General features: G+C 70.6%; 61 protein-coding genes and 1 tRNA gene (1 of these 62 only partly in view). 36 read left to right on the top strand and 26 right to left on the bottom strand.

Translation table 11 applies throughout. From position 1 onward, the window contains the following. Positions 1-403, bottom strand: partial view of a DUF4383 domain-containing protein gene (locus H9622_RS03095; RefSeq protein ID WP_191764123.1) — the 5' portion only. Its footprint begins 17 nt before the window's first position; the window shows 403 of its 420 coding nt (coding positions 1-403); the start codon lies at positions 401-403; the stop codon falls past the left edge of the window. 367 nt (positions 404-770) lie between these two features. Here H9622_RS03095 and H9622_RS03090 point away from each other — a divergent pair, with 367 nt between their 5' ends. Further along, complete coding sequence (locus H9622_RS03090) at positions 771-1154, top strand: DUF5684 domain-containing protein (protein WP_191764121.1); 384 nt, start codon at positions 771-773, stop codon at positions 1152-1154. On the opposite strand, the gene H9622_RS03085 is transcribed toward H9622_RS03090, so the two are convergent. Further along, entirely contained in the window at positions 1155-2024 is an 870-nt protein-coding gene (locus H9622_RS03085) for an SDR family NAD(P)-dependent oxidoreductase (RefSeq protein WP_225221533.1), read from the bottom strand. A gap of 70 nt (positions 2025-2094) precedes the next feature. Here H9622_RS03085 and H9622_RS03080 point away from each other — a divergent pair, with 70 nt between their 5' ends. The 5 genes from H9622_RS03080 (at position 2095) to H9622_RS03060 (ending at position 5083) form a co-directional block, all read left to right on the top strand. Beyond that, the gene (locus H9622_RS03080) at positions 2095-2724 is read left to right on the top strand and encodes an asparagine synthase (RefSeq protein WP_191764119.1); all 630 of its coding nucleotides are present in this window, start codon (positions 2095-2097) and stop codon (positions 2722-2724) included. Between the two features lie 29 nt (positions 2725-2753). Further along, complete coding sequence (locus H9622_RS03075; protein ID WP_225221532.1) at positions 2754-3140, top strand: MmcQ/YjbR family DNA-binding protein; 387 nt, start codon at positions 2754-2756, stop codon at positions 3138-3140. Positions 3141-3252: 112 nt separating this feature from the next. Further along, a tRNA-Arg gene (locus H9622_RS03070) sits at positions 3253-3325 on the top strand. Positions 3326-3427: 102 nt separating this feature from the next. After that, entirely contained in the window at positions 3428-4309 is an 882-nt protein-coding gene (locus tag H9622_RS03065; RefSeq protein ID WP_191764117.1) for an SMP-30/gluconolactonase/LRE family protein, read from the top strand. 123 nt (positions 4310-4432) lie between these two features. Further along, positions 4433-5083 (top strand): hypothetical protein, encoded by a 651-nt coding sequence (locus tag H9622_RS03060; protein WP_191764115.1) that lies wholly within the window; start codon positions 4433-4435, stop codon positions 5081-5083. Here the strand turns inward: H9622_RS03060 and H9622_RS03055 are convergent. From H9622_RS03055 to H9622_RS03025, 7 genes are all read right to left on the bottom strand, one after another. Next, on the bottom strand, positions 5041-5883 hold the full coding sequence (locus H9622_RS03055) for a GNAT family N-acetyltransferase (RefSeq protein ID WP_191764113.1): 843 nt from the start codon (positions 5881-5883) through the stop codon (positions 5041-5043). The genes H9622_RS03060 and H9622_RS03055 overlap by 43 nt on opposite strands. A gap of 32 nt (positions 5884-5915) precedes the next feature. Further along, complete coding sequence (locus H9622_RS03050) at positions 5916-6269, bottom strand: ATP-binding cassette domain-containing protein (RefSeq protein WP_318247011.1); 354 nt, start codon at positions 6267-6269, stop codon at positions 5916-5918. A gap of 297 nt (positions 6270-6566) precedes the next feature. After that, a complete protein-coding gene (locus H9622_RS03045) occupies positions 6567-6896 on the bottom strand; it encodes a TraR/DksA family transcriptional regulator (protein ID WP_191764112.1) in 330 nt (109 codons plus the stop codon). A gap of 60 nt (positions 6897-6956) precedes the next feature. After that, on the bottom strand, positions 6957-7271 hold the full coding sequence (locus H9622_RS03040; RefSeq protein ID WP_191764111.1) for a hypothetical protein: 315 nt from the start codon (positions 7269-7271) through the stop codon (positions 6957-6959). 81 nt (positions 7272-7352) lie between these two features. Beyond that, positions 7353-7517 carry a hypothetical protein gene (locus H9622_RS03035; RefSeq protein ID WP_191764110.1) on the bottom strand — a complete coding sequence of 55 codons (165 nt, stop codon included), beginning with the start codon at positions 7515-7517 and terminating at the stop codon, positions 7353-7355. A gap of 149 nt (positions 7518-7666) precedes the next feature. Beyond that, positions 7667-7948 (bottom strand): GlsB/YeaQ/YmgE family stress response membrane protein, encoded by a 282-nt coding sequence (locus H9622_RS03030; protein ID WP_191764109.1) that lies wholly within the window; start codon positions 7946-7948, stop codon positions 7667-7669. Between the two features lie 156 nt (positions 7949-8104). Further along, entirely contained in the window at positions 8105-8287 is a 183-nt protein-coding gene (locus H9622_RS03025) for a hypothetical protein (RefSeq protein ID WP_191764108.1), read from the bottom strand. A gap of 140 nt (positions 8288-8427) precedes the next feature. Between H9622_RS03025 and H9622_RS03020 the strand changes: the two genes are divergently transcribed. Further along, on the top strand, positions 8428-8793 hold the full coding sequence (locus H9622_RS03020) for a VOC family protein (protein ID WP_191764107.1): 366 nt from the start codon (positions 8428-8430) through the stop codon (positions 8791-8793). Positions 8794-8833: 40 nt separating this feature from the next. Then, positions 8834-9631, top strand: coding sequence for an alpha/beta fold hydrolase (locus H9622_RS03015; protein ID WP_318247010.1), 798 nt, complete (start codon positions 8834-8836; stop codon positions 9629-9631). Positions 9632-9644: 13 nt separating this feature from the next. Here the strand turns inward: H9622_RS03015 and merB are convergent, their stop codons facing one another. Further along, positions 9645-10340 (bottom strand): organomercurial lyase, encoded by a 696-nt coding sequence (gene merB, locus H9622_RS03010; RefSeq protein ID WP_191764106.1) that lies wholly within the window; start codon positions 10338-10340, stop codon positions 9645-9647. A gap of 138 nt (positions 10341-10478) precedes the next feature. On the opposite strand from merB, the gene H9622_RS03005 reads away from it, so the two are divergent. From H9622_RS03005 to H9622_RS02975, 7 genes are all read left to right on the top strand, one after another. Then, positions 10479-12098 carry an L-serine ammonia-lyase, iron-sulfur-dependent, subunit alpha gene (locus tag H9622_RS03005; RefSeq protein WP_191764105.1) on the top strand — a complete coding sequence of 540 codons (1620 nt, stop codon included), beginning with the start codon at positions 10479-10481 and terminating at the stop codon, positions 12096-12098. Between the two features lie 126 nt (positions 12099-12224). Further along, positions 12225-12692, top strand: coding sequence for an Hsp20/alpha crystallin family protein (locus tag H9622_RS03000; RefSeq protein WP_191764103.1), 468 nt, complete (start codon positions 12225-12227; stop codon positions 12690-12692). 121 nt (positions 12693-12813) lie between these two features. Next, positions 12814-13806 (top strand): DUF2804 domain-containing protein, encoded by a 993-nt coding sequence (locus H9622_RS02995; protein WP_191764101.1) that lies wholly within the window; start codon positions 12814-12816, stop codon positions 13804-13806. 69 nt (positions 13807-13875) lie between these two features. Beyond that, entirely contained in the window at positions 13876-14484 is a 609-nt protein-coding gene (locus tag H9622_RS16060; protein ID WP_191764099.1) for a TetR/AcrR family transcriptional regulator, read from the top strand. 20 nt (positions 14485-14504) lie between these two features. After that, positions 14505-14795: a DUF4287 domain-containing protein gene (locus H9622_RS02985; protein ID WP_191764097.1), complete on the top strand. Its 291-nt coding sequence runs from the start codon at positions 14505-14507 to the stop codon at positions 14793-14795. 43 nt (positions 14796-14838) lie between these two features. Continuing rightward, positions 14839-15621 carry an ABC transporter ATP-binding protein gene (locus tag H9622_RS02980; protein ID WP_191764095.1) on the top strand — a complete coding sequence of 261 codons (783 nt, stop codon included), beginning with the start codon at positions 14839-14841 and terminating at the stop codon, positions 15619-15621. Continuing rightward, positions 15618-16352, top strand: a complete 735-nt coding sequence (locus tag H9622_RS02975; protein ID WP_191764093.1) for an ABC transporter permease — start codon at positions 15618-15620, stop codon at positions 16350-16352. Before H9622_RS02980 ends, H9622_RS02975 begins: the two co-directional genes overlap by 4 nt. Positions 16353-16431: 79 nt before the next feature. Here H9622_RS02975 and H9622_RS02970 read toward each other — a convergent pair whose 3' ends face one another. Continuing rightward, entirely contained in the window at positions 16432-16872 is a 441-nt protein-coding gene (locus H9622_RS02970; protein WP_191764091.1) for a MarR family winged helix-turn-helix transcriptional regulator, read from the bottom strand. Positions 16873-16915: 43 nt separating this feature from the next. Between H9622_RS02970 and H9622_RS02965 the strand changes: the two genes are divergently transcribed. The 5 genes from H9622_RS02965 to H9622_RS02945 all read left to right on the top strand — a co-directional run bounded on the left by H9622_RS02965 (position 16916) and on the right by H9622_RS02945 (position 22040). Beyond that, positions 16916-18727 (top strand): DUF2207 domain-containing protein, encoded by a 1812-nt coding sequence (locus H9622_RS02965; protein WP_191764089.1) that lies wholly within the window; start codon positions 16916-16918, stop codon positions 18725-18727. 454 nt (positions 18728-19181) lie between these two features. Further along, positions 19182-19736 carry an alternate-type signal peptide domain-containing protein gene (locus tag H9622_RS02960; protein ID WP_191764087.1) on the top strand — a complete coding sequence of 185 codons (555 nt, stop codon included), beginning with the start codon at positions 19182-19184 and terminating at the stop codon, positions 19734-19736. 100 nt (positions 19737-19836) lie between these two features. Continuing rightward, positions 19837-20388 (top strand): hypothetical protein, encoded by a 552-nt coding sequence (locus H9622_RS02955; protein WP_191764085.1) that lies wholly within the window; start codon positions 19837-19839, stop codon positions 20386-20388. Positions 20389-20424: 36 nt separating this feature from the next. Continuing rightward, positions 20425-21315 carry a hypothetical protein gene (locus H9622_RS02950; protein ID WP_191764083.1) on the top strand — a complete coding sequence of 297 codons (891 nt, stop codon included), beginning with the start codon at positions 20425-20427 and terminating at the stop codon, positions 21313-21315. An 11-nt stretch (positions 21316-21326) separates the two neighbouring features. Continuing rightward, entirely contained in the window at positions 21327-22040 is a 714-nt protein-coding gene (locus H9622_RS02945) for a signal peptidase I (RefSeq protein ID WP_191764080.1), read from the top strand. Between the two features lie 43 nt (positions 22041-22083). Here H9622_RS02945 and H9622_RS02940 read toward each other — a convergent pair whose 3' ends face one another. Next, complete coding sequence (locus H9622_RS02940; RefSeq protein ID WP_191764078.1) at positions 22084-23007, bottom strand: aggregation-promoting factor C-terminal-like domain-containing protein; 924 nt, start codon at positions 23005-23007, stop codon at positions 22084-22086. 250 nt (positions 23008-23257) lie between these two features. Here H9622_RS02940 and H9622_RS02935 point away from each other — a divergent pair, with 250 nt between their 5' ends. Next, complete coding sequence (locus H9622_RS02935; protein ID WP_191764077.1) at positions 23258-23599, top strand: HNH endonuclease; 342 nt, start codon at positions 23258-23260, stop codon at positions 23597-23599. Between the two features lie 46 nt (positions 23600-23645). Beyond that, entirely contained in the window at positions 23646-24113 is a 468-nt protein-coding gene (locus H9622_RS02930) for a GNAT family N-acetyltransferase (protein WP_191764075.1), read from the top strand. 28 nt (positions 24114-24141) lie between these two features. Here the strand turns inward: H9622_RS02930 and H9622_RS02925 are convergent, their stop codons facing one another. Next, complete coding sequence (locus tag H9622_RS02925; protein ID WP_191764073.1) at positions 24142-24954, bottom strand: esterase/lipase family protein; 813 nt, start codon at positions 24952-24954, stop codon at positions 24142-24144. A 74-nt stretch (positions 24955-25028) separates the two neighbouring features. Continuing rightward, positions 25029-25688: a TetR/AcrR family transcriptional regulator gene (locus H9622_RS02920; protein WP_318247009.1), complete on the bottom strand. Its 660-nt coding sequence runs from the start codon at positions 25686-25688 to the stop codon at positions 25029-25031. Positions 25689-25804: 116 nt separating this feature from the next. On the opposite strand from H9622_RS02920, the gene H9622_RS02915 reads away from it, so the two are divergent. Further along, positions 25805-27262, top strand: a complete 1458-nt coding sequence (locus H9622_RS02915; RefSeq protein WP_318247008.1) for an MFS transporter — start codon at positions 25805-25807, stop codon at positions 27260-27262. A gap of 33 nt (positions 27263-27295) precedes the next feature. Here the strand turns inward: H9622_RS02915 and H9622_RS02910 are convergent, their stop codons facing one another. Beyond that, entirely contained in the window at positions 27296-28312 is a 1017-nt protein-coding gene (locus tag H9622_RS02910; RefSeq protein ID WP_191764069.1) for a GlxA family transcriptional regulator, read from the bottom strand. 128 nt (positions 28313-28440) lie between these two features. Between H9622_RS02910 and H9622_RS02905 the strand changes: the two genes are divergently transcribed. Beyond that, positions 28441-29508 carry a methyltransferase domain-containing protein gene (locus H9622_RS02905; protein WP_191764067.1) on the top strand — a complete coding sequence of 356 codons (1068 nt, stop codon included), beginning with the start codon at positions 28441-28443 and terminating at the stop codon, positions 29506-29508. A gap of 77 nt (positions 29509-29585) precedes the next feature. On the opposite strand, the gene H9622_RS02900 is transcribed toward H9622_RS02905, so the two are convergent. Beyond that, complete coding sequence (locus tag H9622_RS02900; RefSeq protein WP_191764065.1) at positions 29586-30299, bottom strand: VOC family protein; 714 nt, start codon at positions 30297-30299, stop codon at positions 29586-29588. Between the two features lie 162 nt (positions 30300-30461). Between H9622_RS02900 and H9622_RS02895 the strand changes: the two genes are divergently transcribed. Then, positions 30462-30695, top strand: coding sequence for a hypothetical protein (locus H9622_RS02895; protein WP_191765661.1), 234 nt, complete (start codon positions 30462-30464; stop codon positions 30693-30695). A gap of 40 nt (positions 30696-30735) precedes the next feature. Beyond that, entirely contained in the window at positions 30736-31569 is an 834-nt protein-coding gene (locus tag H9622_RS02890) for an aldo/keto reductase (protein WP_191764063.1), read from the top strand. A 47-nt stretch (positions 31570-31616) separates the two neighbouring features. Here the strand turns inward: H9622_RS02890 and H9622_RS02885 are convergent, their stop codons facing one another. From H9622_RS02885 to H9622_RS02870, 4 genes are all read right to left on the bottom strand, one after another. Beyond that, positions 31617-33380, bottom strand: coding sequence for a glycoside hydrolase family 35 protein (locus H9622_RS02885; RefSeq protein ID WP_191764061.1), 1764 nt, complete (start codon positions 33378-33380; stop codon positions 31617-31619). A gap of 97 nt (positions 33381-33477) precedes the next feature. Beyond that, on the bottom strand, positions 33478-34824 hold the full coding sequence (locus H9622_RS02880) for an ABC transporter substrate-binding protein (RefSeq protein ID WP_191764060.1): 1347 nt from the start codon (positions 34822-34824) through the stop codon (positions 33478-33480). A gap of 90 nt (positions 34825-34914) precedes the next feature. Next, on the bottom strand, positions 34915-35841 hold the full coding sequence (locus H9622_RS02875) for a carbohydrate ABC transporter permease (RefSeq protein ID WP_191764059.1): 927 nt from the start codon (positions 35839-35841) through the stop codon (positions 34915-34917). 1 nt (position 35842) lies between these two features. Continuing rightward, the gene (locus H9622_RS02870) at positions 35843-36766 is read right to left on the bottom strand and encodes a carbohydrate ABC transporter permease (protein ID WP_191764058.1); all 924 of its coding nucleotides are present in this window, start codon (positions 36764-36766) and stop codon (positions 35843-35845) included. Between the two features lie 117 nt (positions 36767-36883). On the opposite strand from H9622_RS02870, the gene H9622_RS02865 reads away from it, so the two are divergent. Then, on the top strand, positions 36884-37921 hold the full coding sequence (locus tag H9622_RS02865; RefSeq protein ID WP_318247007.1) for a LacI family DNA-binding transcriptional regulator: 1038 nt from the start codon (positions 36884-36886) through the stop codon (positions 37919-37921). Between the two features lie 52 nt (positions 37922-37973). Here the strand turns inward: H9622_RS02865 and H9622_RS02860 are convergent, their stop codons facing one another. Beyond that, positions 37974-38726 carry an SDR family oxidoreductase gene (locus tag H9622_RS02860; RefSeq protein WP_191764056.1) on the bottom strand — a complete coding sequence of 251 codons (753 nt, stop codon included), beginning with the start codon at positions 38724-38726 and terminating at the stop codon, positions 37974-37976. A 124-nt stretch (positions 38727-38850) separates the two neighbouring features. Between H9622_RS02860 and sigJ the strand changes: the two genes are divergently transcribed. Continuing rightward, entirely contained in the window at positions 38851-39732 is an 882-nt protein-coding gene (gene sigJ / locus H9622_RS02855) for an RNA polymerase sigma factor SigJ (protein ID WP_191764055.1), read from the top strand. A 31-nt stretch (positions 39733-39763) separates the two neighbouring features. Then, complete coding sequence (locus H9622_RS02850) at positions 39764-41893, top strand: S9 family peptidase (RefSeq protein WP_191764054.1); 2130 nt, start codon at positions 39764-39766, stop codon at positions 41891-41893. Between the two features lie 14 nt (positions 41894-41907). Here H9622_RS02850 and H9622_RS02845 read toward each other — a convergent pair whose 3' ends face one another. The 3 genes from H9622_RS02845 to H9622_RS02835 all read right to left on the bottom strand — a co-directional run bounded on the left by H9622_RS02845 (position 41908) and on the right by H9622_RS02835 (position 42838). After that, the gene (locus H9622_RS02845; RefSeq protein ID WP_191764052.1) at positions 41908-42093 is read right to left on the bottom strand and encodes a DUF1918 domain-containing protein; all 186 of its coding nucleotides are present in this window, start codon (positions 42091-42093) and stop codon (positions 41908-41910) included. Between the two features lie 61 nt (positions 42094-42154). Continuing rightward, complete coding sequence (locus tag H9622_RS02840) at positions 42155-42379, bottom strand: hypothetical protein (RefSeq protein WP_191764050.1); 225 nt, start codon at positions 42377-42379, stop codon at positions 42155-42157. Between the two features lie 45 nt (positions 42380-42424). Then, positions 42425-42838, bottom strand: a complete 414-nt coding sequence (locus H9622_RS02835; RefSeq protein ID WP_191764049.1) for a VOC family protein — start codon at positions 42836-42838, stop codon at positions 42425-42427. 391 nt (positions 42839-43229) lie between these two features. Here H9622_RS02835 and H9622_RS02830 point away from each other — a divergent pair, with 391 nt between their 5' ends. From H9622_RS02830 to H9622_RS02810, 5 genes are all read left to right on the top strand, one after another. After that, the gene (locus H9622_RS02830) at positions 43230-44399 is read left to right on the top strand and encodes an RtcB family protein (RefSeq protein WP_191764047.1); all 1170 of its coding nucleotides are present in this window, start codon (positions 43230-43232) and stop codon (positions 44397-44399) included. 144 nt (positions 44400-44543) lie between these two features. After that, complete coding sequence (locus tag H9622_RS02825; protein WP_318247006.1) at positions 44544-46034, top strand: (Fe-S)-binding protein; 1491 nt, start codon at positions 44544-44546, stop codon at positions 46032-46034. Continuing rightward, positions 46034-47539, top strand: a complete 1506-nt coding sequence (locus H9622_RS02820) for an FAD-binding oxidoreductase (protein WP_191764045.1) — start codon at positions 46034-46036, stop codon at positions 47537-47539. The genes H9622_RS02825 and H9622_RS02820 overlap by 1 nt, the downstream gene beginning before the upstream one ends. 3 nt (positions 47540-47542) lie before the next feature. Next, on the top strand, positions 47543-47857 hold the full coding sequence (locus H9622_RS02815; RefSeq protein ID WP_191764043.1) for a hypothetical protein: 315 nt from the start codon (positions 47543-47545) through the stop codon (positions 47855-47857). A gap of 34 nt (positions 47858-47891) precedes the next feature. Further along, positions 47892-48941 carry an LLM class flavin-dependent oxidoreductase gene (locus H9622_RS02810; protein WP_191764041.1) on the top strand — a complete coding sequence of 350 codons (1050 nt, stop codon included), beginning with the start codon at positions 47892-47894 and terminating at the stop codon, positions 48939-48941. A gap of 27 nt (positions 48942-48968) precedes the next feature. Here the strand turns inward: H9622_RS02810 and H9622_RS02805 are convergent, their stop codons facing one another. Further along, positions 48969-49949, bottom strand: coding sequence for a DNA-3-methyladenine glycosylase family protein (locus H9622_RS02805; protein WP_225221531.1), 981 nt, complete (start codon positions 49947-49949; stop codon positions 48969-48971). 384 nt (positions 49950-50333) lie between these two features. Continuing rightward, the gene (locus H9622_RS02800) at positions 50334-51101 is read right to left on the bottom strand and encodes a winged helix-turn-helix domain-containing protein (RefSeq protein ID WP_191764039.1); all 768 of its coding nucleotides are present in this window, start codon (positions 51099-51101) and stop codon (positions 50334-50336) included. A 589-nt stretch (positions 51102-51690) separates the two neighbouring features. Between H9622_RS02800 and H9622_RS02795 the strand changes: the two genes are divergently transcribed. Both H9622_RS02795 and H9622_RS02790 read left to right on the top strand, forming a co-directional pair. Further along, the gene (locus H9622_RS02795) at positions 51691-52731 is read left to right on the top strand and encodes a LacI family DNA-binding transcriptional regulator (RefSeq protein WP_191764037.1); all 1041 of its coding nucleotides are present in this window, start codon (positions 51691-51693) and stop codon (positions 52729-52731) included. Between the two features lie 110 nt (positions 52732-52841). Continuing rightward, complete coding sequence (locus tag H9622_RS02790; protein WP_191764035.1) at positions 52842-54149, top strand: ABC transporter substrate-binding protein; 1308 nt, start codon at positions 52842-52844, stop codon at positions 54147-54149. The last annotated feature ends 45 nt before the right edge of the window (positions 54150-54194 follow it).

The following is a 54194-nucleotide window of genomic DNA, read 5'->3' as shown; positions in this document are numbered from 1 at the left end:
AGGCTCCGGCGCGCACGCCGCGCTCCGCGCCGAGACCGACTCCGAGGAGCACCAGCGCACTCGCCAGATGCAGGAAGTGGTCGGCGGTGTTGAGCGCGAGGATGTTCAGCGCCGTGTCGACCAGGAAGAATCCGACGACGCCCAGCAGCAGGTAGACCGCTCCGACGGCGATGTTCACGGCCTTCGCCGCGCGGGCGTTGCTGAGGCCGGCGATGAGGAGTGCCGCACCGATCAGGAGGTGAGCGGTGTTGTGGAGCGGGTTGACCTCGAAGACTCCGAGGAGCAGGTTGCCCTCTGTCGCGATGAAGCCCACGCCGCCCGTGACGGCGAAGCCGAGGGCTCCCACGACGAGATAGACAGCGCCGAAGATCGTGGCGACGAGGCGGTTCGGTGACGAGCGCATGGCGTTCTCCTGTTCGTTGGCGGCGAGTGCCGCGATGCCCGATTGTTCGGATCACACCCCGGATCGGTTTGGACGCGCACTCATTCGCCAGCGCGGAGCACCAGCTCGCCCACGCATCGAGGGAGCGCGCCCACGCATGGCTGCGATCGGCTGAACCGGCGCGCCTCAGACGAGATGAGGGAGGTGCCGGCCCCCCGGTCGGCACCTCCCCGCGTCGCAGTTCCCGAAAGCGGCGCGACCCCCCGACGAGTACCGCGCCCTGCTTCCCTCAACGCTAGGCGGCCGGTCTGAATGAGCCTGGGGGCTTGCGCGCAGCGCGCGCGATTGATACGCATCGGCGCGGCCCCGCCGCCCTATGCTGAGGCGCATGACCCTCGCCAACGCAGTGACCGACACCGCCGACCTCACCAGCCTCTGGGGCGGCACCGGCATCTTCGGACTGATCTGGTACATCCTCGTCGCCGTCGCGCTCTGGAAGGTGTTCAGCAAGGCCGGGTACCCCGGCATCCTGGCCATCATCCCGATCGTGAACATCGTCATCCTCGTGAAGATCGCCGGCTACTCGGCGTGGCTGACCCTGCTGTACCTGATCCCGATCGTGAACATCGTATGGTCCATCGTCGTCGCCGTGCGCGTGGGCAAGGGCTTCGGCAAGGGCGGTGCCTGGTCGTTCTTCCTGCTGTGGCTGTTCGCCTTCGTCGGCTACTTCATCCTGGGCTTCGGGCGGGCGCAGTACACGAAGCCGGCCTGATCAGCGCACCGGGGTCGTGGTGTCGATCGCCTCGCGCAGCGGGCGACGCATCGGAGCCCAGTAGCCGGTGGGCGTGAGGCGGGTCAGCACATCGACGAGGCGCGCCTCGCGCCCGATCATGACCCGCGCCCGCCGCCGCACCGTGGCCTCCACGATGCGCGCCGCGGCAACTTCGGGCTCGGTGTGGTACATCGCGGCCTGCGCGGCGGCGGCGCGCTCCGCTACGGCCGGGTCGATGGCGGCCGCGAAGCGCCCGCGTCCGATGATGCCGGTCTTGACCCCCGCCGGGTAGATCGCGCCCACGCTCACGTTGGTCCGCTCGAGCTCGTGGCGCAGTGCCTCGGTGAACCCGCGCACGGCGAACTTGCTCATCGCATACGGGATGCGGCCTGCAGGGGCGGCGAGCCCGTAGATGCTCACGAGGTGCGTGATGTGCGCGGCCGGCTCGCGGCGAAGCGCCGGCAGGAGCGCCTTGGTGATGTTGACGGTTCCCCAGAGGTTCACGTCCATGAGCCAGCGCATCTCGTCCATGGTGAGCTGATCGATGTCGCCGAGCATGGACGACCCGGCGCACGTGATCACCGCCTGTACATGCGGGTGGGATGCCTCGACCGCCGCCGCGAGCGAGCGCACCGCCTCATCATCTGTCAGGTCGACCACGTGCATGGTGTGGCCCGTTCCGGTGAGGCGCGCGCGCGTCGCCTCGAGGCCTTCGGCGTTGCGATCGACGAGGGCGACCTTCGCCCCGCGCCGCGCGAGCTCGAGAGCGACCTCGGCGCCCATGCCGCTCGCCGCGCCGGTGATCACCGTCGTCCTGCCGCGCACCTCGAGCCGCTGCATCCGCGCCATGTCCATCCCTCTCGTCTTCATCGACCGTGCTCATCGATTCTCGCGGACTCGCGGAGCGCCGGTGAACGCTAGCCTCGATGGAGGAGGAGCGATGGGCAAGACTGCGGAGGCGATCGCCGAAGGCGTGTCCATCGCGTGCGCCGCGGCGCGGCTGGCGGTGCGCAACCACATCCTCGTCGAGACGATCGCCCACGACGAGGCATTCGATCTCGCGCGCGTCGCGCCCTTCGCGCACGACACCCTCGTCGCGCTCGCCGTGGAGCAGGAAGACGCCGCCGAGCTGGCCAAGCGACTGCGCAAGAAGGCCTGGGGGAAGTTCACCGACCCCGACGGGACGCACGACTACCGCGATCGCGACACCCGCAACCTGCGCAAGCGCTACAAGCAGTACATCGGAGTGGCGAAGGAGCTCCGGCGCATCGCCGAAGACCCGCACGCGGTGCGCACCCTGGTGGAGCAGGCGAGGGATGCCGCGTGGGGCGACGTCGAGGCGAATCTGGAGCGGCGGCTCAACGTCGAGGGCATGCGGCCCGATCTCGACCCCGACTACGAGAAGCTGCGGGCTGCGCGCATGCAGTCGCTGCGCCTCGTGGATCTCCCGCGGCTCGCCGCCCATCGGCGTCGCGCCGCGGAGGCTGAGGAGGAGGCCGACGGCGAGCCTGTCGATGCGACGCCGTCGCCGCGAGTGGCCGGCATCGACGTGAGCGAACTCGACGCCTGACGTCGGGGAACCGGTCTACGCTCGGCGCCATGGAGGTCGACGGAGCAGGTCATCCGATGTGGTTTCCGCCGGACCATCCGCTGAACATGCGGATGCGGGCGCTGTGCATGGCCTACCCGGAGGCTGCGGAGGTGATCTCGCACGGGCGCTGCACCTTCCGTGCCGGAAAGCGTCAGTTCGCCCTCGTCGGCGTCAGGGACGAAGGCGCCGTCGTGTTCCTCCCCGATCCGTCGGAGCGGCCGGCGCTTATGGAACGGGACGACGTGTTCGTGCCGCCGTACGAGGGCGCGTATGGGTGGCTGGCGCTGCGGGTCACAGCCGACGCGGGGGACTGGACGCTCCTGGCGGAGCTGATCGACACGTCGTACCGTCGGGTCGCGCTGCAGCGCCAGCTGCGTGCGCTCGACGCGCGCTGACGACGGCGGGGAGGGCGGACACGCCCGGGATCTCCGCGCGGCGGTGCTCGATTCGCTCCCTGGCGCGCCGTCGGGTATTCTGGACGCTGGCCCGCGCGGGAGTGCGGGCCGGGCGCCCGTAGCTCAATGGATAGAGCATCTGACTACGGATCAGAAGGTTAGGGGTTCGAGTCCCTTCGGGCGCGCACTGTGTTGAGACAGTGACTTGCGAAAAGCCCCGGTTCACCGGGGCTTTTCCTTTTGCTGGCTGAAGCGGCGGTCTACCGTTGCTACGTGGAGGTGAGCCGATGAGCGCTGTCCTTGTCGCGGAGGTGGCTGTCCCGAGTGGCAACGTCCTCGGCGAGAGCATCGTGTGGGACGATCGCACAGGCGAGCTGGTGTGGGTCGACATCGAACGCGGCTGGCTGGAGCGCTCAGGCGGCGCATCCGGCAGGCGGACGACCCGGCTGCGCGAGCGCATCGGTGCTGTCGGCTTGCGCGCTTCGGAGGGGTTCGTCGCCGCCTTCGCTTCCCGGCTCGCGCTCCTTGACGGGGCGGGGCAGGAGATCCGCAACCTCGCCCCGGTAGAGGACGACCTCGGCTCGACGAGGCTCAACGACGGGCGGGTGGACCGGCAGGGTCGTTTCGTCTGCGGCGGCATGGACGAGGGTCCCGACGCCCGGCCCATCTCCGCTGTCCATCGCCTCGACGCAGACGGCACCGTTCACAAGGTCATCGACGGCGTGTCGTGCGCCAACAGCATCGCGTTCAGCCCGGACGGGTCGTCGATGTATTTCGCGGACACGCCAACCGGTCGGATACTCGTCTACGAGTACGACACGGATGCCGGCATCCCGCACAGTCCACGTCTGTTCGCAGACGGCAGTGAGCACCCAGGGCTGTCCGACGGATCCGCGGTGGATGCAGAAGGCTGTCTGTGGAACGCACGGTGGGGCGGCGGCTCGGTGGTCCGCTACACGCCGGACGGCAAGGTCGACAGGGTGGTGCGTGTGAGCGCGGCCAATCCCACCTGCGTCGCATTCGGCGGTGACGACCTGTCCACGCTGTACATCACGACCGCGCGCATCGGGCGTACGGCGGCGCAGCTCGCCGAGGAGCCGCACGCGGGCGCGGTGTTCGCTGCCGAGCCGGGCGTCGGCGGCCTCGTCGAGGCGCGGTACGCGGGCTGACCCATCCGTCGGGCTCTCGACACGGTCGAGCGCGGCCAGGACGTCGTCTGCCGTCGTCCTCCGCCCCGGATCGCGATCGTGTCGATCTGCGACCGCGACGAGGGTGAGTGGTGCAATCGAGGCATGACACACCGTCGTCGCATCGACGTCGATCGGTCGCGACCGTGGCGTGCGATCCTGGCCGGACTGGGCGGGCTCTGGGCGCTGGTGACCCTGCCGTTCCCCGCGACCGAGTTCGGCGTGCCGCTGTGGGGATGGGTCTTCCATTTCCGGCCGTACTTCTGGGCGCGCGAGGCGGTGCACGACCCGTACATCGTCTTCGGCGCGCTCTCGGCGCTGTCCTTCCTGGCGATCGGGCTCGCCCTCCTCCCTGACCTCCGGCGCGCGGGGTGGGGCGGTGCGGTCATGGCGTGGCTGATCGTCGCCGGGGCCCCGATCACGGCATTGAGTTACCTCAACACGCCGCGGGAGGCACCGCTGCACTTTTTCTGGGGTGCCGAGGCGTTCGTCCTCACCGCGGTGGGCATCGCCGGCATCGTCGCGGCGATCACCGCTCGCTCGCGCTGGCGACTTCGGGTGCGGATCCTGCTGGGCGCGACCATGCCCCTGCTGGTGCTGGGCACGCTCGCGGCGGGCTACTGGCCGCACGGCCCCCTCGTGGTGCTCGGCGCGGAGGCGATCGCTGTCATCCTCGCCGCGCCGAAGGCTGCCTTCGAGGCATCCGGACGCTCTCAGCCGAGTTCGAGAGTCGTGATGCCGAATACCTGGTCGTGATCGAAACCGGGGGCTTCACCCGTGTACATCCGGGTGGTGTCGAAGCTGGGCGTCCACTCGCACTTGCGCGCCCACTCGACGGCGACCGGGTTGATGCCGGGCACGTCGACCGCGACAGCCAACGCACGCGCGCTCGACGCCAGCCGTGAGACGAGCGCCTCCGCGGTCTCGCGCGACTCCGCGAAGAGCGGACCGATACGCGCCGTGCTCTGCGCCGGGCGGAGCACTCCGAACCCGACGATCGTCCCGTCGCGCAGCGCGACGGCGGTCGACCGCCTGGGCAGGGTGATCCAGGACGCGAGGAAGCCGGCACGCGGTGCCCCGAAGTGTCGCCGATCGTAGGCGTCGAGCAGGTCGAACGGGACAGACCGGGCGTCGACCAGCTCGACTCCGGGAGGAGGGTCTGCATCCGGCGGAGCGCCCTCGAAACGCTGCGTCGTCCAGGCCGGGCGGAATCCCGACTTGGCATAGTTCGCCTGCTGCGCGGGCACCCCGTCCAATCCGACGACGCGACCGTCGGTGATGGCCATCCCTGCCTGCCACGTCTGCAGGCCATAGCCCAGACCACGCACCTCGGGGTGACTGATGTACATGCCGAGGAACGCGGCGTCCTGGCCGTACCGGACGATCGAGATGCAGCTCACGGGCCGGCCGTCCAGCCGTCCGATCAGGAATCCGGACGGATCCGCGACGAAGAACGCGTCGCTGTCGGCGTCACCGGGGTTCCATCCCTCGTCGGCCGCCCACTGCGCCATGAGCCGCACGTCGGCCGCGCTGGCCACGGAGACCGAGAACCCCATGCCCGCGATCGTAGCGCGGGCGGGGACTCAGGTCAGGCGACGAGGGCGGGGGTGCCCAGCCGGTCGTCGACCATCTCGAGAACGCTGTCGCAGTGCTCGAGCACATCGCGGTCGTGGGTGACCATGACCACGGCGACTCCGGAATCGTGCGCACGGTCGGCCAGGAGCTGGACGACCTCGTGGCTGCGACGACGGTCGAGCGCAGCGGTGGGCTCGTCGACCAGGAGCAGGCTCGGCTCGTTCACGAGGGCGCGCACGATGCCGACTCGCTGACGCTCGCCGCCCGACAGCTCGCTGGGGCGATGGCCGGCGCGGTGCGACATGCCGACCGACGCGAGCGGCGCCCCGGCGTCGATCCCGCTCGGGCGCCGGATGGTCGAGTCCACGCCCACGCCCCCGGCCGAGGTCGTCGCCGAGTCCGAGGGCTGACTGGACCCCGCTGCGGATCGCCGTGCCGGCGCGCTTCATCGGGCGCCGGCACGGACGCGGACGGGGCTCAGCCCAGAGCGTGCCACTTCGCGGCGACGCGGTCGGAAGGGGAGGAGGGATGCCGCACCGCGCGCTCCCTCGAGCGTCCGCCGCGCAGGCCCTCGAACGCTGCGAAGGGGAGTCCTGCCAGCAGCGCCCTCAGCTGAAGCGCGCGGAGCGCACCGGTACCCGCTGGGTGCGGCGACGAAGCGGCTTCAGCTTTCGACATGGCTCTGGCAATCGATGCAGGTCTCGGCGTGGGGCAGGACCTCCAGACGTCCGGCGGCGATCGCTCCGCCGCAGCGGATGCACGAGCCGAAGGTGCCCGCGGTGAGCCGGCCGAGCGCAGCTCGGATCTGGTCGATCTCTCTCCGCGTGGCCGCGGCGGTCATGTACGCGACCGGGTCGACGTTGGGGATGGCGCGAGGGGCGAGCTCCTCGACGAGGGCTTCGCGGCGCTCAAGCTCGGTGTCGAGCGCGCGGCGGATCTCGTCGGGATCCAGCGGGGGATCCGCGAGGGTGGGGGCTGCGTTGTCGGCGAGCATGGTGGTCCTGCTTTCTTCGGTGGAGTATCGGTAGGCCGGTGAGGCCGGGTGGGGCCGCGTTCACCCCAGGTGGAGCGGTGCGTCGGCCCTGGAGGCGTGCGCCGCCTCCTCGACGAGCCGCGCCTCGGCGAGCCGCTGCGCCACGTCGCGCAGCTGCTCGGTCGCGTCGCCTTGCGTCAGTTCGCGCCGCTCGACCTGCGAGATGATGCGGCCGACGGAGAGGCGGGCCTCGGCGACGATGCGGAGCGGAAGCCGGGGCGCGGCGTGCAGTGCCCGCTCGGCGTCCAGCCGGGCGTTCAGCGCGACCGGCGACCACGTCACCGGCAGTGGAGCCGAGTGTCCGGGGCGTGAGGGGAGCGACGATGCGATGGGCATGAGTGCCTCCTTCGAGTACGAAAAAACGCGCCGCAGATGCGACGCGCTGGATAGCCGGATGGACCGGGATCGAACCGGGAGTCACGGCGGCGCAGCGCGGGCGAAGGAGCGGTAGAGCACATCAGCTCCGCCGGTCATCCGGGGCGGCAGCACCTCGTGCCGCGCTCCCGCGAGCTCCATCGCCGTCAGCGCCGCGACGACGGCGGTGCCGCGCTGCGGAGCGAAGGGGGCGATGGGGGCCGACATGCCCCTCACCATAGCCCGAAAGCAGAAAAAGGCAAGTCGGGGCCTCTTTCCGGATGTGGTCGCCCCCGCGCGAGCGCCGAGGAAGCCGCTGCCCGCGCACGGCAACGGGGCCGGCCCCGGGCGGAGCCGACCCCGATGAGTGACGTGCGTCAGCGGGTGCTGGTGCTGCGGCGACGTGCGAAGAAGACGTACAGCCCGAGCACGATGATCGCGCCGATGATGGAGCCGATGATGCCCGCCGGCTGCAGGAAGCCGCCGTTGGGGTCGGCGCCGAACAGCACGAACCCGAGGAACCCTCCGACGAACGATCCGACGATGCCGAGCACGATGGTCAGCAGAATGCCCATGCTCTGCTTTCCGGGGATGATCGCGCGGGCGATCAGTCCGGCGATCAGGCCGATGATGATGAGTCCGAGAATTGTCCAGAGCATGATTCCTCCTCCGTTGTGAGCGCCGCCGGGGTACGCGGTGCTCGTCATGCGTCCGTCACGCTAACAAGGTGCTGACCGTTCGCGCCGACCTATACCCAGCGAGGCCGAGAGGCTGTACTATCCGCGCCCTCTGCGTTCGGCCGGCGTGATCTCCGCTCAATCGCGGGAGCGATGCACGCCGCTGTCGGCGCGCTGGATCGTGATCGGCACGGCCACCGCGGCAGTGATGCAGAGGATCCCGGCGATGAACACCAGGCCCGGCAGGATGGGCGACGCGAACGAGATGCCCACCAGATACATGCCGCCGAGGAGCAGGATGATGTAGAGAGCGAAGAGCATGATCGACCTCCGGTTTGCTCGATGAGGCCTACTCTTGCGCACGCCACCGGCGACCGGAAGAGGCGTCGTGTCCGGCGCCACTCGATCGAGGACGACGAGGGCGCTGGTGCGCGGCATCCGCTCGCGTGAGAATGTGCGCCATGAGACTCGTGCAGATCGCTCAGCATGCCGACGATCTCGACCGCGCAGCGGACTTCTACTCCGTGCTTCTCCAGGCGGAGCCGAAAGCGCGGTTCGATCCGCCCGGACTGCTGTTCTTCGACCTCGACGGGGTGCGCCTGCTGCTCGACCGCAATGCGCCGTCGTCGCTGATCTACCTGCACGTGCAGAACGTCCACGAGGTGATCGAGCGCCTCGGCGGCCTCGCCGAGGTGGTCTCGCATCCGCACGTCATCTTCCACCACGAAGACGACACGCTCGGGCCGGCGGGCCACGACGAATGGCAGGCATTCCTGCGCGACCCCGACGGCAACACCGTCGGGCTGATCGCGTTCCAGCGTCCCTAGAGGTGGCGACGCAGCATCCATCCCGCGCAAGAATGGGCGAGTGGATGCCGCCTTCCCCGCCCTCACCGAGATGCCCGCCCCGCAGTTCGTCATGTCGGCGGAGGGTCACCGCCTCGCCACGTACTCGTGGGGGGAGGATGATGGCCTGACCGTGCTCTGCGTGCACGGGTTCGCGTCGAGCTGCCGCGACAACTGGGTCAACACCGGCTGGGTCCGCGACCTCACCCGCGCGGGTTTCCGCGTGCTCGGGGTGGATCAGCGCGGTCACGGCCTCAGTGACAAGCCGCACGAGCCCGAGGCGTACGGCATGGACGCACTCGCCGCCGACCTGGTGGCCGTGCTCGACACCTACCTCCTCGACTCGGTGCTCTATGCGGGCTACTCGCTCGGTGCCCGCGTCGGGTGGCAGCTCGCGGTGAACGCGCCCGAGCACGTCGAACGGGCCGTGCTGGGCGGCATCCCCGACGGACGCCCGCTCGCGCGTCTGCAGATCGAGCAGGCCCGCGCCTACGCCGACCACGGCACACCGGTGGAGGACCAGGTCACGCGCAACTACGTCACGCTCGCCGAGCGAGTGCCCGGCAACGATCTCCGCGCCCTCGTCGCGCTCGCCGAAGGGATGCGCCTCGGCGACGCCGATCCCGATCCTGACCGGCCGCCGCAGCAGACCATCCTCTTCGCGACCGGCTCGGAGGACGCGATCCTCGAACGATCGCGCGCGCTCGCCGCCGCGACGCCGCACGGAGACTTCGTGGAGCTGCCCGACCGGCACCACTTCAACGCGCCCGGCTCGCGGGTGTTCCGGCAGGCCGCGGTGGAGTTCTTCGAGCAGCGCTGAGGCGCGCACCGTCTCAGTCGGGCAGCCCCCAGAAGGCACCGGTGAGTCCGACTCCGGCGAAGTACGCCGTGGCTTCGGACGGCTCCCGGCGCACATACGGCGAGTCGAGCCGACCGTCGTACCAGTGCGCCGCGAGCCGCCACAGCGTCGCGAGGTCGAACACCGATCCACGGGAGTGGCCGGTGGCGGAGAGCCAGTCCTCGACGCACCGCTCGTCGCAGAAGATGCGCTGGTGGCCGCACGTGTGGACGACGTCGTCCCAGACACGCGCCGCCGGGACGAGGAAGTGCGCGACCTGCTCGCCCGCGGGTGGTCCGTGCGAGGTCACGACCCACGCGTGGGCACGGCCGCACGCGGGGCAGGTCGTGGCGACGAGGACCTCGGGCTCCTCCGGCACGAGGTTCGGGATCGCGAAGGAGTCCCACGCGCAGCCGCCCCACCACAGAGCACGTCGGCCCTTGACCGAGAAGTGGAGGTCGATCGAGGCGAACGGGTGCGCCATGACGATGCGGCCGTCGTCGTCCATGACGAGATGCCTCGCAGCGGCGAGGGCGGTCAGCGCCTCTTCGACGGCCGGGCGGGACAGTCGGGTGGCCTCGGCCATTGCGTCCCGCGTCGGTGGATGCCCCGTCGCCGCGAAGGTGCGATACACCGCGACCCGCACGCGCTCGACGTCGTCGGTGTCGGGTGCCACGTCCTCGTCGACCATGGCGTCAGCGTACGCCTGCGGATGAGCGATTGTCCTGGGCGCAGACTGCCGCCGATCATCGCGGTCGGGCGCGCATGGTGCTCATCTCGATGTGATCACGGCGGGCATTCTGTCGACGCGACCGCGTAGCCTGGAGGAGTGAGCGCCTACGTCTCGGCGTTCGAGCTGTTCTCCATCGGTGTAGGACCCTCGAGCTCCCACACGGTCGGTCCCATGCGGGCCGCCCTCGACTTCGTCGTCCGTCTGCGCGAGGAGGGCCTCCTCGACTCCGTCGCCCGCGTCACCTGCACGCTCTACGGCTCGCTCGGCGCCACCGGCATCGGCCATGGCACGCCCGACGCCGTCGTCGCCGGGCTCATGGGCCTCGAGCCCGAGACCGTCGACCCTGACGCCGTCCGCTCGGCGTGGGCCGCGTGGCGCGAGGGTGCGGAGCTGCCGCTCGCCGGCACGCACGCAGTCCCGTTCGCGAAGGACGACGTCGTCTTCGAGCCGCGCACCCGGCTGCCCGGGCACCCGAACGCCATGACCCTCGAAGCCTGGTCGACGACAGGCGGCGGACGCCCGAGACGGATCGGAGCGGATGCCTCGACCGCCGCCGTCCGCGAGACCGGCGCCGCGTACGCGCTCGGCGCAGGTGCCGCCGCGACCGCCGTCGAGCACGCCGCCGACGACCCCGGACTCGTGCTGCGCGAGACCTACTACTCGGTCGGCGGCGGATTCATCCGGCGCGAAGGCGAGCCGCCGCGCGTGCGGGCGGCGAGCTTCCCACTGGACTACGGCTCGGCCGAGGAACTGCTCGCGCTGTGCGATGAGCACGGGCTGACGATCGCCGAGCTCGCCCGCATCAATGAGGAGGCGCTGCGCGACGACGAGCACATCGCCACTGGGCTCGATGCCATCTGGGACGCCATGGCGGCCTGCGTCGACGCGGGACTCCACGCCGAGGGCGTGCTGCCCGGCATGCTGCAGGTCAAGCGCCGGGCGGGAGCGATCCGCGTGCAACTGGACGAGGCCGAGTCGGACGGGCGCCGCGAGCTTCCGGGCGAGTGGCTGGGCGCGTTCGCGCTGGCCGTGAACGAGGAGAACGCCGCGGGAGGCCGCGTCGTCACCGCCCCGACGAACGGGGCCGCCGGCATCCTTCCCGCCGTGGCGATGTACTGGTGGCGGTTCCTCGCCGACTCCGGCCTCGGCGCCGGCAACGCGGTCACTCCGTACGGCGAGCTCGTAGGCAGTGCGCTGCTCGGCTACGACGGGCACGCCGCGGCGCGAGACGAGACGTCCGGATGGGACGACGCCGCCGTCGCCGAAGCGAACCGTCGCCGCGGCATCCGTCGATTCCTCCTCACGGCCAGTGCGCTGGGCTCGCTCTTCAAGGCCAACGCGTCGATCTCGGGCGCCGAGGGCGGCTGCCAGGCCGAGGTGGGTTCGGCGTGCGCGATGGCCGCCGGCGGCCTGACCGCGGTGATGGGCGGCACGAACCGGCAGATCGAGAACGCCGCCGAGATCGCCATGGAGCATCACCTCGGCCTCACGTGCGACCCGGTCGGAGGTCTCGTGCAGATCCCCTGCATCGAGCGCAACGCCATCGCCGCATCGACGGCGGTCACGGCGGCGCGCCTCGCGCTGCGCGGCGACGGCTCGCACTACGTCTCGCTCGATGCGGTCGTCGAGACGATGCGGCAGACCGGGATCGACATGTCGCACAAGTACAAGGAGACCAGCGAGGGCGGCCTCGCGGTGAACGTCATCGAGTGCTGATCGCCCGCTTCCGGTGCGCCGTGAGGGTATTGGCACTCTCTATGTGAGAGTGCTAATCTGACGTTAGTTGAGTCGTGTCGACTCAACTCTCAGATCAACCCACACATCGCACAGAAGGAGTAGACAATGGCCACTTACGACCCGTTCCGCGACTTCGACCGCCTCGCGTCGAGCCTCATGGAGGGGCGTCGCGGACCCCGCCGCATGCCGATGGACCTCTACCGCGACGGCGACCACTACGTTCTGACCGCCGACATGCCGGGCATCGACCCCGGCTCGGTCGACATCGACGTCGATGGTCAGCTGCTGACGATCCGCGCCGAGCGGTCGCTCACCACCGGTGAGGGTGTGAAGTGGATCACCCGCGAGCGCGAGGCCGTGAGCTTCCTTCGGCAGCTCAACCTCGGTCAGGGCATCGACACCGACAGCATCACCGCCGACTACAGCAACGGCGTGCTGAGCGTCACGATCCCGGTCAGCGAGAAGGCCAAGCCCCGCAAGATCGAGGTCCGCTCCAGCGCCGGAGCCGGCGCCGGGGCGCAGACCATCACCGCTCAGGAGAGCCGCGAGGAGCCGCAGCCGATCGAGCAGTGACCCCGGTGACCCCGGCGACCCGGGTGACCCCGGTGACCCGGTGACCCGGTGGCCTGAACCCGAACACCGCCCCGCAGCCCTCCGGCCGCGGGGCGGTGTCGTGCGTGCCTAGGATCGAGCCGTGTCCGAACGCGAACTGACCACCCCGGTGCCGTTGACGCTGCCGAACGGCGCGCTGAATCCCGATGCGATCGGATGGGCCAGGAAGCCGCTCGTCGACACCCGCGGGATCGGACGCGGATGGGGCCGCAACAAGCGCTGGGAGTACTGGAACGTCATCACGCCGACGCACATCATGGCGCTGACGGTGTCGTCGATCGACTACGCCGCTGTCAGCGAGGTGTGGGTGTTCGACCGGGCGTCGCAGCGCGCGATCGGCACGAACGTCTCGGCCGTGCTCGGCCGGGCGACGCTGGCGTCGAGCCTCGAACAGGGGCCGTCCCGAGCGCGGGCGAAGGACCTCGCAATCGACATCGACGAGGTCGACGGCGGCACCCGGCTGCGTGCTGCGACCCACCGCGCGTCGTTCGACGTCGTCGCCGAGCTGCCGGAGGGCCACGAGCGCCTGGCCGTCGTCGTGCCGTGGAGCACGCTTCGGTTCCAGTACACCGTGAAGGATGTCGCGCGGCCGGCGTCGGGACGCGTCGCGTTCGACGGCGAGGTGTTCGACGTGCCGGCCGGCGAGTCCTGGGCCGTGCTCGACCACGGCCGCGGCCGCTGGCCCTACGACATCCGCTGGAACTGGGGAGCGGGCTCCGGCATCTCCGGCGACCGGATCATCGGCATCCAGGTCGGCGGCAAGTGGACCGAGGGAACGGGATCGACCGAGAACTCGATGCTCATCGACGGCCGGCTGCACAAGATCCACGACGAACTCACCTGGGACTACGACCTCTGGCGCTGGCGCCAGCCCTGGCGCGTGTCGGGCGGCGGGCTCGAGGCATCCTTCGTCCCCTTCTACAACAAGCGCACTCGCACCGATCTCGGCGTCGTCGCATCGAGCACCGATCAGTGCTTCGGAACGTGGAGCGGCTCGTTCCGCACCGCCGAGGGCGAAGAGATCGCGTTCGACGGCATCGTCGGCTGGGCGGAAGAGGTGCACAACCGCTGGTGAGCGGGTGCCGCCGCTCGGCGCTCTCCGTCGCGGTGGCCCACGTCGGAGGGGCGGTCGTAGGCTGAGCGCGTGGTGGAGTACGTCGTTCCCGCGCCGAAGCGGCGCCGCGGTCGACCCCGGGCCGGCGAGTCGGATGCGCGGGATCGCATCCTCGCGGCGGCGATCGAGGAGTTCGGCGGCGCCGGCTACGACGGCGCGACGATCCGCGGGATCGCCGCGCGCGCGGGCGTCGATTCGGCGCTGATCCACCACCACTTCGGCACCAAGGCCGACCTGTTCGGCGCCGTCATCGACGCGCCGATGCGGCCCGACCTCGCGCTGCCCGAGATCCTCGCGGGCCCGCGCGACGAGGTGGGCGAGCGCATCGTGCGCTACGTGCTCGAGACATGGGAGGTGCCCGAGGCGCGGCGACGCGGCGTGGCGCTGCTGCGGACGGCGATCGGCAACAAGCTCACGACACCCCTCGTCGCGGGGTTCCTCTCGCGAGAGCTGATCGGGCGCATCGCCCGGACGCTCGACGTGCCCGACGCAGAGCTCCGCGCGACCCTCGCGGCGTCGCAGATCGCGGGCATGCTGATCGCGCGCTATGTGCTGCGCCTGCCGGCGCTGGCCGAGGCATCCCCCGACGACATCGTCGAGCGCGTCGGCCCGACCGTGCAGCACTACCTGTACGACTGACGACGACACGGAAGGAAGACATGACGTTCCAGGCATATCTCGACAACGTCGAGGAGAAGACGGGGCTCACGCCGCGCCAGTTCATCGAGCTCGCGTCCGAGAAGGGCTTCGGTCCCGGCACCAAGGCGGGGGAGATCGTGACGTGGCTGGGTGAGGACTACGGGCTCGGGCGCGGTCACGCCATGGCCCTCGTGCACGTCATCACCAAGGGGCCGCAGATCAGCGCGAAGCACGTGGGTACCGGCACCGCGCATTCCGATCCGTCCGACATGCTCTGGCTCGACGGCAAGGCGACCAATCCGAGCTCCTAGCCCTTGACGGCCGGGCGGGGCCGGGCGAATAATTCATCGTGTGATGAATAACGTGCCGGGCCACGCCGTCGAGGTGCGCGGTTTGCGGGTGCGCCGCGGCTCGACCGAGGTGTTCCGCGGCCTCGACTTCGACATCCCGCGCGGGCAGATCACCGGGCTGATGGGCCCGTCGGGCTCCGGCAAGACCACGCTCATGCGGGCGATCGTGGGCGTGCAGAAGGTGGCGGGCGGCACGGTCGCGGTGCTCGGATCACCCGCGGGAACGGCGGCGCAGCGCCGTCGGGTCGCGTACGACACGCAAGCCGCGTCGGTGTACGGCGACCTGACGATCGAGCAGAACCTCCGCTACTTCGCGCGCGTGATCGGAGCGCCGCGGTCCGACGTGCGACGCGTGATCGAGAAGGTCGGGCTGGAGGGCCAGGCGAAGCAGACCGTCGATTCGCTGAGCGGTGGGCAGGAGAGTCGCGTATCGCTCGCGGTCGCGATGCTCGGGGCGCCGGAACTCATCGTGCTCGACGAACCGACCGTCGGCCTCGACCCCGTGCTGCGGGCCGAGCTCTGGGACATGTTCCGCGGCATCTCCGAGACCGGCGCCACGATCCTCGTCAGCAGTCACGTGATGGACGAAGCGCTGCGCTGCGATCGGCTCATCCTCCTGCGGGCGGGGCGCATCATCGCCGACACCACCCCGCAGGGGCTGATCGCCGACACAGGAGAGACGGATCCGGATGCCGCATTCCTCGCGCTCATCGAGCGGGATGCCACGGGCGCGGCTGAGCACCCGCCGTCGACCCGGCGAGAGGCGCGAGAGGAGCCGGGCGGATGAAGGGCGTGCGCACGCTCGCGACGGCCGCACGGATCCTCCGTCAGCTGAGTCACGACCCTCGCTCGATCGCGCTCATGCTCGTGGCGCCGAGCCTGCTCGTGGGGCTGTTCGCGTGGCTCTTCAGTGACCAGGAGGGCGTCTTCGACATCTACGGGCCGCCGATCCTGGCGCTCTTCCCCTTCATCATCATGTTCCTGATCACGTCGATCACCACGTTGCGGGAGCGCCGGTCGGGAACCCTCGAGCGGCTGATGACCACCCCGCTCGGCAAGGCGGACTTCATCGTCGGGTATGCGCTCGCCTTCGGGCTCATGGCGATGCTGCAGGCTGTCGTGACGGTGTCGTTCGCCGTGTGGGTGTGCGGTCTCGACACGGATGGCCCGGTCTGGCAGCTCGGGCTCGTCGCCGTGACCGACGCCGTGCTGGGGATGGCCCTCGGGCTGCTGGCGAGCGCGTTCGCCCGCACCGAGTTCCAGGCGGTGCAGTTCATGCCGCTGATCGTCTTCCCGCAGATCCTCCTGGGCGGGCTGTTCATGCCTCGCGAGGACATGCCCGAGGCGCTGTACGCGATCTCGAACGTGCTGCCGCTGAGCTACGCGATCGACGCGATCAACGCGGTGACCGCGGGTGACGAGGGGTGGGACGTGTACGGCCCGCTGCTCGTGGTGGGGGCGTTCCTGGTCGGTTCGCTGATCCTCGCCTCGTTGACCCTCCGCCGGCGCACCCCGTAGGGGGATCTCGATACACGCGCTTCGCGCGCACTCGATCAGCGGGGTGGGCGCTGCACGCGCACTCGATCGGCGGGGTGGGTCAGGTCCCGGGGAGGCGGGTGCGGAGCTTGGCGGTGAGGTCGCGCAGCTGCGCCAGTTCTTCGTCGCTGAGCAGCGACATCCGCTCGGCGATCGCCCTGCCGTGCGCGCTCGCGAGCTTGCGGAAGGTCGCGGCTCCGGCGTCCGTCGCGCGCACCAGGGCGCCGCGGCCGTCGTCGGGGTCGGCGCACTTCTCGATGAGGCCGCGCGTCGCCATGCGCTCGACGAGCCTCGACACGCTCGGCTGGCTGATGAGCATGTTCGCAGTGACGTCGCGCAGGCGCGCGGTCATGTTCTCCCCGCGCGTCACGGTGAGCAGGACGTCGTACTCGGCCTGGCTCAGGGTGTCGTCGTGGAAGTCCTGATTGATGTCGCCGAACACCTCGTGCTGTGCCCGGAACAGGCTCTCCCAGGCGTCGATGGCGAGGCGGCGGTCCGTCATGACGACAAGAGTACGACCAAAGCCGACCCCTAGGCTGGGGCGCATGGGGACTGTCTCATCCGTGTCCCGGGTGGCGCGTCCGGTCGGACGCGCGCTCGCGGTCTGGCTGCTCGCGCTCCTGCTCGGCGCCGGCGCGATCGTCGCCGGGATCGGGGGGTCGCCCGCGCGCGCCGACGTCAACGACTTCTCGTTCGAGAGCCTCGACGTGGAGTATCGACTCGACCGGGCTGAGGACGGCACGAGCATGCTCACCGTCGTCGAGCGGTTCGTCGCCGTCTTCCCCGACGTCGACCAGAACCGCGGGATGCAGCGGCGGATCCCCGATTCGTACCTCGGCGCTCCGCTGCATCCGGAGCTCGTGTCGATCACCGACGGCGATGGGGCGCGGCGCGAGAGCGAGGTGGAGTCGGCCGACGATTACTACGTCATGACGTCGCGCGCCGGCGACTACGTCCACGGCCGTCAGACGTACGTCTTCACCTACACGCTGCAGAACGTCACGCGGTTCTTCGACGACACGGGCGCGGACGAGTTCTACTGGAACGTCAACGGCACCGAGTGGCAGCAGCCGTTCGGCCGAGTGAGCGCTCGGGTCACGATGCCGGCAACGCTCGCCGATCGGCTCACGGGCGCGCAGGCCTGTTACGTCGGCTACGAGGGCTCCACCCAGACCTGCCCCATCGCGGTGGTCGACGGCGCGGTCGAGGCATCCGCTTCTCCTGTTGCTCCCTATCAGACGATGACTGTCGCGATCGGGTTCGAGGCCGGCACGTTCACCGCGTTCGACCCCTCGCCGCTCGCGTCGCCGTGGGGGTGGCTGCAGGGGATCGCAGCACTCGGCGTCGGTGCCGCGGCGGTGTTCGCCGGCGTGACGCGGGCGCGTCACCTGCGCGACGAGCCCGGCCGGCCGGTGATCATCGCCGAGTACACGCCGCCCCGCGCCGTCGACGCACTCGAGAGCGCGGTGCTGCTGGGCCTCGTGACCAAGGCGATTCCCGCCGAAGTGCTCGAGCAGGCGGTGGTGGGCAGCATCCGCATCGTCGAAGGCGAGCGACGGATGTTCGGCGGCGTGAAGCTGCGCGCCGAACTGGTCGACCCGTCGCGGGCGGACGGCGACGGACGGATGCTGCTCGACGGCCTCTTCCCGTCGGGGATGGTCGGTGAGCAGTTCGAGTTCGGTCGCTCCGACACGCGCTTCTCGTCCGCGGCGCAGAGCATCCTGAAAGCGGCGAACCAGGAGCTCGTGAACCGCGGCTTGCGGCGCCCGGTGCCGGCCCGGGTGCGGGTGTGGCCCCTTCTGGCGGCGATCGCCGCGACCGTGGTCGTCTTCCTGACCGGCTTCGCCGCGCTGGAGGCGATGGTGACCCCATGGGTGCCCATCGTGCTGATCATCGCTTCGGTGCTCGTGACGGTCATCGTCGGAGGCATGGTCGCGCGCAAGCCGTTGACGGCCGCCGGCGCGGAGACGCGCGATCACCTCGCCGGTCTCAAGCTGTTCATCGAGTGGGCCGAAGCCGACCGGATCCGCATGCTCCAGTCGCCGCGGGGTGCGGAGCGCGTGCAGGTCGACACGACCGATCCTCGGGAGATGCTGCGCCTGTACGAGAGTCTGCTGCCGTATGCCGTCGTCTTCGGGCAGGAGAAGGAATGGGCGCGCGAGCTCGCCGTGCTCTACGGCGAGGGCAACTCGCCAGGGTGGTACTCCGGTTCGAGCGGCTTCAACGCAGCCGCGTTCTCGACGGGCATCTCGACGCTCTCGTCGAGTACGGCCTCGTCGTCGTCGACGTCGGGGGGTTCGAGCGGCGGGGGCTCGGCCGGCGGCGGAGGAGGCGGCGGAGGCGGCGGGGGCGTCTGACCCGAGCCGCGAGCGATCTCGCCGAGAACCCGGAGCGGGCGAGAGTAAGGGCCGGTCGGAGAGGCTACCGACCGGCCCTTGTCCCTTGCACCAAGAGTGTCCTGCAATCACATGCCGGCAGCTGCCACAGCAAAACAGCTGACCGTTGAGAGCACTCTATAACGAGAAGGTAACGGCGACAAGGGTTCGGCGTTATCTTTTCGTGATTGATCTCGGGGTCGCCGAATCCGCCCCAGAACGCGCCGGAACCCCGCGCGATCCCGCTCCTGGGCAATCACCGCCCTCCGTCTTGCGCTTCGCCCGAACCCTCGGGGTTCTCTTGCGGAAACGTTGCGGTTCCCGTGCGTGAACGACGCGGTCGCTTTTCCAGACTGTTCCCATCAGGCCGCGCAACACCGCAGAGCCCCAGACCAGACGGGCCTCAGACCCGCACACATCCCTTGGGGGGAACATCATGAAGAAGTCCACGAAGGGCACCATCGCCATCGCCGCCGGAATCGCACTGCTGCTCGGCGGCGGCGGGTCGCTCGCCTACTGGCAGGGCTCGGCGCAGATCAGCTCGGCAACGATCCAGACCGGCGAGCTGAACGTCGCGCTCACCTCGGGCGCCACCTGGCAGGTCAAGCGCGGCAGCACGACGACCGACATCACCAGCACGCTGGCCTCGTTCAAGATGGTCCCCGGCGACACCGTCATCTACACGGTGCCCTTCCAGACCAAGGCGAACGGCACGAACCTCACTGCCGCCGGCGCCATCAGCTGGGGCGGCTACGCGGCCGTCCCCGCGCACCTCACCTCGAGCGTCGCGGGCACCTACAACAGCACCGCGATCGCCGGCGGCGCCTTCACGGTCGCGAGCGGCACGGCCGACGGCAAGCTCGTCTTCACGCTCAGCTGGCCCTTCGGCACCAGTGCGTCGAATGACACCGCTGCCGCCACGATGAACCAGAGCTGGAACCTCGGCGCCACCACCGTGACGGTCACGCAGACCGCCAACGGCGCGTCCTGAGCCGGCCACCCAGACAGGGAGGGGCCGGGTGCGAACCCGAATCGCGCCCGGCTTCTCCCGCCACCTCCCCACTCACACCTCACACAGATCGGGTTGACGGATGCCGCGCAGCAAGGTCAAGGCCCCGCTCGGGGTCGCCGGAATCCTCGCCGGCGTCGTCGCGGTCGCGGTCGTGCTCGCACCCGGCACGCTGAGCTCCTTCGTCTCGAGCACCGAGGCGCCCGCCGTCTCGGTGTCGACGGGCCAGGCGGCCCTCGCGATCACCGGCACCGGCGGCTCGAACTCGGGCGTCTACCCCGGCGGGCCCGCGCAGCTCATCGCAGCGCGCTCCATCGCCAACACCGGCGACGTGCCGCTCAGCCTCGCTTCCGCCTTCACCGCCACCGGCGGCCTCGCCACCAGCGTCGTCCTGACGGTCAGCGTCCAGACAGGCGTCTGCGCGGCCACTCCGCCCGCGGCGTGGCCCGCCGACAGCGGGCGCTGGCAGGCCACCACGGCGGCCAGCACCGTGGCCGTGCCGACCACGCTGGCGGTCGGCGCCACCCGCACCCTGTGCGTCTGGCAGAGCCTCGACCCGAACGCGCCGAACGGCACGCAAGGCCAGTCCGCTGCGGTGAGCGTCACGCTCACCGGCACGCAGATCGCCCCCTGACCCCACCCCACGCCCACCCTCACCCAGAAGGCCCCAATGACGAAGCGAGCGAAGATCCTCACGGCGCTGATCGCGGTGATCGGCCTGATCGTCGTCGCGCCGCTCTCGGCCGCCGCGTACTGGTCTGCGACAGCGCCCGTCGCGCTCACGGCTCAGGCGCGCACCTTCGCCGTCTCGCCCTTCTCGGTCGCGCCGGCCTCCGCGTCGTCGTCGACGAGCTTCGTCGGCTGGGAGACCACCCAGTACTACGCCGCCCCCCTCGTCAACAGTGGGTCGACGCCGTGGGCGTCCGCGAGCGTGGCTGTGGCCGCGGCATCCGGATTCGGTCCTGCGGCCGTCGCGACCCTTCAGGTCGTCTTCACCGCCTCGTCCACCGCGTGCCAGAACGACGCGACCTACACCGGCGTCAGCGCACGCAGCGCACTCGCCGCGTCGACGTGGCCGTCGCCGAGCGCCGCCGCGCCGGGCGCCACCGTCCATGCGTGCATCAAGCTCGTCGTCACCGACACCGACAGCCACAGCGACACCGGTCAGGCGCCGGCGCCGACGCTGACGCTCACCACGACGGCGACCGCGGCGCAGCACAATTGGACCGCTCAGGAACAGGCCCAGCTCACCATCGCGAGCACCGGATGGGCCGCGTGCTCCACGAATGGCAGCAACGTCGTCCTCACGCTTCCGAGCGGCCTGCCGTCCGGCTCGTACACCGTCACCCGCGACGACACGGGCGCGGCCTTCCCCGCGAGCATCTCGCCGAACGGCAAGACCCTCACCCTCTCGAACCCCGCGACCCGCGGCGTCGAGACGGCGGAGACCTATGTCTCCGTCCGCAACGCGCAGGGAACCGTGGTCGCCGTCGCGAACCTCTCGTTCCGCTCGTCGTACTTCCTCGTGATCTTCTTCAACAAGAGCTTGGCATGCGCATGAACACTCTCTCGATGACCACCCTCGACGCCGTCAGCGGTCCTTCGGATGAGCTGACCGATTCGGTGACGGATGCCGCGGCCGCGGCATCCCGCTCCGGCAATCGTCCCTCCGCCGAGGAGCGCGTCTCGGTGCCGCGGATGCTGCTGACCGCGCTGTCCTGGGCCGTGCTCGCCCTTGTCGCGCTGCTCGCGGTCGTCGTCGTGATCGTGCCGCTCGTGAGCGGCTCCAAGCCCTACACCGTGCTCACCGGGTCGATGGTGCCGCAGTACTCGCCGGGGACGCTCGTCGTGGTGAAGCCCGCCGACATCAGCGAGATCGCCCTCGGCGACGTCATCACCTACCAGCTCGAGTCCGGCAAGCCCGAGGTCGTCACGCACCGCGTCGTGGGGATCGGCGCGGCGGCCGACGGCGAGCCGTTGCTCATCACCCGCGGCGATGCGAACGACGCCGACGACGCCGACCCGGTCCGGGGCGTGCAGATCGTCGGCAAGCTCTGGTACTCGGTGCCGTACATCGGCTGGATCAACAGCGTCGTCACCGGTGAGGCGCGGGCGTGGGCGCTGCCCATCGTGGTCGCGGGGCTGTTCGTCTACGGGATCGTGACGATCGTCGTGGGCATGCGCGACCGGCGGCGCGCCCAGTCCGCCCTCGCCCGCGGCACACGGCGCGAGCAGCCGGGTGGCGCCGCCGGCGACGCGCACCCGGCCGGCGCCCGCAACGCCTGACGCGCGCATCCCGGTGCCCTGCGGGCTCAGCCCCGCGTGCGGCTCAGTACCAGTCGGTGGCCTGCGAGTGGCCCCACGCACTGCACGGCGTGCCGTACGCAGCGGCGATATATTGCAGGCCCCACGCGATCTGGGTGGTGGCGTTGGTCTGCCAGTCCGCGCCCGCGCTGGCCATCTTGTTCCCCGGCAGCGACTGGGGGATTCCGGTGGCCCCGCTCGAGGCGTTGTAGGCCTGGTAGTTCCAGCCCGACTCCTTGGTCCAGAGCGACTCGAGGCACGAGAACTGGTCGGCGCCCCAGCCGTACTGCGACGACGCCATGGAGCGTGCGGCCGCCTTGGCGCCCTCGGGGGTGTTCGCGGCCGCCGCGATGCGGGCGGCCTCGGCGGCGGCCTCTGCCGCCTTGCGCTCCGCCTCGGCGGCAGCGGCGGCTGCTGCTGCGGCAGCCTCCTCGGCGGCCTTCTTCTCGAGCGCCGCGTCGAGGCGGTCGCGCAGGTCGCCCACGCGGGCCTCGACGTCGTCGGTGGCGTCGACGAGCTTCTCGGTCACCGCCGGCAGCAGGAGCACCGGCATGAGGTCGATGTCGTCGAGCTCGTCCATGGCGCCGAGCAGGGGAGAGGTGTCGACCGATGTATCCGCCACGCCGAGGTCGAGGTGTGCGGCGGCGATGTCCGCCCCGAGCGCGCCGGCGTCGGCGAGGGCGGCGCGCGCCGCGCCCACGGCGTCGCGGGCGTCCTCGCCGACCTCCTGCAGGGTCGTCGCGCCGGGGGTTGCGGCGAGCACGGCCGGCGTGGCGGCGGTCACCGGTGCGAGCGCGGCGGCGGCCGTCTGGGCGGCGAAGGCGGGAGTGGTGGCGGCGAGGGCGCTCGCGCCGGCGATGCCGACGACGAGTCCTGCCGAGACGAGGAGCGAGGTGCGACGGCGGGAACGGGGTGCGCGCGCGGGCGCGACGGAGTGCTTCTGAGGCATGGGGGAAACGCTGAATCCTTCGGTGTTGCGCGCCGGCAGCGCGGCGCTGGGCATCCTCGGGTCGGACGCAAAGCATCGAGTCTGCCTCGTCGTTCTGGACGAATCCGCAGTGGAGCCTGGACGGACCATGAGAGCGTCCGATCGGGAAAGGGCCGATCACGAGGCTGCCGAAGGGAGATCGGAGGGAGGGATGCCGCGGCCCGCGGCATCCCTCCTCATCGCTGTCCGGCAGCCTCGGTACGCTCGTCGCGTGGCCGTCAGTCAGTCCCGTAGAGCACGCGCGTCGCGCCGTCGCGCACGCCGCGTCGCGGCTGCCGACAACGACCTGACGGTCGACGAATGGGAGGCCATCGTCGAGGCGTGGGGTGCCTGCGCGTACTGCGGTCTGACCATCGGACCTTTCCAGCGCGACTGCGTGCTGCCCATCTCGCGGGGCGGGCGCTACACGTTCGAGAACGTGGTGCCCGCGTGCCGATCCTGCAACGCGAGCAAGAGCAACGACGAGGTCACCGGCTGGCTGCGCCGCAAGCGCCTGGACGAGCGGGCGTTCCTGCTGCGGCACGTCGAGATCCTGCGCGCCTGGCGGTCGTGACGCACCCGGCCGACTCGCTCGCCCCCCGATCGACAGGAGACTTCGCATGACCGTGACCGTCCGTCCCTACGACGAGCGCGACTGGGCCGACATCTGCCGCATCCACGACGCGGCCCGCCTCGACGAGCTCGGTGGTGCCGGACTGCTCGATGCGTACCTCGACCTCGAGGCGACCTACGAGAACGAGGGGCTGTTCGACGACGAGGTGTGGGTCGCCGAGGTCGACGGCCGGGTCGCCGGCTTCATCGCCGGCTCGTCGGGCGAGATCACGTGGGCTTACGTCGACCCGGCGCTCTATCGCCGGGGGATCGGTCGCGCGCTCGTGCAGCACGTGCTCGACCGCGCGACCGGTCCGGTCGAGCTCGAGGTGCTCGACGGCAACAGCGCGCGGGCGTTCTACGAGGCGCTGGGCTTCGTGCTCGAGACCACGACGACGGGCAAGCTCGCCGGCAACGAGGCGTTCCAGGCGACGGGCCACACGCTCGTGTGGCGGCCGGCCGCGGCATCCGGCTGATCCGTCGACCGCGACGACCGTGGCGCACTCACCCGGCGGCGAGCAGACGGATGCCCTCGAGCACGGCCGCGTGCGTCTTCGGCGAGCCGAGCACGCGGAAATGGCCGGCCGTGGGCACCGCGACGTTGGTGGCGCCCTCGAGCCCGCTGCCCTCGGGGATGTGCGCGTCGTAGGGTCCGAACACCGACACGATGCGCCCGTTGATGGACGTCTCGCGTCCGAGCATGACGATGGTCTCGTCGCCCGGGAGGAATGCCCGGATGCTCGGATCGACGAACAGGCGGGCCCGGCGCGCGCCGCCGAAGGGCGTGGCGACCGCGACCAGCCCCAGCACCCCCATCGGCGGGCCGCCCGTCTCGGGCGTCGCGCTCGCCGCGGCCTCGGCGGGATCGCCGCCCGTGGTCGCCTCGACGGCGGCGGCTCCTGCGGCGCCGGAGGTGACGAGCAGGTGCTTGGCGATCAGTCCGCCCTTGCTGTGCGCGACGAACACACGTCCGCTGGGCGGTGCGGGCTGCTCCGCGAGCAGCCGCCCGAGGCGCTCGGACGTGTCGGGGATGCTGCGGCGGTTCATGCCCAGTCCGTGCACCACGACGATCCGGTGCCCCGCGGCCGAGAGGGCGTCGCCGAGCGGCCGCAGGAACGTCCAGTGCTCGTACACCCCGGGCAGCAGCACGACCTCCGGCAGGCCCGTCGAACCGTGCGACCAGGCGGCGGGCGCGGGCCGTGGCCGGCCGAAGGTCCACGGCAGCGACACGACCGTCAGCTGTCGCCGGGCGGCGTAGAAGTAGTCGGCGGCCCACCACAGCGCTCGCCGCACGGCGCCGGGGCGGTCACCTGTCATTCGCACTCCTCGTCCACTCCGAGTGTCGTCCCCCGGGAGGGCGGGAGGCAAGGGCGAGCGGATGCGGCGGCCGCTCACGACGCGGCGGGTCCGGTGCCCGCAGGCTCGGTCGTGCCTCGCACCCCGACGATCGCCGCTTCGACGACCGACGCCGCGAGGGCATCGATGACGGGTGCGGACTGCCATTGGACCGGGCCGTGGACGGCGATGTCGGCGAAGCCGTGCACGGCCGACCAGCACGCCCACTCGGCGTAGGGGCGGCGCTCAGGGGAGAGCGCGCCGGTGTCGACCATCGTGTCGAGCGTGTCGAGGAGCAGCTGGAACGGGGCGACGACTTCGTGGTCGAGGGTCACGATGCCCTCGCCGGGCTGCGGGTCCTGCGTCGCGAAGGCCAGCTCGAACCAGCCGCGCTCGGCGCGGGCGAAGTCGATGTACGCCAGTCCCACCCGCCGGAGGCGCTCGATGGATGCCTCCGCGGCGGACAGCCCTGAGGGCGTCGCCTCGACGCGCTCGAGGATCGCGCGGGCGAGAGCGGTCTGCGCCTCGGCGGCGACGGCCCGCACGAGGTCGTCGCGGTCGACGAAGTGCCGGTACGCGGCGTTCGGCGAGACGCCGACTCCGCGCGTGGCCTCGCGCAGCGAGATCGCCGCCGGGCCGCCGGTGCGCGCGAGCTGAAGGCCCTGCTCGACGAGTGCACGTCGGAGGTCCCCGTGATGATAGGCCCGCGTCGGCACGACCATTGCATCGCCCCCACGTTGATGTGTACGGTGTGAACATCGATGTATACGGTGTCCACATCGAGCCTACCGCTCCACCGGCGCCGCCCCCACGACACGCCAGAAGGAACCCGATGAGCCAGCCCTCCACCGCGACGCAGGAGAACGACGACGCCGCCCAGGTGCGCCCCGGACCGCGCACGATGCGGGCCTTCTACCAGGTGCTCGCGAACACGGCGGTCGCCAACGTCACCTCGAGCTATCTGTGGTGGGCGCTGACCTTCTGGGCGTACCTCGAGACGCGGTCGGTGCTGGCCACCGCGATCATCGGCGGCTCGTACATGCTGCTTGTCGCGGTGCTCGGCGTCGTATTCGGCGTGCTCGTCGACCACATGAAGAAGAAGGCGGTCATGGTGCTCTCGAGCGTCGTGACGCTGTCGACCTACCTGATCGCCGGCGCGCTCTACCTGGCCTTCCCCGAAGACGTGCTCATCGACTGGGGCGGACCATGGTTCTGGGTGTTCGCCGGCGTCATCCTGATCGGCGGCGTGGTCGAGAACCTCCGCAACATCGCCCTGTCGACCACGGTGACACTCCTGGTTCCGGCCGACCGGCGGGATCGGGCGAATGGTCTCGTCGGCGCGGTGCAGGGCATCGCGTTCATGGTGACGAGCGTGTTCTCGGGTCTGTCGGTCGGCCTTCTCGGCATGGGCCCGACCGTCGTCATCGCCATCGCGGCGACGGCGATCGCGCTCACCCACCTCCTGTTCGTCCCGATCCCCGAGCGCGATGTCGCGCACGTCGATGGCGCAGCACCCCGCGGAGCCGGCTTCCGGGGCGTGATCCCCGCCGTCCTGGTCGTTCCCGGCCTTCTCGCCCTGATCTTGTTCTCGACCTTCAACAACCTGGTCGGCGGTGTCTTCATGGCCCTCATGGACCCGTACGGACTCGAGCTCTTCTCGGTCGAGATCTGGGGCGTGATCCTCGGCGTCACCAGCATCGGATTCATCATCGGAGGCGGGCTGGTCGCCAAGTTCGGCCTCGGCAAGAACCCGGTGCGCACCATGCTGCTCGTCAACGTCGGGATCGCGGTCCTCGGCATGACCTTCGCGATCCGCGAGGTGTGGTGGCTGTACGCCCTCGGCATCCTCGTCTTCATGTGCCTGATGCCGATCGCCGAGGCGTCTGAGCAGACGATCGTGCAGCGCGTCGTGCCGTTCGAGAAGCAGGGCCGCGTGTTCGGATTCGCCGCCAGCGTCGAGTCCGCCGCTGCGCCGATCTCCGCGTTCCTCGTCGGGCCCCTCGCGCAGTTCTGGCTCATCCCGTTCATGGACTCGCAGGCCGGGCAGGACTCCCTGGGCTGGCTGCTCGGACCCGGCGAGGCCAGAGGAATCGCGCTGGCCTTCGTCGGCGCCAGCGCCGTGCTGCTGGTGGTCGTGCTCCTGGCGTTCGTGTCGAAGCCCTACCGCCAGCTGTCCGAGGCGTACGCGACGGCGCCGCCGTCTCTGCAGACCGACGACGAGAGCGGGGCGGATGCCGCGACCGTCGACGTCGCGGCGACGCCCGGCCTCAAGGGCATGTCGGGGTCGTGACGGCCGGCGCTCCGGCCTTCTCGCGCTCCCTGATCACGCCGGCGTCGTGATGAGGGGCACGCGGTAGCGCTTGCGGTACGCCGCGGGCGTGAGCCCCGTGACTCGTTTGAAGAGCCTTCGGAAGAAGGCGGCGTCCTCGTAGCCGACGTGCCAGCCCACGGCCTCGACCGACTCCTCCGTGCGTTCGAGGCGGCGCTTGGCCTCCTCGATGCGGATGCGCTGGGCGTAGGCCAGCGGACTGACTCCGGTCGCCTCGGTGAAGCGTCGCTTGAACGTGCGCTCGGCCAGGCCTGACCGCACCACCATCTGCTCGACGGGGGTGGCGACCGAATAGTGGGTGGTCAGCCAGTCCTGCGCGTCGGCGACGACGGCGTCGCCGTGACCGGACTTGCCGGTGAACACCATGTACGGGGCGAGCCCGTCCTGGTGCCATTGAAGGGCGAACACGCGTGCGGCCTCCTGGGCGACGGATGCCCCGGCGAAGCGCCCGGTCAGATACAGCACCAGGTCGTGCCACGTCGTCGAGGCGCCCGAGGTGATGAGCTCGTCGCGGTCGCCGGTCACCATGAGAGCGCGTTCGGGATGGATGCGCACCTTGGGGTGCGCGGACTGCAGGTGCGGGGCGTAGTCGTAGTGCACCGTCACATCACGGCCGTCGAAGAGCCCGGTCTCAGCGAGCAGGAAGATGCCCGAGCACGCCGAGCACAGCAGAGCGCCCTGCGCGTGCATGCGGCGGGCCCAGCCGACGAGTTCGGGGTACCGGTCCCGCTTCCAGCCGCCAGGGCCGAGGACGATCGACGGCACGATGACAATGTCCGTGTGGTCGATATCGGCGACGCGCTCGGCGACGGGAACCGGCACACCGCTCACCCCCATGAGCGGTCCGGCTTCGGCGCCCACGATCGTCGCGCGGAACGGCGGCGGCGCGTCGGTGCCGCCGATCCCCATGAGCGCGAAGGAGTTCAGGACGTCCAGCACGCCGAACATCGTGGCGACCCCGGTGTCGGGCAGGGCGATGACCGACACACTCAGCGTGCGCTCCGCGGCCATCGATCCTCCTCGACTCCACATGGTGGCACGAATGGACCGAACCAGGGTGCGGATGCCCCTGAACACGAGGACGCGGCATCCCGAGCATGGAAGGACACCGATCGAAACGGATCTGGAAGGACCGAACTATGACAACGACAACCGTGGATGAAACCGCCCTGCAGGCATTCGTGATGAAAGCCGTCGACGACCTCGCAGCCGGCTACCTGGGCGTGATGGTGAGCCTCGGATCACGGCTCGGGCTGTACCGCGCGCTCGCGGAGAGCGGGCCCCTGACCTCGGCCGAACTCGCTGCCCGTACCGACTGTGCGGAGCGTTACGTGCGCGACTGGCTCGCCTCGCAGGCCGCTGGCGGCTACCTGATATACCACGCCGAGAACGCGACCTTCGAGCTGACCGCCGAGCAGGCGCTCGTGCTGGCCGACGAGTCGAGTGCGGTCTACCTGCCGCCCGCATGGAACGTACCCGCGGCGATGTGGTCGGACGAGGCGAAAGCGCTCCACTCCTTTCGCACCGGGGAAGGAGTGGCGTGGGGGGATCACGACCCCCGACTGGCGCACGGCACCGCCGCGTTCTACCGCAACGGTTACCGTGCGAGCCTGACGTCGCAGTGGCTGCCCGCGCTCGAGGGCGTGGTCGACGCGCTCGATCGGGGCATTGCGGTCGCCGATGTAGGCGCCGGTCACGGGCACACCACCGTGCTCATGGCCGAGGCGTTCCCGAACTCGCGATTCCACGGATACGACAGCCATGCCGCGTCCGTGTCGGAGGCGCGCCGCAACGCCCGCGACGCAGGCGTGCAGGATCGTGCCGTCTTCTCCGAGGTCCGCGCCGATGAGTACGAGCAGCGGGGGTTCGGCCTGATCTGCTTCTTCGACTCGCTGCACGACATGGGGAACCCCGTCGGCGTCCTCCGGCACGCGGCGGAGGCGCTCACCCCCGAGGGCACGCTGCTCCTGGTCGAGCCGAACGCGGCCGACCGCCTCGAGGACAACCTCTCTGTGGTCGCGCAGACGTACTACGCGGCGTCGAGCATGATCTGCACCGCCCACTCCCTGTACGACGGTGGAGAGCTCGTCCTCGGCGCGCAGGCCGGGCGGCTCCGTCTCGCCGAGGTGCTCCATGACGCAGGGTTCTCGCGGGTGCGAGTCGTCGCGGAGACGCCGTTCAACCTCATCATCGAGGGTCGCCGCTGACGTCGAGTGTCCGGCCGCGGCCTCTCCGTCGAGGGAGTCCGCGGCACGGCTGCGTCCGGGGGGCGCGGCCCGGCCGCTCAGCCCTCTTCGCCGTCCTCGAAGTCGGCCCACGCCGCCACGTCGATGCCGTGGTTGTCGGGCGAGGCGATCGTCCACCAGTGCGGTGCGTTCGACCGCACGATCCGTCCGCCTGCGGCGACGGCATCGGCCACCCGGGCCTCGGCGACGTCACGCGGGACGGACACGTCGATGTGCGTGCGTCCGCGCCCGGGCTTGGCCGGATCGAGCGGGTGGAACCACAGGTGGGGGCCACGGCGCAGCGGGTCGGTCGCATCCTCGTCGCCGTTGTCCTCATAGCCGAGCGCCGCCGCCCAGAAGGGACGTGTGTCGACGCCCTCTCCCTCCGCGACCGCGATGCCGACCGTCTGGAGGTGCGAGGGGTCGGGTTCGAGGCCGAGCCCGCGGGCTGCTCGCGAGATCGACGCCGCGAGCACCGCATCGATCGGGCTCAGCGCGCCGTCCGCACGCGAGAACGTGCGGACGGTGACCCCGTGCGGCCGGACGTCGACGTCGGGCTCGTGCCCGACCTCGTCCACCACCTCGGCGATCGCGGCGACCAGCGCGGACGCCTGCGCGAACGACGACGTGGAGTAGTGGACGTGCGCACCCCAGAACAGCACCCGCCAGTCCTCGACCCCGGGGGAGTCGTGGAACTCCTTCGCCGTGACTCTCGACCGCGGCGGGGCCGAGGCATCCGCTCCGTCGCGCTGCTCGCTCTGTGCGTCGGTCATCGTCGTCCTCCGTCTCGTGCGCGGCGTGCGCCCGCCGCGACGATAGCCGTGGGCGCCGACACCGGCAACTGCTAGCCCGTCGGCGTCACTCCCGCAAGCCCCTGCAGGGCGCGGCGCCCGCGAGGTTACGTTCGCCCCACACCTCGAAGATCGGAGCGCACCATGTCGTACCCGAACCAGCCGCCCGTCGCCCCCGGCGACGGCGACGACCTCACCCGGGAGGAGGCCGACGAGCGCGGTGGCGACATCGCCGCCGGTGATCCCGACGTCCTCACCGGCGACGACGACCGTCCGCTCGACCCCGACGTCGACGACGACGCCATCTCGAGCGCCGCGGCCGACGAGCGCGCTGCGACCGAGGGCACGCTCGACGGCGAGATCGACGCTCGTCCGTGACCTCCGCCCGGCAGTGCACGGATCGCGGCAGGATGGATCCATGATCGCCATCCCCACCGTGACGCTGAACGACGGCACCGCCTTCCCCGAACTCGGGCTCGGCACCTACAACCTCCGCGGCGAGGAGGGGATCGAGGCGATGGTCGAGGCCGTCGGCTCCGGGTACCGGCTGCTGGACACGGCGGTCAACTACGAGAACGAGCACGAGGTGGGCGAGGCGGTGCGCCGCAGCCCGGTCGACCGCGACGAGCTCATCGTCACGTCGAAGATCCCCGGTCGTCATCACGGGTTCGAGCAGGCGATCGACAGCATCCAGGGCTCGCTGGGACTGCTCGGGCTGGACCGCATCGACCTGCAGCTCATCCACTGGCCGAACCCGAGCGTCGGCAGGTACGTCGACACCTGGCGGGGCATGGTCGAGGCGCGCGAGCGCGGCCTGGTGCGCTCGATCGGAGTGTCGAACTTCACCGAGGCGATGCTGACCGAGCTCATCGACGCCACCGGCGTCACGCCCGCCGTGAATCAGGTTGAGCTGCACCCCTACTTCCCGCAGGCGGCGCTGCGCGCGTTCCACGCCGAGCACGGCATCCGCACCGAGAGCTGGAGCCCCCTGGCCCGCCGCAGCGAGCTTCTCACCGAGCAGCTGCTTCAAGAGCTCGCCGTCGTCCACGACGTCACGCCGACGCAGATCGTGCTGCGGTGGCATGTGCAGCTCGGCAGCACCCCGATCCCGAAGTCGAGCGACCCGGACCGTCAGCGCGAGAACGCCGACGTGTTCGGCTTCACGCTCTCCGACGATCACGTCGCCGCGATCTCGGCGCTCGAGCGCGGTCGGCTGTGGGACGGCGATCCCGAGACCCACGAGGAGATGTAGCGCCGGCGCACACACGTCGGGCGAGCGGATGCCGCACCCGCGCCCGCTCAGAAGTCGGTGTGCCCCAGATCGGGCCACGGCACGAACTCGACGTCCGCCGAGCCGGACTGCAGCTCGAGCACGATGATCTCGTTGGTGCCCGCGCGCAGTGCGCCCGCGGGTACGTAGAGCGTGTGCTGCGGTCCGCGCGACCAGTAGCGGCCGATGTGGAAGCCGTTGATCCAGACGGAGCCCTTGCCCCACGCGCGGGTCGCAAGGTACAGATCGGCGGGCTCGTCGAGCTCGAACGCCCCCACCGCGAACGTCGGCCCCGGAATCGCCGGCAGTGCCGGATCGGCCGGGGAGGCGGCATCCCGCACCGGCGTCAGATCGGTCAGATCGAGCGCCGCCGCCCGCCACGGCCCCAGGGGGTGGCCGTTGAGGGAAGCGGGGGCGATGAGGCCCTTCGGCTCGCCGATGCGCGGACCGTAGTTGACGCGGCCCTGGTCTTCGAGCACCACCTCGAGGGTGCCGCGCGCGTCGGCCGGAAGGCCCAGCGTGCGGTCGTGGTGGTCGCGGGCGAGAACGCCGACCGGGCGCCCGTCGAGAGACACCAGCGCGCGGTCGCGCACCTCGCCGAACTCCAGTACGGCCGGGCCGGTCGCGTCGACCTCGGTGCGGTACATCGCGAAGCCCTCGTAGCGGCCGAGGGCCTCCATCGTCGGGACGTCGTCGTGCGTCGACCAGTCGCCGAGCGCATCGGCCACCGCCGATAGCGACACGGTGCGGGTGAGCCGAGTGCGTAGAGCGGGGGCCGCGGATGCCTCGGCCGGCGTCTCCTCGACGGCATCGGGGTTGTATCGGCGCAGCACCTCGCGGAAGGCCCAGTACTTCGCGGTCGGGTTTCCGGCCTCGTCGAGCGGGGCGTCGTAGTCGTAGCTCGTCACGATCGGCTGGTAGACGCCCTTGTCGTTGGCGCCGTTCGTGAAGCCGAAGTTGGTGCCGCCGTGGAACATGTAGATGTTCACCGATGCGCCCGCGGCGAGGAGGTCGTCGAGATCCTTCGCCGAGTCGGCGACGGACGTCGTGTGGTGGTGCGCGCCCCAGTGATCGAACCAGCCGTCCCAGAACTCCGAGCACATGAGCGGTCCGGTCGGCTGGTGCTCGCGCAGCGTGGCGAGTCGTTCGATCGACCGCGAGCCGAACGACGCGGTCTTGTGCAGGCCGGGGATGCTGCCGCCGTCGAGCATGGCCGGCTCGGGCTGGTCGACGGTCGTGAGCGGAACGGTGATGCCGATCGCGCGGTTCAGATCGACGAGCTTCTCGAGGTACACGGGGTCGGAGCCGTACGCGCCGTACTCGTTCTCGATCTGCACCAGGATGATGGGTCCGCCGCGGTCGATCTGCCGGGGAACCAGCACCGGCGCGAGCCGGCGCAGGTAGTCCTCGACGGCGGCGAGGTACTGCGGCTCGTCGCGGCGCACGCCCACCGACTCCGCTGCGAAGAGCCAGGCGGGCAGTCCGCCGTTCGTCCACTCCGCGCAGATGTACGGGCCCGGCCGGACGATCGCGTGCATGCCCTCGGCGGCGACCTCGTCGAGGAAGCGGCCGAGATCGAGACCGCCCGTGAGGTCGAACTCGCCGGGGCGCGGTGCGTGGGCGTTCCAGGCGACGTACGTCTCGATGGTGTTGAGACCCATCTGGCGGGCCTTGCGGATGCGATCCCGCCACTGATCGGGGTGCACGCGGAAGTAGTGCAGCGCCCCGGCCAGGATGCGCAGCGGCTTCCCGTCGAGCAGGAAGTCGTCGTCGCCGATGCGGAACTCGCTCATCGAACCGTTCTCTCGTGTCGTTCATTCGGGCGCGGCGAGCGCCGCAGGGCAGGGGAGCGGAGGCGGCGGCCCGAGGAGCCGCCGCCTCCGCGAGGCGTCACTCGACGGTGAAGCCCTGCTGGTTGCCGTAGTCGACCAGCTGGTCCTGCCAGGCCTGGAGACCCTCGTTGAGGTCGCCGGAGTTCAGGTAGGACTGCCCGACGGTGTCGCCGAAGATGCTGTTCGCGTACACCTGGTAGGGCAGGTACTGCCATCCGCTCGGCACGTTCTTCGCGGCATCCACGAGCACCTCGTTGATCTTCTGACCGCCGAAGTACTCCGACTCGGCGTTCAGGAACTCGTCCGACTCGAGCTCGGCGGTCGTCGCAGGGAAGCCGCCCGACGCGAGGAAGACCTCGATCGAGGCAGGGTCGGAGTTGAGCCACTTGAGGAAGGCCGCGGCGAGCGCCGGGTTCTTGCTCTGCTTGAGCACGACCTGGCCGCCGCCGCCGTTCTCGGCGGTCACCGGGGTGCCGTCGTAGGTCGGCATCGGAGCCACGCGCCAGTCACCGGCGGCGTCCGCGACCGACGACTCGAGCACGCCGGGCATCCAGGCGCCGGTGAGCAGGGTCGCGATCGTGCCGTCGCCGAGGGCGCGGTACCACTCGTCGCTCCAGCCGGGCGTGTCGGAGAGCAGGCCGCCCTCGACCAGGCGGTTCCAGCTGTCGGCCCACCTCTTCGAGCCCTCGTCCTGCAGGTTGATCGACACGTCGGTGCCGTCGGCCGAGAACGGGCGCCCGCCGGCCTGCCAGATCATGCTCGTCGTGAAGCCGGCGTCGCCGGTGTCGGACGTGATGAACTTCGTCGGGTCGGCGGTGTGCAGCTTCTCGGCAGCCGCGACGTACTCGTCGTAGGTCGTCGGCACCTCGATGTCGAACTCGTCGAAGACCGCCGCGTTGTAGAACATCGCCATCGGGCCCGAGTCCTGCGGGAGGCCGTAGACGGCGTCGCCCACCGTGACCGCGCCCCACGGGCCCGGGGTGTACTGGTCCTCGAGGTCGCTGAAGCCGTAGGGCGCGAGGTCGACGAGCGAGTCCGACAGCGCGAACTGCGGGATGGCGTAGTACTCGACCTGGGCGACGTCGGGCGCACCCGAGCCGGCGGTGATGGCGTTCTGGAGCTTGGTGTACTCCTCGGTGTTGGTCCCGGCGTTGACGAGCTTCACGTCCACGTTCGGGTAAGCGTCTTCGAACGCCGCGACCTGCGCCTCGGCCGAGGGCGTCCACGACCAGTAGGTGATCTCGCCGCCCTCCTCGAGCGCCGCCTCGAGCTCGTCGGCACTGCCGCCGGCGGCCGGGGCGTCGCCGCCGCCGGCGCAGCCGGCGAGGGTGAGGCCGAGGGCGAAGACGGATGCTGTGGCCACCGCGACCGTGCGGAGGCGACGAGACCGTGTGATTGTCGACATCGGTGTTCCTTTCATTGGTTCAGAGCGTTGTGGAGCGGGTGGGCTGGGGGCCCGTGGGAGCGGATGCGGGTTCGAGCGGTGAGCTCCCGGTCACTGCTTGACGCTTCCCGCGCTGAGGCCGGACTGCCAGAAGCGCTGGAGGACGAGGAAGGCGACGACGATCGGCACGATCGTGAGCAGCGAGCCGGTGATCACCAGGTTGTAGATGGGCTGGGCGGCGACGCCGCTGGCCTGCGCGCTCCACTGGCTGAGGCCGACGGTGAGCGGGTACCAGGTGGGCTCGCTGAGCATGATGAGCGGCAGGAAGTAGTTGTTCCAGGTGGCGACGACGGCGAAGAGCAGCACGGTCACGATCCCCGGGGCGAGCAGACGCAGCGAGATGGTGAAGAACGTGCGGAACTCGCCCGATCCGTCCATGCGCGCCGCTTCCAGCAGCTCGGTCGGCACCGCGTCGACCGCGTAGGTCCAGATCAGGTACAGGCCGAACGGGCTGATGAGCGACGGCAGGATGACCGCCCACGGCGTATTCGTGAGACCGAGCTGGCTGAACATCAGGAACGTCGGCACCGCGAGCGCCGTGCCCGGGATGGCGATCGCACCGAGCACGACCGCGAAGACCGCGCGCCGCCCGGGGAAGTTGTACTTCGCCATGCCGTAGCCGGCGACGGTGGCGAGCAGCGTCGCTCCGCCGGCGCCGACGATCACGTAGAGCAGCGTGTTGCCGAACCATTGGACGAAGATGCCGTCGCGGTAGGTGAGCGTGTCGACGATGTTCTGCCACAGGTTGAAGTCGGAGCCGAACCAGAGCCCGAAGGTCGAGAACAGGTCGCCCTGATCCTTCGTGGCGTTGACGACCAGCCAGACCAGCGGCACGACCGAGTAGATGACGAACACGGCCATGACGATCGTGAGGACGATCGACTTTCGCTGGCGCGACGGCGTGCGGCGCACGTAGTTCGGGCGTCGACCCGACGCGCGGCGCTGCGGGGGAGCGGTGAGGGTGGCGGTCGCGGTCATGTCAGCGCACCTCCTGACGGGAGCCGCGCAACTGCACGATGTAGGCGATGGTCGCCGTGATCACGCCCATGACGATCGCGACGGTGGCCGAGTAGTTGAACTGCTGGCCGGCGAACGACAAGTTGTAGGCGTACATGTTGGGGGTGAAGTAGCTCGAGATCACGTTGGGTGCCAGGTTCTTCAGCAGGTTGGGCTCGTTGAACAGCTGGAAGCTGCCGATGATCGAGAAGATCGTCGCGATCACGATTGACCCGCGCAGAGCGGGGATCTTGATGCCCGAGATGATGCGGATCTGCCCGGCGCCGTCGATCTCAGCGGCCTCGTAGAGCTCGGTCGGCACGACCTTGAGCGCCGCGTAGAAGATGAGCATGTTGTAGCCCATGAACTCCCACGTGACGATGTTCCCGATCGACGCGAGCACCCAGTCGGCACTGAACGGGCGGAGGACCTCGGCGCCGAGCAGGTCGTTGATCGAGCCGGTGAGGCCGAACTGGTTGCCGTAGATGAAGCCCCAGATGAGGGCGGCCACCACGCCGGGGACCGCATAGGGGAGGAAGATCGCGATGCGGAAGAACCCGGTGCCGTGCAGCCGCGCGCTGTCGAGTGCGAGCGCCGCGATGAGCGACAGCGCGAGCATGATCGGCACCTGGATGAGCAGGAACAGCGTCACCCGGAAGAGCGACTCCCAGAACTTCGGGTCCTGGAAGAGCTGAGCGTAGTTCGCGAGGCCGACGAACGCGGTTCCGCCGACCAACTGCTGGCGGAAGAGGGTGAGGATCAGCGCGTAGACGACCGGTGCGACGAGCACCGCGAGGAACACGATCATGAACGGGCCGACGAAGGCCCAGCCGCGCCAGTCGCGGCGCGCACGGGACGACCGCCGGGGGAGGGGGCGTGCGGTGGGTGGTGCTGACGCCGTCGTCATCTCGAAGTCCGTTCGTCGACTTGCAGGCATGTTTACGCGAACATGATGCGGGCGAGCCTAGCATGTTTGCGTAACCATGCAAGACTGTGGTGCACACGGGAAACGGATCGGGGAGAGATGACGGGGAACGGGCACATCGAGGCCGCTCGGCGGCGACCGGCGTCGATGGCGGACGTCGCACGCCACGCGGGAGTGTCGTCTCAGACGGTGTCACGCGTGGCCAACGGGCTCACCAACGTCGACGACGCCACGCGCGAGCGCGTGCTGTCGTCCATGCGCGCCGTGGGCTACCGGCCGAACGGCGCCGCCCGCGCCCTCAAGTACGGTCGCTTCCACACGATCGGCGTGATCATGTTCACGCTCGAGACGCTGGGCAACGTGCGCACCCTCGACGCCATCGCCACCGAGGCCGCTGCCGCGGACTACACCGTGACGCTCATGCCCGTGCCCGATCCCACGATGGGCGCCGTGTCAGGCGCGTACCGCCGGCTCAGCGAACAGGCCGTCGACGGCATCATCATCATCTTCGAGGCGAGCCTGCTCGACCGCGTCGAGATCACGCTGCCGCCGGGACTGCCCGTCGTCGTCATCGATTCCAACGCGGGTTCGGGCTTCGCCGTCGTCGACACCGATCAGGCACTGGGTGCGCGCCAGGCGACCGAGCACCTGCTCGGTCTCGGCCACCGGCAGGTGTGGCACATCGCGGGGCCGACCTCGTCATTCTCGGCGGGCCACCGCGCCGAGTCCTGGCGCGCGACGCTCGAGCAGGCGGGCATCACCCCGCCGCCGCTCGTCCACGGCGACTGGACGACCGAGTCGGGCCACCGCGTCGCACTCGAACTGGCCGGCCGTGACGACGTCACCGCGATCTTCGCCGCGAACGACCAGATGGCCCTCGGCGCGATGAAGGCGCTGCACGAGCTCGGGCGCGACATCCCGAATCAGGTCAGCGTGGTCGGGTTCGACGACATGGACGAGTCGCGTGCCTTCTGGCCCCCGCTCACGACCGTGCGCCAGAACTTCCGCGAGGTGGGCCGCATCGCGATGGAGCGGCTGCTGGCGCAGATCGACGATCCGGATGCTCCGTCCGAGACGACGCTGATCCCGACCGAACTCGTCGTGCGCGAGAGCAGCGGCCCTCCGCCGGCGCGCTGACCGGGCCGCACACGGCCCCGACCCCGGCGGCGGAGCCCCGCCCCGCGCCGTCTCACGCCTTCCCGGGTTGGCGCGCCAGCCACGACGCGAAGGTCTCGGTGCCGAGCGCGGCGCCGGGTCGGGGCAGCGCGTCACCGGCGCGCATGCCCTTCATCTGCGGGCCGGGGAGGCTGATCGACGGCACCCAGCCACGGTTGCCGAGGTGTCGCGCGTAGGCGCGGACCATTTCGTCGAGCCGCTCCTCGCGCGGACCGGCGAAGTCGTCCGTGCGCCCCTGCGCCGCAGCCGCGGCCAGCGCCGCGAGCCGCGCGCCCACTTCGGCGGAGGCCACCGGCTGCACCCGCGCGCGGGGGGCGATGTGGAGCGGGCCGAGCTTCGCCCGGTCGTAGAGCTGGCCGGCGAACTCATGGAACTGGGTCGCCCGCAGGATCGTCCACGGCACAGCGGATGACTCGACGACGCGCTCCTGCGCGACCTTGCCGGCGTAGTAGTCGTACGGGATCCGGTCGACCCCGACGATCGAGAGCAGCACGAAGTGACCGACGCCCGCGCGCCCCGCTGCCGCGATCAGGTTCCCTGTCGCCGTCGTGAAGAACTCCGTGGCGACGTCGGCCGACAGCGTCGTGACGTTCGCGGTGTCGATCACGGCGTGGACGCCATCGAGCGCGGCATCCAGTCCCTTCCCGCTCATCAGGTCGACTCCGGCACTGCGTGCGAGCACGACGGGCTCGTGCCCGGCCGCCCGCACGGCGTCGACGGTCGGGCCCCCCACGGTGCCGGTTCCCCCGGCGACGGCGATTCGCATCAAGTCTTCTCCCTCCGGCGCTGGTGTGCGCTCCTGTCACTCCGACGACGCGGGGCCCCAGAATGTGAGGTGCGGGCTCACATCCGGGTTCGCAGCGTCGTCGATGATGCGGGAGGAGACCGACATGGAAGACGTCGATGCGCTCGAGAGCGAGCGTCGGGGCCTCCTCGGCCTCGCGTACCGCATGCTCGGCACGGTCGCCGACGCCGAGGACGCCGTGCAGGAGACGTACGTGCGCTGGTATCGGATGACCGACGAGGAACGCGCCGCGATCCGCAATCCCGGCGCTTGGCTCACGCGCGTCGCGAGCCGGGTCTGCCTCGACATGCTGGGCTCCGCGCGGGCGCGTCGCGAGTCGTACGTCGGCGAGTGGCTGCCCGAGCCTGTCCCGGGGGAGTCGGCGATCGCCGCATCCGCTCCGCTCGACCCGCTCGACCGCGTGACCCTGGACGACTCGGTGTCCACGGCGCTGCTCGTGGTGCTCGAGTCGCTCACGCCGGCCGAGCGCGTGGCCTTCGTGCTGCACGACGTCTTCGGCGTGCCGTTCGCCGAGATCGCCGAGGCGGTGGGGCGGACACCGGATGCCGCGCGTCAGCTCGCCTCGCAGGCGCGGCGCCGCGTCCGTGAGCGCCGCGCCGGCGCGGCCACGCGCGAGGAGCACGACGCCGTCGCGCGGGCGTTCGCCGCTGCCACCGCGACCGGAGACCTCGCCGCCCTCGTCGCCATCCTCGACCCCGACGTGGTGCTCCGCGCCGACGGCGGCGGCCTCGTCTCGGCGGCACGGCGCCCGGTGCTCGGCGCCGACCGCGTCGCCCGCTTCCTGCTCGGCCTGCCGCGCCTGCTGCCCGAGGCGCAGGTCGGACCGACGGTAACGGCCGACGGTCTCGCGTTCCTCGTGACCGTCGACGGGCGCGCCGACTCCGTGATGACGCTCGAGGTCTCGGGAGGCCGCGTCACGGGCGTCTACATCGTGCGGAATCCCCACAAGCTGACCCTCTGGCGCTGACGCCCGCACGCCCGCGGGTTAGCGTGGACGGATGGCGACCCCCTTCGACTCCCTCGACGACTTCATCGCACTTCCCCGGACCGAGGCGGTGGCGCTCTCTCCGGACGGCCGCACCGCCGTGCTGACGGTGGCGGCGCTGAAGAAGGACGGCACCGGCTACGACCGCTCGCTGTGGAGCGTCCCCGCCGACGGCTCCGGCACGCCCCGCCGGCTGACGCGCTCGGCGAAGGGCGAGGCCGGAGCGGCGTTCACAGCGAGCGGCGACCTGCTCTTCGTGTCGGCGCGCCCCGACGCCGAGGGCGACGCCGACGACGAGTCGGGCCAGCTGTGGCTGCTGCCCGCCGCGGGCGGCGAGGCGCGCCCGGTCACGAGGCTCTCGGGCGGTGTCGACGCCGTCGCGGCGACCGCCGAGGCGTCCGACCGCATCGTGGTCTCGGCATCCCTGCTCCCCGGCGCCGAGACGCTCGAGGCCGAGGCCGGTCTGCGGGCGCGCCGCAAGGAGAAGAAGGTCTCGGCGATCCTGCACGAGACCTACCCGGTGCGCTTCTGGGACCACGACCTCGGGCCGGCCGAGCCGCACCTGCTCGCCCTCGACACCGACGCGCTCGCCGACACGATCGCCGCGGCCGTCGCCGACACCGCCGCCGAGAAGGAGGAGAAGGCGGATGCCGCGGCCGACGCCGCGGACGCCCCGGATGCCGCCGCGTCCGACGAGAAGCCGTACCCCGCGACACTGCCCCGGCCGCGCGACCTCACCCCGCGCCCGGGCCGGTCGGCCGACATCGCCGGCGCATCGCTCACGCCCGACGGCACGACGCTCATCGCGGCGATGCAGCGGCAGGAGCAGCGCGGCGGCCGGTACGTCATCGTGTCGATCGACACCGAGACCGGCGTCCAGACGGTGCTGTTCGACGAGGCGCGAGTCGACTTCGACAGCCCGGTCGTCAGTCACGACGGATCGACCTTCGCCTACATGCGCTCCGCCAAGTCCACCCCGGAAGGCCCGACCGACGCCGAGGTGTGGGTGGCCGGCATCGACGGCTCCGATCCGCGCCGCCTCGTCGCGGACTGGGATCGCTGGGCGACGAGCCTCGCGTGGGATGCCGGTGACGCGGCGCTCATCGCCACCGCCGACGATGACGGCCGCGGCCCGGTGTTCCGCATCCCGCTCGACGGCGGCGCACCAGAGGCGCTCACCGCAGACGACTTCACCTACTCGCACGTGTCGGTCGACCGCAGGTCCGGCGACCTGGTCGCCCTGCGATCGTCGTGGGTGACACCGCCGCACCCGGTGCGGATCGCGCGCGATGGTTCGGTCACTCCGCTCGCCACCCCCGCCGCGGCCGCCGAAGGCCCCGGGTCGATCGTCGAGGTCGAGACCGCCGCCGCGGACGGCGTCCGCGTGCGCGGCTGGCTGCTGCTTCCCGACGGCGCCTCGGCCGACGCCCCCGCGCCCCTGCTGCTGTGGATCCACGGCGGTCCGCTCAGCAGCTGGAACGCCTGGAGCTGGCGCTGGGCGCCGCTGCTCGCGGTCGCGCGCGGCTACGCCGTGCTGCTGCCCGACCCCGCGCTGTCGACCGGGTACGGCTTGGACTTCATCGCCCGCGGCTGGAACGCGTGGGGCGCGGCGCCGTACACCGACCTGCTCGCCATCACCGACGCGGTCGAGGCGCGCGACGACATCGACGCCGAACGCACCGCCGCGATGGGCGGTTCGTTCGGCGGCTACATGGCGAACTGGGTCGCCGGGCACACCGACCGCTTCCGCGCGATCGTGACCCACGCGAGCCTGTGGGCGCTCGATCAGTTCGCCGGCACGACCGACATGTCGGTGTACTGGCAGGAGATCTTCACGCCCGAGGCCATGGCCGAGAACTCACCCCATCGATTCGTGCGCGACATCCGGACACCGCTGCTCGTCGTGCACGGTGACAAGGACTATCGCGTGCCGATCGGCGAGGGCCTGCGGCTGTGGTCGGAGCTCGCCGAGCACCACGCCGACGACGACGGCCGCATGCCGCACCGGTTCCTGTACTTCCCCGACGAGAACCACTGGATTCTCAAGCCGCAGCACGCCGTCGTCTGGTACGAGACGGTGTTCGCGTTCCTGGCCGAGCACGTGCTCGGGAAGGAGCCGACGCGTCCGGAGCTGCTCGGCTGACGACCGCCGCCCGCTCAGGACTCGTGGCGGATCTCGCAGTCGCTGCCCGGTGACAGGATCGCCTCGTGCCCGTCGTCGAACCGGACGACGAGCAACGGGGTGTCGCCGCCACCGCGCACCTCGATGACCTCGCCGGCGCGTTCCGCCGCACCGACGATGCGGCCGTGGATGATCACGCGGTCCCCCACGCTGGCTTGCATTCGGACCACCTCCTGGCGCTCACGATACGACGCGCGCGCCGGGAGCGGTAGGCGTGGGCCGCTACAGCTGGGCGCCGTCGTCGTCGCGGTTCTCCAGACCGACGTTGCGGCCGCGCCACGACTCGTACGCGATCAGCCAGCCGATCGAGACCGCCAGCGCGAGGAACAGGCCGACGAGCAGCTGCCCCCAGATCAGCCCGAAGATGATGCCGACCGTGAAGATCAGCGCGGTGCCGAACGCCCATCCGGAGTGACCGCGGGTCCAGCGCTTGCGAGGTGGGGTCATGGAGACAGCCTAGGCGCGCCGCGACGGTCGCGACCGTGCCCCGGCTCACTGCGGCGCGTTGAGCGCGAGCATCCAGTCGATGCCGAACCGGTCGGTGAGCATGCCGAAGCGCCCACCCCACGGCGGCGTCTCGAAGGGCATCACGACGGTTCCGCCCTCGGACAGTGCGTCCCAGTAGGCCTGCAGCGCGGTCTCGTCGTCGCCGCTGACCGACACCGAGATGCCCGCGGGCTCGCGGTACTCGACGCCGCGGGGGGTGTCGGCCCCCATCAGCACGAAGCCGTCGGGCGTCGACAGCTGCGCATGCATCACCAGGTCGTTTTCGGACGGGTCCTGCACCATGCCTTCGTACTGGCCGAAGGTCGAGATGTCGAGGTCGCCGCCGAAGACGCTCCGGTAGAAGGTCATCGCCTCGCGGGCCTGGTTCTTGAACGACAAGTACGGGTTGAGGCTCGGCATGGCGACTCCAGAAGGACGATGGGGGTGGGATGCCGCGCCCGGCCGCGTGGCATGACCCAGTGTCGTCCGGGCCACCGACATCCGCGAGCCGCGCTTGACCTCGCGTCGACGGCTCCACTATGTTGGCGAGTCCGTGCCGACCGGCACGGAACCACAGGCGAGCCGAGAGGACGACGGATGAACGCGCAGCGCGCACTCCGTGTCGAGCCGGTCCTGGGCAAGCAGCCCGGCGACCGCTACGAGTCGTCCCCTCCGGCGCAGGCCGTGTAGCAGCATCCGCTCTCCACGCCCCGCACCGCACAGGTCCGGGGCGTTCCTCTTTCCAGGGGTGCGCAGCGGGCCGTGAGTCCGCCGCCTCGGTCCCTCAGGACCCTCCAGAAGGAAAGGAACCATGGAGAGGCTCTCCACCCGGCTGCTCTCGTGGGCGAGCATGCTCGACGACAAGACCGTCGAGCAGGCCCGCACCTCGTCGAGCATGCCGTTCATCCACCCGCATCTGGCGCTCATGCCGGATGCGCACCTCGGCAAGGGCGCCACCGTCGGATCGGTCATCCCGACCCTCGGCGCGATCATGCCCGCCGCCGTCGGAGTCGACATCGGCTGCGGCATGATCGCCGTCCGCACCCAGTTCAGGCGAGACCAGCTCGTCGCGCACGACCTCAGCGTGCTGCGTGAGCAGATCGAGCGCGCCGTCCCGCTGTCGGCGGGTCACGCCAACCGCAAGGTCGTCGCGACGGCCGAGCCCCGCGTCGCCGAGCTCGAGGCACTGGCCGAGAAGGCCGGGTTCGACCCTTCGGCATACGCCGGGCATTGGCGCCTGCAGCTCGGGTCGCTCGGCTCGGGCAACCACTTCATCGAGGTGTCGGTCGACGAGCTCGACCGCGTGTGGATGTTCCTGCACTCGGGTTCGCGAGGCGTCGGCAACAAGATCGCCACGCACCACATCGCTGTCGCGCAGCGGCTCGCGAAGAAGTGGTGGATCGAGCTGCCCGACCCCGACCTCGCATACCTGGTGGAGGGCACGCCGGAGTTCACGCGCTACATCCGCGAGCTCCGCTGGGCGCAGCACTTCGCGCTCCTCAACCGCGAGGAGATGATGGACCGCGTCGCGCGGCAGCTCTCCGAGGTGATGGGCGAGACGGTCGTCGAGCACGAGCGGATCAACTGCCACCACAACTTCACCGAGTCCGAGAAGCACTTCGGAAAGCAGGTGTGGGTCTCGCGGAAGGGGGCGATCCAGGCGGACGCGGGCCTGCCCGGTCTCATCCCCGGTTCGATGGGCACGGCCTCCTACGTGGTCGAGGGGCTCGGCAACCCGCTGTCGCTGAACTCGTCGCCGCACGGTGCGGGCCGGGAGTACTCGCGGTCCGCCGCCCGGCGGACGTTCACGCACGCGCAGCTGCGCGAGGCGATGGCGGGGATCGAGTTCCGCGACACCGACGCGTTCATCGACGAGATCCCGCAGGCGTACAAGCCGATCGATCAGGTCATGGCCGACGCCGCCGACCTCGTGTCGATCCGCCACACGCTGCGCCAGCTCGTCAACGTGAAGGGCGATTGAGCGGATGCCGCGGCCCGCGCCTGCGGGCCGGGTCGCGGCATCCCTCCCGATGTCTTGAACTTGACGGGCCGGGCGGCCAGGATGTGACTCAACGCAGTCCGACGCTGGACACGCCGGGTCGGATCCACGCCCAGGGGGGTTCCCGTGCCCGACCTCGCTCCGGACGGATCGCCGTCCGACGACGTGCTCGTCCAGCCCTTCACGCCCGGAATGCAGGGCAATCCGCCCGAGCTCGCCGAGTTGACCCGCAACGACGAGATCGTGCCGCAGGTGCTGATCCCGGTCGCCGACATCAAGACGCGGGAGTTCGTCGAGGAGTGGCGCAACGCCTCGTACAACTGCTACTCGTCGGGCCACAAGTTCTGCCGCGAGGTCTGCCCGGTCATGACCGAGACGCGCAACGAGTCGTGGACGCCCACCGCATTCCACGCGAACGTCGTGGCGATGGAGCGCGGTGAGCTGACCATCGAGGATGTGGCGGCCGACTACGTGAACTGCACGCAGTGCGGCGCGTGCGAGCTGCGCTGCCCCAACACCCTCTTCACCGGCGACTTCTACCGCTTCCGCACCCGCACCGTGGATGTCGTGAAGGCCGCGAGGGCTCTCGCCGTCGACTCCGGCATCCACCAGCCCGGGTACAAGGCGTGGAATGAGCTCACCGCCCAGCGCAGCCACGAGCCTGTGCTCGGCGAGGCGCCGGTCGGCCAGGACACCGTGCGAGACTGGGCGGTGGGTCTCGACATCCCGATCGGCGGCGAGACGATCCTCTTCGTGGACTGCGAGGCCGCGTTCTACCGCACATCGGTGCCCCGCGCCGTGGCTCAGATCCTGCAGAAGGCCGGCTACGAGTTCGGCCTCATGGGCGAGCAGTGGTGCTGCGGCGGGCCGGCGGCCGAGATGGGCTACGTCGATCAGGCACGCGCGTTCGCGGAGCACAACATGGCTTCCTGGCGCGCCACCGGCACGAAGCGCATCCTGGTGCTCGATCCCCACGACTACATCTCGTTCACCGAGGACTATCCGAAGTACTTCGGCGCCGACTTCGACCTCGAAGTCGTGCTGGTCGTGGAGCTGTTCGCCGAGATGATCCGCGACGGCCGGCTCGTGCCCTCGGTCGCTGTCGACCGCGCGATCACGTACCACGACCCCTGCCGGCTGAACAAGCGCAAGGGCATCTGGAAGGAGCCGCGCGAGATCCTGCGGTCGATCCCGGGACTGCGGTTCGAGGACGTCGACCGCGTCACGCAGTGGTCGTACTGCTCGGGCGCAGGCGGGGGCCTGGCCGTCGAGAAGCCCGAGCTCACCGCGGCGATCAGCGCGCGCCGGCTGAGCCACGTCCAGAAGCTCGACGTCGACACGCTCGTGAGCGCCTGCCCCTGGTCGGAGCGGCCCCTCACCGAGGCGGGGAACGACGTCGACATCGACGTGCTCGACATCCACGAGCTGCTGGCGACCGCGCTGGGCATCGAGGTCGGCGGCTCGCGCGGATCGACCGGCGACCGGCGGCTCGCCCAGGCGCGCACCGGCGCGCCGGGCCGCGGGCGCAGCCCGAGGGGCTGCGGTTCGGGCGGAGGCTGCGGTTCCGGTGGTGGCTGCGGCTCGGGTGCGGCCTGCGGCTGCGGGGGAGCTCACTGATGACCATGCTCACCGAGGATGTCGACACCGCCGTCAGAGCGCTGCGCACGGTGCTCGCCGAGGAGCAGATCCTCACCGGGCGCGGCGACCGCTACAACCGGGCGCGCGTGCCGGCGCCCTTCCCGGTGCATCGGTGGTCCGAACGGGTGCCCGACCTCGTGGTCCTGCCGACCTCGACCGAGCAGGTGGCCGCGATCGTGCGGATCGCGAACGACCTGCGCATCCCGGTGGTCCCGCGCGACGGCGGAACGGGGCTCACCGACGGTGCCGTGCCGCTGCGCGGCGGCATCCTGGTCGATGTCAAGCGCATGAACCAGGTGCACGAACTCGACCTGGTCAACCGCACCGTCACGGTGGGCACGGGCATCAACATGCTCAAGCTCAACGAGTACCTCGCGCCCTACGGGCTCTTCTACCCCGACGACCCGGCGTCGTACCCGTGCTCGCTCGTCGGCGGACGGATCGGCACGAGCGGCTGGTCGCTCATCGGCTCGCGCTACGGCCACACCCGCGACCTCGTCCTGAGCTTCGACTTCGTGCTGCCGACCGGCGACATCATGCACGTCGGGGACGGCATCGGGCGGAAGGTGTCGAAGTCGTCCAGCGGCTACCAGCTCAAGCACCTGTTCATGGGACACCAGGGCACACTCGGCATCGCGACGCGAGCGACGCTCAAGCTCTTCCCCAAGCCCGAAGCGGAGCTCTCGCCGTTCTGGGCGTTCGACAACTACGACGACGCGTACGCCTGCACGGGCGCACTCGCCCGTGCAGGGGTTGCGACGTTCGCGGGCGCCGTGCTGTTCGACGAGCACAAAGTGGCGTACCTGCGCCGTGACGACGAGGCCTACATCCCGCAGCCGGCCGACGTGCGGGCGCTGGTGTGCGCCGTCATGTACGGCTGGGACGACGAGGTGCGCGCCGGCGGCAAGAGGCTCTTCCGCATCGCGAAGGAGCACGGCGCGCGCTACCTCGGAGACGAGATCTCCGAGGGGGACTGGGCGGCGCGCCACGACCGCTACGCGACACCGCTCCACGGCCGCACGAAGGACGGTCAGGTCGTGCCCATGAGCTGGCACTGCGAGGACGCGGCCGTCAACTTCTCCGAGCTGAAGTCGGTCACGCGGGCCTGGCACGAGATCATCGCCGACCTGCGCCGGCGCACCGACGTCTTCGACGACTGGGGCATGTTCGCCTACACGCAGGGCAGCACCGGCGTCGACTACCTCACCGAGATCGACGTCGGCATCTGGGAGCAGCAGCTCGACGATCGCGCGTGGGCGCTGTGGGTCGACGCCAAGCGCGCGATCGCGCGCGTCACCCTCGACCACGGCGGATCGATCAGCGCCTGCCACGGCTCGTGCCGCGAAGGCGAGGTCGACCTGGTGCCCGAGGAGCTCGGCCGCGGGTTCGACGTCATGCTCGACATCAAGCGCGCTCTCGATCCGAACAACATCATGAACCCAGGGAAGTATCTGCTGGATCGGGCCTACGAGGGAGAGGGCTGAGCGATGCCGTTCCGCTACGACGAGCAGATGCAGCCGCCCGAGCCGCAGCGGGTGACGGATGTCGCGATCACGACCCACGAGCACGTGTTCGAGGTCGACCCGCGCCTGATGGAGCGCTGGGTGCTGCAGCAGCAGTTCCCCAACTGGGACTCCCTGCGCATCATGAACGCCCGCGGCGACCACCTGGCCTGGATGCACCGCCACTTCGCGTCGACCGTCGTGACCGGGTCCGACCTGCTCGCCGACGTCGACGCCGAGGACGCGGGCCGAGGCGCCGCGTCGTCGCCCGCGACCGGTCCCAGCCTCTCGCCGGACTGATCAGCCGGCATCCACCCACCCGAAGGAGATCACGATGAAGTTCAGCTATGTCATGCTGCCGGACTATCCACTCGAACAGTCGCTGCGCTCGATCCAGCTTGCCGACGAGCTGGGCTACTACGCGGTGTACGCCGCCGACGAGACCTGGCACAAGGATCTGTGGCTCCTGTTCGCCGCGGCGGCCGACAAGACGAAGAACGTGAGGTTCGGGCCGAGCGTCTCGGGTGTCGTGCTGCGGGAGCCGACGCTCATCGCGCAAGCGGCCGCGACCCTCGACGAGCTCACCAACGGGCGCGCCGAGGTCGTGATCGGGAGCGGCAACTTCGGCTTGCTCGCGCAGTACAAGATCGACTGGACCGGGACCAAGCCGCTCTCGCGCGTGCTGGAGGGGGTGAAGGTCATCCGCACGTTCCTCGACGAGGGCGCCATCACGATGGACGGCGAGTTCTTCAACTACGCGGGCCTATTCACCTTCGCTCGCCCCGTCCAGGAGCGGATGCCGGTCAAGGTCGGAGCCATGCGGGGTCCCAAGTCGTTCGAGGCGAGCGCGGAGTTCTCCGACGGCTGCCACCACGCGCTCAGCTACACGCGCGAGGCGTACGACTACATGGTCGAGCACTGCCGCATCGGAGCCGAGCGCGCGGGCAAGAATGTCGAGGATCTCGACCTCGGCGCGTGGGTGGTGTTCTCCGTCGGCGAGGACTCGGCCGCCGCGAAGGAGGCCGCGCGGTCGATGGTCGGCCTCTACGCGTCGGCGATGCCGCCCGAGCAGCTGCGTCGCAACGGTGTCGAGCCCGAAGAGCTCGAGCCGGTCATCGCGGCGCTGGGGGCAGGAGACCTCGGCGGAGCGATCGACCTCACACCGCCCGAGCTCGCCGAGCGACTGTCGATCGCCGGCACGCCGGAGGAGTGCGCCGAGAAGATCAAGCGCGAGATCGAGCCCGCGGGGATCAACCACATGATCCTCGCGATCACCGATGCCGCGCTCGTCAAGGCGCTCATGGGTCGCGAGGTCGAGGGCGTCCCCGACGTCGACACCCAGCTCCGGCTCGTGCACGACCGCGTCATGCCGGCCTTCGCGTAGCGATCGAGGCTGCGACTGCTGCGCCGGTCAGCGGTCGCGGTGGTCTTCGGGATGCAGGCGCGGAGCGCGCCTCGGCTCGCGGATGCCGCTCGCGTACAGCAGCCGGATCACACGCTGGCGCTGGCCGGCCCACGGGGCGAGGAGTCGCAGCATCCCATCGTCGTCGACGCGCTCGCCGGTCAGCGCGTACCCGACCTCGTGAGCCAGGTGGAAGTCGCCGACGCTCACCGCGTCGGGGTCGCCGAGCGCCCGGATGCGAGTCTCGGCCGAGGTCCAGGGTCCGATGCCGGGCTGGCTGACCAGCACGCGGTCGACGGCCTCGCCGTCGTGTGCGGCGAGCACGGCGCGCACGAGCGCGTCGCCGCGGCGGGCGGCACGCACGACGGCCTTCGACTGCGGCGGCTCGAGCCCGGCGCGGTGCCACGCCCACGACGGCACGTCACGCCAGCCGTCGATCGACGGGGGCGCGAACATCGGTCGCGGGGTCGGCCCCGGGGCGCGCTCGCCGTGCCAGGTCACGATGCGCCGCCATGCGGCGAAGGCCTGCATGCCGGTGACCTTCTGCTCGAAGATCGCGCACGCAAGGGCGTCGAAGACGAGCCCGGTGCGCGCCAGTCGCAGGCCGGGATTGCGGCGGTGGGATTCGGCGATGAGCGGATGCCGCGACCCGTCGAACGACGACGGATCATCGGCCGCGCCGCAGAGGTCGGGCAGCTGCGCGAGCGCCCATTCGCGGCCGGGCCCCCAGGCGGCGCCGCGGACCACGCCCGGACTGGTCCCGCGGATGGCGAGGGTCGCAATCCCCTCGGGCGTGCGGCTCGCGCGCCAGACCACCGAGCCCGACACGGTCATGGTCGGGTCGTTCGCGCCGCGCCGCAGGAACAGCAGGGTGCGGGCGACGTCGAGCGGATGCCGCGGCCGGTACTCCGTCTCGAGCGGACGGCCCGGATCGGGCCGGGGGTCGCGCACGACCGCGCCGGAGCGGCGGGTCGGGGCGACGAAGGTCATGCCTCGACGATACGCCCCGGCCTCCGACATCCCATCCCGCGTTCTGCTCACCTGTCACGAGTTGCCGCGCGGGGCGGCGCGTTGTGACAGGGGAGCGGCGTGGGGCGGGCGGGCGGGGGCTCACCTGTCACGAGTTGCCGCGTCGTGCGGCGCGTTGTGACAGGGGAGCGGCGTCGGGAGGTGGGGCGGGGGCTCACCTGTCACGAGTTGCCGCGTCGTGCGGCGCGTTGTGACAGGGGAGCGGCGTGGGGCGGGCGGGCGGGGGCTCACCTGTCACGAGTTGCCGCGTCGTGCGGCGCGTTGTGACAGGGGAGCGGCGTGGGGCGGGCGAGCGGGCGGGCGCCGTGAGGCGGCGCCTGCGAGCCGGGTGAAGCTCGGTGCCGGTCAGAAGCGGTCGGGCGACGGCGTGCCGTGGCCGTAGCGGATGACGACGTCGGCGTGGCGGTCGAAGCGGTAGCCGACGCCTCGGACCGTGCGGACGATGTCTTCGTACCGGCCGAGCTTCGCGCGCAGGCGGCGCACGTGCACGTCGATGGTGCGCTCACCGGGAGCCTCGTCCTCGGTGGCACCCTGCCACAGCGAGGTGACCAGCTCGGTGCGCTCGATCGTGCGGCCCTCGCGGAGCACGAGGTACTGCAGCAGCTCGAACTCCTTGAATGTGAAGGCGGCCGACTCGCCGTCGATGAGCACGCGTTTGCGCGAGATGTCGACGACGACGCCACCGGCGGCGCGGTCCTCGTCTTCGGGCTCCTCGTTCTTGGTGCGGGCGATGGCGGACGGCTCGTGCAGCGCCAGGCGCACCACGTCGACGTCGCGGCCGCCGGAGCCCACCGGGGCGAGGGCGACGGTGGCATAGGTCTCGGCCTCGGGGGCGAGCTCGCCGAGTGTGCGGCGCAGCGCCTCGACGAGGACGCCGAGGCTGACACCCGATGCCGCGGCCTTCGCCTCGTCGATGCCGACGTAGAGCGCGAACCCGCGGGGAGCGGTGCCCGGGGGCAGGTGGCGTGCCGGCTGCGCGGCTGCCGGAGCGGGAGCTGCCGGAGCGGTGGCGGGCGCCGAGGTGTCGATGGTCGGAACCGGACGCGTGACCGCGCGGAGGTGGCGGACAGGGGCGGGGGCGGCGGGGCGATCGAGGAGGGCGGTGGTCGACATGATGATGGTCCTTGCGGGAGGGAACCCGGGCCGATGGGGCGCGAACGGGTTCGGATGTGCTGATGCCCGGAAGAGGGCGGTGCCCGGTGCGGGCGGCCCGTCGTCGGGCGATGTTCGAGGCATCCGGGTGCGCGTGATCAACGCACGAATCCCGGTGCTTCGGGGGACTCGCTCAGCCGTGGTTCAGAAGCGGCGTGCGGGTCCGGCGGGGGTCACCGTGCTAGTGGCACATTCGACAACACATGGCAACGCGGCCGGCCATCATCATGCCGGCAGCTCCGTTCGCCTCCCAGGCGGACAGTGAGCGTGCGTTGTCAGTCATGTGGCCGATTATGACGGAGTGCGTCGCAATGCGTCAAATCGCCCTGGCGCGGCATCCCGAGCATGACGAAATGTGACACATTGCTCAGTCGGCCGCGGCAGCGGCGGCAGGCGCGGCGCCACCCTCATCTGCGCAACGTGCGTGCGGGATATGTTGCCAGATTCCACAAATGTCTTGCGCGCACGCCGGACCTGTGCGTAACATGCCTGTCGAAGCGTTTCCGCGAAGCGCTTCGAGCATCAACTTCCGACAGACGACGAGGTCGACGTGGCGAACATCAACGAGGTGGCCGAAGCCGCCGGCGTGTCGATCAGCACCGTCTCGTACGCGCTGAGCGGCAAGCGCCCCGTGGCTCCCGACACCCGTCGCCGCATCGAAGAGGCGGTGCGCGAACTCGGCTACAGCCCGAACGCCGGTGCCCGGATGCTCGCCGGCTCGCGTACGCAGATCTTCGCCCTCACCGAGCCGCTGCGCAAAGACACGCACGCGCCGACGCACATGTCGTTCGTGCTCGCCACGGCGGTCGCCGCGCGACGCAACGACTACGACATCCTGCTCCTCACCGACGAGCAGGCCCAGGCCGGCATGAGCCGGGTCGCCGCCAACGGCCTGGTCGACGCGATCCTCGTGCTCGACGTGGCCCCCGACGACGCCCGTGTCGCGCTCGCCCGGCAGATCGCGACACCGACCGTCTTCATCGGCATCCCCGACGACAACGAGGGGCTCGTCTGCGTCGACCTCGACTTCGAGGCGGCAGCCGCCCGCGCGGTCGACCTCCTCGCCGATGCAGGCCACCGCTCGATCGGGCTCGTCGGCCAGACCGACACCGCGTACGTGAAGTCGAACTTCCCACCGCGTGTGCGGGCGAGCGTGCTCGCCCGCGCCGCCGAGCGGGGGCTCGAGGTCGCGTACGGCACCACCGGCAAGAAGCACGCCGACCGCGCCGCCGCCCGGCGCACGGCGGGGCAGCTGCTCGACGGCGGCGCGACCGCGCTCGTCCTGCACTGCGCCGACGAGGCGCACGCCGCGGTGCTCGCCGAGCTCGACGCCCGCGGGCTGCGTGTTCCCGAAGACGTCTCGGTCATCTCGGTCGGCGCGTCCTTCGACCTGAGCGCGCTGTCCGTGCCGGTCGACTCCATCCCGCTCGTTCCCGAGGAGTCGTGCGACCTCGCCGTCGACCTCGCGCTCGAGATGCTCGGCCCGAGCCGTCCGGAGCCCGGGCTGCGACTGATCCCACCCACCTACGAATCCCGGGGCACGATCGCCGCGCCGCCGGGTTCCCGGCCGTCGGGAGCCGCAGCGGACTGAGGCCGCGGCATCCGATTCCTCGCTTCGCTGCCCGTCATCGAAGCGCTTCGACACAACAACTGAATCACCCACCTCGACCGACGCAGGTCACCATGAAAGGAGTGCCACTGATGGCACGATTCACACGCAAGAACGCCCGGCGCGGCCTCGCCGCCGTCGGCGCCCTCACCGTCGGCGCGCTCGCACTGGCCGGCTGCGCGGGCGGCTCGTCCGAGTCCGGCGACGGCGACACACTCAAGCTGTGGCACTACGAGGGTGAAGACAGCGCGATGACCAAGGCCTGGAACGAGGCGATCGAGGTCTTCGAGGAGGAGACGGGGGCGACCGTCGAGTTCGAGCAGAAGTCGTTCGAGCAGATCCAGAAGACGGCGAGCCAGGTGCTCGACTCGGATGCCGCGCCCGATCTCATGGAGTTCAACAAGGGCAACGCGACCGCAGGCTTCCTCGCGTCGACGGGCCTCATCGCCGACATCTCGGACGCCGTCGACGAGTACGGCTGGGCCGACAAGCTCGCGCCGTCGCTGCAGACGACCGCGAAGTACTCCGAAGACGGCGTCATGGGCGGGGACACCTGGTACGGCATCCCCAACTACGGCGAGTTCGTCGGCGTGTACTACAACACGGACGCGTTCGCCGAGGCCGGGCTCGAGATCCCGACCACCTACGACGAGTTCGTGGACGTGCTCGACGCGTTCGTCGCGCAGGGCGTCACGCCGCTCGCCGAGGCGGGTGCGGAGTACCCGCTCGGTCAGCTCTGGTACCAGCTCGCGCTGACGCAGGGCGACCGCCAGTTCGTCAACGACTACCAGCTGTACGAGAACCCGGTCGACTGGCAGGGCCCCGAGCTGACCTACGCGACCGAGACGCTCGCCGAGTACGTCGACAAGGGCTACATCGCCTCCGATGTCTCGTCGGTCAAGGCCGAGGACGCCGGTGTCTCGTTCATCAACGGCACTGCGCCCATCTTCGTGTCGGGCTCGTGGTGGTACGGACGCTTCGTCGAGGAGGCCGGCTTCGACTGGACGCTGCAGTCGTTCCCCGACACGCAGCTGTCGCTCGGCTCGTCGGGCAACCTCTGGGTCGTCCCCGAGAACGCCGCCAACAAGGAGCTCGCGTACGAGTTCATCGACATCACGATGCGTCCCGAGATCCAGGCGATCATCGGCAACAACGGCGGCGTGCCCGTCGCCGCCGACCCGTCCGACATCACCGACCCGAAGAGCCAGGAGCTCATCGCGGCGTTCAACGGCGTGCTCGAGGACGACGGCCTGTCGTTCTACCCGGACTGGCCCGCGGCCGGCTTCTACGACGTGATCGTCCAGCAGCTCCAGGGCCTCGTGACCGGGACGCAGGACGCCGAGGCGACCAACGCCAACCTCGGCTCCGAGTACGAAGCAGGAACAGCGGACTTCCGCTGACCCGACGGCGGTGGGCGGCCGAAGCGCCACCCACCGCCCCAGAGG

The sequence above is a fragment of the Microbacterium gallinarum genome (assembly GCF_014837165.1).
GTDB lineage: Bacteria > Actinomycetota > Actinomycetes > Actinomycetales > Microbacteriaceae > Microbacterium > Microbacterium gallinarum.
The sequence above is the reverse complement of the archived record's forward strand: the minus strand, read 5'-3'. Positions and strand labels throughout refer to the sequence as shown.

Coding starts and splice junctions, on each gene's coding strand:
- H9622_RS03045 (WP_191764112.1), bottom strand. CDS start 6,896: ATGCTCGCCGACAACGCAGCCCCCACCCTCGCGGATCCCCCGCTGGAT.
- H9622_RS02955 (WP_191764085.1), top strand. CDS start 19,837: ATGCCGCGCAGCAAGGTCAAGGCCCCGCTCGGGGTCGCCGGAATCCTC.
- H9622_RS02940 (WP_191764078.1), bottom strand. CDS start 23,007: ATGCCTCAGAAGCACTCCGTCGCGCCCGCGCGCGCACCCCGTTCCCGC.
- sigJ (WP_191764055.1), top strand. CDS start 38,851: ATGGAAGACGTCGATGCGCTCGAGAGCGAGCGTCGGGGCCTCCTCGGC.
- H9622_RS02850 (WP_191764054.1), top strand. CDS start 39,764: ATGGCGACCCCCTTCGACTCCCTCGACGACTTCATCGCACTTCCCCGG.
- H9622_RS02820 (WP_191764045.1), top strand. CDS start 46,034: ATGACCATGCTCACCGAGGATGTCGACACCGCCGTCAGAGCGCTGCGC.
- H9622_RS02865 (WP_318247007.1), top strand. CDS start 36,884: ATGACGGGGAACGGGCACATCGAGGCCGCTCGGCGGCGACCGGCGTCG.
- H9622_RS03035 (WP_191764110.1), bottom strand. CDS start 7,517: ATGTCGGCCCCCATCGCCCCCTTCGCTCCGCAGCGCGGCACCGCCGTC.
- H9622_RS02845 (WP_191764052.1), bottom strand. CDS start 42,093: ATGCAAGCCAGCGTGGGGGACCGCGTGATCATCCACGGCCGCATCGTC.
- H9622_RS02945 (WP_191764080.1), top strand. CDS start 21,327: ATGACCACCCTCGACGCCGTCAGCGGTCCTTCGGATGAGCTGACCGAT.
- H9622_RS02810 (WP_191764041.1), top strand. CDS start 47,892: ATGAAGTTCAGCTATGTCATGCTGCCGGACTATCCACTCGAACAGTCG.
- H9622_RS03090 (WP_191764121.1), top strand. CDS start 771: ATGACCCTCGCCAACGCAGTGACCGACACCGCCGACCTCACCAGCCTC.
- merB (WP_191764106.1), bottom strand. CDS start 10,340: ATGGTCGACGAGGACGTGGCACCCGACACCGACGACGTCGAGCGCGTG.
- H9622_RS03040 (WP_191764111.1), bottom strand. CDS start 7,271: ATGCCCATCGCATCGTCGCTCCCCTCACGCCCCGGACACTCGGCTCCA.
- H9622_RS02970 (WP_191764091.1), bottom strand. CDS start 16,872: ATGACGGACCGCCGCCTCGCCATCGACGCCTGGGAGAGCCTGTTCCGG.
- H9622_RS02905 (WP_191764067.1), top strand. CDS start 28,441: ATGACAACGACAACCGTGGATGAAACCGCCCTGCAGGCATTCGTGATG.
- H9622_RS02830 (WP_191764047.1), top strand. CDS start 43,230: ATGGAGAGGCTCTCCACCCGGCTGCTCTCGTGGGCGAGCATGCTCGAC.
- H9622_RS02925 (WP_191764073.1), bottom strand. CDS start 24,954: ATGACAGGTGACCGCCCCGGCGCCGTGCGGCGAGCGCTGTGGTGGGCC.
- H9622_RS02930 (WP_191764075.1), top strand. CDS start 23,646: ATGACCGTGACCGTCCGTCCCTACGACGAGCGCGACTGGGCCGACATC.
- H9622_RS03060 (WP_191764115.1), top strand. CDS start 4,433: ATGACACACCGTCGTCGCATCGACGTCGATCGGTCGCGACCGTGGCGT.
- H9622_RS02790 (WP_191764035.1), top strand. CDS start 52,842: ATGGCACGATTCACACGCAAGAACGCCCGGCGCGGCCTCGCCGCCGTC.
- H9622_RS02895 (WP_191765661.1), top strand. CDS start 30,462: ATGTCGTACCCGAACCAGCCGCCCGTCGCCCCCGGCGACGGCGACGAC.
- H9622_RS02840 (WP_191764050.1), bottom strand. CDS start 42,379: ATGACCCCACCTCGCAAGCGCTGGACCCGCGGTCACTCCGGATGGGCG.
- H9622_RS03080 (WP_191764119.1), top strand. CDS start 2,095: ATGGGCAAGACTGCGGAGGCGATCGCCGAAGGCGTGTCCATCGCGTGC.
- H9622_RS02800 (WP_191764039.1), bottom strand. CDS start 51,101: ATGTCGACCACCGCCCTCCTCGATCGCCCCGCCGCCCCCGCCCCTGTC.
- H9622_RS02915 (WP_318247008.1), top strand. CDS start 25,805: ATGAGCCAGCCCTCCACCGCGACGCAGGAGAACGACGACGCCGCCCAG.
- H9622_RS02975 (WP_191764093.1), top strand. CDS start 15,618: ATGAAGGGCGTGCGCACGCTCGCGACGGCCGCACGGATCCTCCGTCAG.
- H9622_RS03025 (WP_191764108.1), bottom strand. CDS start 8,287: ATGCTCTTCGCTCTCTACATCATCCTGCTCCTCGGCGGCATGTATCTG.
- H9622_RS02880 (WP_191764060.1), bottom strand. CDS start 34,824: ATGTCGACAATCACACGGTCTCGTCGCCTCCGCACGGTCGCGGTGGCC.
- H9622_RS02860 (WP_191764056.1), bottom strand. CDS start 38,726: ATGCGAATCGCCGTCGCCGGGGGAACCGGCACCGTGGGGGGCCCGACC.
- H9622_RS02885 (WP_191764061.1), bottom strand. CDS start 33,380: ATGAGCGAGTTCCGCATCGGCGACGACGACTTCCTGCTCGACGGGAAG.
- H9622_RS03065 (WP_191764117.1), top strand. CDS start 3,428: ATGAGCGCTGTCCTTGTCGCGGAGGTGGCTGTCCCGAGTGGCAACGTC.
- H9622_RS03000 (WP_191764103.1), top strand. CDS start 12,225: ATGGCCACTTACGACCCGTTCCGCGACTTCGACCGCCTCGCGTCGAGC.
- H9622_RS02960 (WP_191764087.1), top strand. CDS start 19,182: ATGAAGAAGTCCACGAAGGGCACCATCGCCATCGCCGCCGGAATCGCA.
- H9622_RS03075 (WP_225221532.1), top strand. CDS start 2,754: ATGGAGGTCGACGGAGCAGGTCATCCGATGTGGTTTCCGCCGGACCAT.
- H9622_RS02965 (WP_191764089.1), top strand. CDS start 16,916: ATGGGGACTGTCTCATCCGTGTCCCGGGTGGCGCGTCCGGTCGGACGC.
- H9622_RS02835 (WP_191764049.1), bottom strand. CDS start 42,838: ATGCCGAGCCTCAACCCGTACTTGTCGTTCAAGAACCAGGCCCGCGAG.
- H9622_RS02900 (WP_191764065.1), bottom strand. CDS start 30,299: ATGACCGACGCACAGAGCGAGCAGCGCGACGGAGCGGATGCCTCGGCC.
- H9622_RS02890 (WP_191764063.1), top strand. CDS start 30,736: ATGATCGCCATCCCCACCGTGACGCTGAACGACGGCACCGCCTTCCCC.
- H9622_RS02980 (WP_191764095.1), top strand. CDS start 14,839: ATGAATAACGTGCCGGGCCACGCCGTCGAGGTGCGCGGTTTGCGGGTG.
- H9622_RS02985 (WP_191764097.1), top strand. CDS start 14,505: ATGACGTTCCAGGCATATCTCGACAACGTCGAGGAGAAGACGGGGCTC.
- H9622_RS03055 (WP_191764113.1), bottom strand. CDS start 5,883: ATGGGGTTCTCGGTCTCCGTGGCCAGCGCGGCCGACGTGCGGCTCATG.
- H9622_RS03085 (WP_225221533.1), bottom strand. CDS start 2,024: ATGAAGACGAGAGGGATGGACATGGCGCGGATGCAGCGGCTCGAGGTG.
- H9622_RS02910 (WP_191764069.1), bottom strand. CDS start 28,312: ATGGCCGCGGAGCGCACGCTGAGTGTGTCGGTCATCGCCCTGCCCGAC.
- H9622_RS02950 (WP_191764083.1), top strand. CDS start 20,425: ATGACGAAGCGAGCGAAGATCCTCACGGCGCTGATCGCGGTGATCGGC.
- H9622_RS02875 (WP_191764059.1), bottom strand. CDS start 35,841: ATGACCGCGACCGCCACCCTCACCGCTCCCCCGCAGCGCCGCGCGTCG.
- H9622_RS03030 (WP_191764109.1), bottom strand. CDS start 7,948: ATGCTCTGGACAATTCTCGGACTCATCATCATCGGCCTGATCGCCGGA.
- H9622_RS03020 (WP_191764107.1), top strand. CDS start 8,428: ATGAGACTCGTGCAGATCGCTCAGCATGCCGACGATCTCGACCGCGCA.
- H9622_RS02805 (WP_225221531.1), bottom strand. CDS start 49,949: ATGACCTTCGTCGCCCCGACCCGCCGCTCCGGCGCGGTCGTGCGCGAC.
- H9622_RS02815 (WP_191764043.1), top strand. CDS start 47,543: ATGCCGTTCCGCTACGACGAGCAGATGCAGCCGCCCGAGCCGCAGCGG.
- H9622_RS02870 (WP_191764058.1), bottom strand. CDS start 36,766: ATGACGACGGCGTCAGCACCACCCACCGCACGCCCCCTCCCCCGGCGG.